The organism is Vibrio sp. 14N.309.X.WAT.E.F5, from assembly GCF_030397615.1.
In the GTDB taxonomy this organism is placed as follows: Bacteria; Pseudomonadota; Gammaproteobacteria; order Enterobacterales; family Vibrionaceae; genus Vibrio; species Vibrio lentus.
The window spans coordinates 1-57,671 of sequence record NZ_JAPNXR010000026.1; the positions used below are offsets into that span (position 1 = coordinate 1).

A 57,671-nucleotide genomic window follows, 5' to 3' on the forward strand; every position below is an offset into this window, starting at 1 on the left:
CCATAAGAATGGCAATAAGTCCTATAAACAAAGAATAGAAGACAATGTTGGGTACTATAGAAAGAATTGAAAAAGCAGCAATCGCCAGCAATCCCCCGATACCGTTACTTATCACCAGAAAAGCGCTCAACTTTATCGACTTCTCTGACGTAATCATCAACGATAGCAACGCAATGAACATCATTGTCAGCAAAGCTTCAGATATTTGAAAAATAAAGAAAAAACAAACTACTGGATAGGAGATAATCATCGCCCTGAAGGCCGCATACCAACGCTGTTTCTTTTCAAGTGGCGCTGCGGCGAACCCTGAGAATTCAGATTTAGGCTCCGGAAAAAAGAAATGCACGAGTGCAAAAATCGTCACCGAAACCACACCTGAGGTTGCCAAGCCCGATGCTAATAATACGGAAACACCCGGATTAGAAATGGCCATGAACGGCAACATTAGTACTGCGATCAACAGAATCGTCGCGAACAAGTTCCATTTAGGGTCAACGAATAAGTAGTAACCCCAAAGCATCATCAAGCCCACTAAAATCAAAAGAGGGACTGGGTAGTGTGTGATACCACGAGACAACAACAAGCCCAACCCCATGGTCACCACCACGGCCAATAACAGCTCGTAGACGGTTTCTTTATGGAGATCTGGCTTATCAATTAAGAACTTGGCTGTGAATACAGGAGCCACAAATGCCAATGGCCAATTGATCCACGCCGCCAAAAATACAGCCAACGTGACCCCGACGGTGTAACGCAGGATCCGTTGCTGTGTTTGTTGGTCGAGAATGGGCTTATCGGACATAAGACAATACGCTTATAAATCGAATCCACAATTTGCCTATCGCATTGAAAACAAAGTTATCACCGCTGTAAACAATCACGTCCGCTTGCCCACCAACTCTCAACATTCCTTGCATATCATCGCGTTCAAATTCAATCATGATAGGAAGCATCTGAGTTTGACGTAACCAGCCTGTTTGCTGACTCGCTTGAGCAAGTTTACCCGCTTGATCATTTTGCCCCCAGTCCACACCCCAATCGATGCTGCTCACTCGGCCTTTAACGATTTGCCCCGGAGCAAAATCGAGAGCGACTTCCACTTCATCACCCACAGTGACATTACCCAGGCTATTTTCACGGAAGTAGGCTTCAATCCAAATATCTTCAGTAGAAACAAACGTCATAATGGCTTGCCCTGCAGATGCATAGAAACCTTCTGACAAACTGAAATTAGACACACCACCTTGAGTCGGCGCTTTAATAACCGTACGTTCTAGGTTTAATTGAGCTTGCTCCAACGCCAATAATGCGGCTTTCACTTGGCTGTTTTCTTCGCCTTCTTTACCCATTTGTTGTTTCGCACCTTCAAGATCCGCCTCTGCATTGACAACAGCCGCTCGAGAAGTTGCTAGAGCTGCCCTAGCTTTGTCTGCATCAGATTTAGAGACCACACCTTTGTCGGCCATCTCCAATACACGTTTAGCTTGCAACTTGGTGTTCTGTCTTTCAACAATCGCTGACGTAAGCTTTGCTTGTGCAGAAGCAATACTCGCTGTTTGTGCGCCAACATTTTGCCCAGCAATTTCAAGGTTTTGTTCAGCTTGTGCAACTGCAATTCGGTAATCCGATTCATCAAGAATGGCGAGCGTATCACCTTGATTAACCAATTGATTCGGTTGGACTAAAATATCCAAAACTTTGCCCGACACCTCTGGTTTAATCGGGACGATATAACCCTTCACGCGTGCATTATCAGTGATAGGAATAATACGATCTGCGATTACACTGAATAGCAGTGTAAATGCCACAAAAAATAGGAGGTAGTTCGTGACCTTTCTTACCCTGTCTTTTCCGTTTTTTGGTTGAGTAACTTCTTCACTATCGTCTTGCTTGTTCCCTGTGGCTTCAGACATGGGACTCCCTTCTAAATAACTAACATCAACAAAATTAATACCTTAAAAATAAACCCGACCATGGAAAACTCAAGTAAATAGGGTTAGATTTATTAAACTAAACACGCTAAATGATACGCGTGTCTAAATAATGCAATTGCATACAAGGACTGTTGAAATATGGTTGACGCCACTTACCAAGTGCCTGTAATTCAAACCAATTACGCAAAAATACTAGTTCAAGTTTTTACTGACTACGGACTTGACCTACATAAATTGCTAAAGGATTCGGGTTTACCGCCTGATCTTATCGAGTCTGAAAGCGACTTTGTGCCATCAGAATCGATTAAACGACTGATTTATCTAACGTCGTCACAACTCGGCGTCTCTCGCTTTACAGACCTACTCGCCCTCGCCTTTAAACAAAGAATCATCCCATACGTATTGCATCAATTTACCGAGTTCGAAACGATTGAAGATTCGTTAAAACACATCAACACGATTTTCACCTACGATTCTCCCGGCAGCAGAGTCGACTTTATCCAAGAGCATGGGCAAAATTGGTTTTGTCGAACCGCCCCTGAAGATAGTTCTCCGATGTTCCAATGGGGTGAAGTTTTCGCTATCACCTATATCATTGAACTAATAACCATTTTATCTAAATCACCTTGGCAACCAACCAAAGTCCGCTTACAAGGGCATAACACAGACATCGTTAAAACACTGCTTTCAAGTCACTGCCAACTGTTTATCGACCATAGCTCTACAGCCATTATGATCCCTGACGAGATATTACAAATCCCTATTCGTCTCACGGCCAAAGATTTGAGTAACAAGCCTGCGATTGTTGAGTGGCACACGAGCTTTACTGACAGCGTTTATGAGCTACTCAAGCCCTATATGAAAGAACAAGACCTCTCACTTGAAGAAGCGGCTGAACTGCTCAACTTCTCTGTCCGAACGTTTCAACGCAAACTCAAAAATGAAAATACGACCTATCGAAAGATCAAAGAAAACCTTATGTTTTCAGTCGCATGTGAGCTTATGGAAGAAGGACATACGCTGACCTACATTTCGAGCCAGTTGGGATACACCAACATCTCTCATTTTTCGCGAGCCTTCAAACGCGTGTCAGGCCTCACGCCCAAGATTTATCAACGCTCGATCTCGGCTTAGATGTAGATCTAACCAATTAGCCAGAGTGACACACGCCTAACTAAGGACGATTGGTGTCGCGTAACCCGAGCTAGAGCTAAAACTAGAGCTACACACCCTATTTCGCCCGTTATCTTTGGCGCAATAAAGTGCCTTATCCGCACTTCGATAAGTCGCTTCGGCTTGTGCCTGTATTTCAGATACACCGCTGCTCACGGTTAAATTCAAACTTGTGCCTTTGGCTATCACTTCTTTCAATCGATACATCGCCTCAAACGCTTCTGCCAAGTTAGTTTCTGGCATTAAGATAGCGAACTCCTCACCGCCAACTCGCGCTACGATGTCAGTGTCTCGGCTGTTATTTCTCAGCAGTTCAGCGACCTCTTTAAGTGCCGCGTCACCTTGGTCATGGCCATGGTTATCGTTAATGGATTTAAAGTGATCCAAGTCGATCAGCGCCAAACAAGAGTGCGTGTAGCCATAACGCTCCGCTAAGTTTGAATAATGGTTGAGATCTTTATCAAAACGGCGACGGTTCCAACACCCTGTTAGGGAATCGGTGTCCACCAGCATTCTTAATCGACGCTCTAAGACTTTGCGTCGGCTAATATCCGTAAAGGTCACAACGTATTTATTATTGTGCGGCAGGATTTCGGTTAGCTTTTCCACTACAACGTTGACAGTAAACTGCTCGCCAAGTCGACTGACCCCACTCAATTCACCTTTCCATCTATGGTTTTCCTTAAGTGAGCGAGTGATAGTCGATATCAAACTGCTATTATTCATGAAGCAGAGATCAGAAATCGGGCGAGACTCGACTTGGTCAAAGGCATAGCCTGACACTCGAGAGAACTGTTGATTGACTTGTATTACCCTCAATTGACTGTCGAGGATGATAAAACCAGCGACGCCATCAATGATCGCTTCAGACAAGCTATTCTTGCTTTGAGCCATTTCATGTCGATATAGGCGTGCAGTAATGAGGCTGCTGAGCACAAATAAAGCGCACACAGAAAAAGCCATGACTGCCGAAGAAACCACACTCAATAACCACAGACTAACGGCCATATTTAGGGCAAGTGTAGAAACCACGTATAGCGGAATTTTTCGGTCAAAACTTAACTTGTTCATAGTTTGCTCTGGTGATGGGCGAATCGCTATGATGGCTAAGTTTCCACTAAGATATTTACCATTTTACGACACATACAAATTCAAATTATATGCGTACTTTTAAGATCAACGACTTATGCTAATTATTGAGTAAAAAGAGTAAGCTACCGCCACTCAATGAACTTCCGTAATTGAAGTTGATTCCGACACCAAAGTTATCAAAGAAGTAAGAATCGTAAGGGACATCAAATACCAAACCAGCCCCAAATTCGTAGTAATAATGGGTGTCAAAAGGATCTTCGAGATCACCCGCGATATCGATTCGTCTGAAGTTATAGTGAACCTGTGGGTTATTTAGGGAAAGTGACTCCCACTTTACGTTTTGTCTGAATTCAATCTCATTAATAAACCGGAAACCTTCAGGGTTACCGATATCACCGTCGTTGGCTTCTCCCCACCCTGTCCCATAAAAATAACGAGCTCTAGAAGATACGTTCCAGCTTCCCCAGTTGGTCGGCTTTAAATACTGCAACTTAACGGAAGGCTCACCGATTAATGCCCATGCTGACGTGTTTAACGCATAACCATCGAGTTGCGATTGAAAGGTTCTGGTGTAACTGTTTTTGTACTCGTATTTGTTGCGGTAATAGAGTGTGTGGACACCTAAGCCATAACCGATAGACCAATGTCGGTCTAACTGGTTTTGAAGCCCCATAAAGCCATACAGGCCCAACACGGTGTCTTTATTTGGATTCAGACGACGATCAGAAGTCACGTCGGTTGAAAACTCAATGTCTTGTTCTGACAACACATAAGATGCGCGCACAGACCAAATCACATCGAGATCAGGATTGTCGGTTTTGATGGTCGACGAATAAGGAATGGAACCAACGCTCACCTGGCTACGGGTATCAATGGTTTTGTCAGAACCAAAACCGTTGTCATTGAGATTAATAAACGAGTTCGGATCAAAATCAACAAAGCCAATCGAAACAGCGTCACTGTCTGTAAGGGCAATCGATGCGGCGAATATCTTCTCTAAACGATCCTTTATCGCTTCATTTGAAGCATACGCAGTCGAAGACATGAAGCTACCAAGAATAAGGGGAATTAAGGTGTGACATAACGTGCGGGGTGAAAGCATTAAGTTGACTCCATTCAAACTTATGCTTCAAGTGTAATTGGTAATATCACTATTTCAATCAGATAGTTAATGAAGGTGTTGATATCCCTCTAAGTTCGAGTTGTAAGAGTGTCGCTAAATCTATCGCGCCCCAAAGCTCTTCTACGTCTTGTATCCTAAAATAAATAATCATACGTACTCCTCTTTAAGTCGAAGTACCATCTTGAATCAATCTCGACAGGGATACTTACCATAATACGCCACACCCGGTTTAAGAGCTGTTTCGCATATAAAAGAATAAGCGTTTGAAAATTATAAGTTTATCTCCTAAGTTTTTTATAACCCTTTACTCAGGAAGATGTAGATGAGCAATATAGAAAAAGTATATGGATTTAATACGCCCCAACGGCTCTTTGTCGGTTACACACTCGCCGTCCTCGTTGATTTAACCGTTCTCAATTTTTTTGATGAATACTGGGACTTCGTCAATATCGAGTCTTTCACCATCTCATTTGCTGCCGCGATTTTGCTACAGCTGTTGCTCAAGTTATCCATCGGCTTAGAACATAAGCTCGCGGATTACTTCAAGTCGAAACCCGGCACTGCCCCTAAGATCTATAGAGGCCTATCGAGCTACGTGATTCTCGTCGGTTCAAAATTCGTGATGCTAGAAGCTATCAATGTTCTATTTGGTGACAAAGTCGATTTCACAGGGCCTTGGAACGGTGTCATCGCCTTCTTTGCAGTGGTGTTTACCATTCTGGTTGCCGAAGTGATTGTTTCTAAAATCTACTTTGCACTGGATGACACGCAGAAAACCGAAAAAGCCTAAGCACTCGAATAGATTAGGTTTAATCGAACGAGAAACAAAAAAGTGAGCCACTAAGGGCTCACTTTTTACGTTTAGCTTTAAGTCTAAACAAGATAACGTTAAGCGAAATTAGATAAACACTCTCGCTCTAATACCGAATACCCAAGCGCTGCTTTCACTAGAGAACGCAGGATCTTTGATGTACTGAATATCTGGCGTAACTTGAAGGTGATCACCAAACTGCATGTTGTAGTAGATTTCAGCTGTCCACTGCTCTGTACCACCACTTATCGCTTTAGCATCAGCTTCAAAAGAATCACCGTTCACTTCAGCCCAGTTCAGCGCGACACCTAGGTTATTGGTTGGTTTTCCTAACCCGAAATAGCCCATACCAACGGAAATTGATTTATCGTAAAGGGCAACATCCCCTTCAGAGAAACCACCACGAACAAACGGCATCACTTGAGGAGTCATAAACTGACTCCATGAAAAATTAACCCCTGAACCACCTTCCGTTGCAAGGCTATTACTATGACGAGTATCGTCGCCAAAATCCCAGAAGGTCACATGGAAATTATCGGTATAGATTTGCTCTTGCGAAGCCGTCCAACCTAACTCCAAGGTTGTAAAGTAAGATGCATCGCTACCAAAAGCGGTGTCAAAGCCATCAAAGATATCATCTGACTGACCATTTGCATCGGCGATACCACCGACCACATAAAAATTCTCGCCGAGCATATGACCAGCAGAAAGCGCAAGCACACCATCATCCGGCAAGCCCATTGCACCTGAACCTGTCGAGAATGCTAAATTCGTAAAACCAGACCAAGGGCTTGCGAGAGCGTAAACATCCGCATAGTTCGTCACATCTTGCCAGCCAACAATAATGGTGCCTTTGCCATCGTTGATTTTTTGCTTCCAATTTAAGTCAGTAACTCGAAAACCTTGGTCACTGAAAGCTGGAGCTATCAAGCCTACATATCCAATTTGATCTGAACCTATAAAGCCAAACTCTTTTGGTGAAGTATTGCCATAGGCATGCCTATGTTCGACCTTCCACACCAAGCTACCTGAATTTTGTGTGCCGTTCCCTAATAGGTGCCATGAACCGTACAGCCGTGCCACACCCGATGAGGCATCAACGCTATCGCCACCAACACCATCTCCAGAGGTAAGGCCTAAAGCAAAGTAATCCGCGCCAAATGTAAAGCCATCCGCGGCAAGCTTTTCGCGCCAATTCAGCTGCTGATCTTTTTGTTGTGCAATGGTATTTTCAACAGAGTCTGGACCTTCAAAGTTCGCGCTATAAACCGCAGGACTCAATGAGGTTGCCGCCATCATCACTGCCATACTTACTTTAGATAATCTTGAATTCATCTTTGTCACCAATGCTTTTTAAGTTCGTTCTATTTTATTCATTGCTCACATCGAAAATTGTCATTTGATGACAACCATTAGTTTTCTTTCTCGTAATAGTCTTCGATCATCGAAGCTTTCATTTCATAACCCATGGTGAGGTTACTTTTCCCATCGACTAGGAAAACTTCTTCAGTCACTTTGTTCGAGCTAAAGTCACCTTCTACCCATACAGGGTACTGAACGTTCTGTACCTGAAAGCCTTCAGGGAAAGACACTTTCACTATCTGGTTAGCTGGGGGTGGTGGCATGTGGATACACGCTCCAGCCACGGGAACTAATAAGAATTCTGTTGCTGTCATTCCTTCAGAGAACTCTAAAGGAACAATAAAACCGGGTACTCGAACCTTCTTGCCATCAAACTCAGTGGTGATCGCTTCAGCGCTCGCTTTCATGGTTTGCATATACTCATCACGAAGTGCAATCACTTCATCTGCGTTGATGCCTTGCTCTTTTAACGTTTCTTTGAATTCCACAGCCTGTTGTTGCACCTGTTCTTCCTTTGATGCACTCATCGCTATCACACCTTGTAATAGGCGCATTTGTTGATCGGTCAGATCAGGCATTTCGAGTGTCACTTCCTGTGCAGCAGAATTAAGGTCTTGCCACTCAAGAGCAACGGCCGTATTGGAATAAGTGGGTAGAGAGACGGCAGTAAGTGATAACACTGACAAGACAAGAGAAAGTGTTTTTTGCATGATGTGCACCTTGAAGAAAGAGGCCTACCGAAGCAGACCATCAATTAAACGAAGTTAAAGTGTATTCTTGTAGACTTTGCCATCTTTCATGATGACTTTGATGGTATCGATTTCAGGGTTGCGCGGCTCTGCGTCAAACCATTTTTCGTTTGCCCCAATCACGGATAAGTCTTCAAGTGGGTTACCTTCTACGATGAGTAGATCGGCGTACGCACCTTCTTCCACCACACCCAATTTACCGTCTGGATACGGGTCCATCACGCCAGATAACTTCATGATTTCACCATTTACTGATGTCATGCCTTTCAAGGTGAAGAAGTTACCAAGCTCTTTACCCGCAAGGTAAATCGTGTGGTCGGTTTGTTTAATACAAGAAACCATGTCACCAACACAGTCTGTGTGGAAACCCCATTTAGGTTGGTACTTGTTTACGTTCGAGATGTAGTCTTTGAATGCTTTGGTTGCAGACTCTGCTTTACGCTTAGAGGCTGGGTTCGAGTTGATCGCTTCTATCTGAGTTAAATATGGTGAGAACGCGGTCATATTAGTGGTGATATACGCGCCTTTGTCTTCCATTTTGTCGGCAATATCGCCATCAAACATAAAGCCATGTTCAATGGTTTTAACCCCTGCATCGAGGTTACGCATAATTGCTTTTTTACTGTAGGCATGTGACATAACATAAGAGCCATAAGCATCTGCGACTTCAACCGCGGCTTCAATTTCTTCCGCTGACATCGCGTTTAACTGCCACGGGTCAAAAGATGATGCAACACCGCCCGATGACATGATCTTTATCTGGCTGTTACCTTGCTTAAAGTTCTGACGTGCCGCCGCTTTAATTTCAGTAATACCATCCGCATTAAAGCTCACGCTATTGCGAGCCATACTGGTTGTTGAACCAAAGAAATGTTGGTTAGCCGTAGTTAGGTTACTAAAATCAGCGTGAGATCCTGTTGGGCCAATAAAGGCACCCGACGTGTAAAGACGTGGCCCCGTTATCATCCCAGAATCGATCGTTTTACGCAGGCCTGTATTCAAACCACCAGCATCACGCCAAGTAGTAAAGCCCGATTGGAATGCTGCGTTTGCGTTAACCGTTGAACGAGCCGCTAGCTCTTCGATAGTACGGTTGTTTTCATGATCGCTCAGGTTTCCGCCGTTTAGCAATAAGTGCCCGTGGCCTTCAATCAAGCCTGGCATCAAGGTTTTGCCTTCACCATCAATCACGACAGCCTCGCCCGCTTCAATAGGGCTTGCTGAGATCTGTTTGATCAGATTGTCTTCAACGAGAACATGATGGTTTTCATAAAGCTTGTTTTCTGTGCCGTTGAAAATATCAACATTTGTAAAAAGCGTTGATGCCGCGTTTGCCGAGAGAGCAAATGAGCACGAAAGCGCTACCATAGAAAGCTTTAAGCCTGCATTTTTCATTTTCACACCTTGTTATCCGTAAATGAGTGGAATCCATTTCCCATAACGAGTCCATAACTACGATTGAGTGTCATGAGGTTTCAAAGGTGTTTTTAGGAATTACGCCAAGCGTAAACGACAGCACTAAAACATCTCATCAACATTCAATAACTTAGTAGTGATGTTGCCACTCTTCAAGGTTGAAAAACTGCCATTTGATGACACAGGGGAATTCTATGAAGATTGTGTGATGCTCAGCAGTATGACTTCCGGTATTGTCTAGGTGTCATGTTCATTTGGCGTTTGAAAGCGCGTGTGAAGTGAGATGAGTCAGAATACCCCATCTTAGATCCGATACTGGTAATGGAAAGGTCAGAGTACTTTAGTAACTCTAAGGTCTGCTCTAGCACCATATCTTCAATGAGCTTTTTATAGGTGACACCTTCCTTATCAAGTCGTCTTTGAATAGTACGAACATGAATATTGAGAATGTCAGAGGCTAAACTTATTGGAAGTTTACCCATTGATAGGTAAGGTTTTATCGCCAAACAAAATGATGGGACAAACGTGTTGGGAAAAGCCGAGTTACTTTTAGCGTCATCCTCTGCTTTGGGACGAGCCTGGGCTTGCCTCGCCAAAACTATCGGCGACAACATCATTGCTTCAGGAATACAAAAGGCCGTCACAGGCCTTCCACTGAAAAGCTGAGCCGGCCCCATTTGCGGTAAACATTGAAAGCTTTCTATATCATTCCCTTGAATGCCCACTTCGGTTGGAGCCCACTGCCCTTGTGTCAATTTCAGTAGCAATTCATTCATGAACACCACGGCAAACAGTTCTGAAAAATGAGCCCAAACACTGTCGTTGTGTTGCTTCTCACGAACAAACCACCACTTTCCGCCCGATTGAGTCACATACATATTGGCGTCACTGGATTGCAGCTTTATCTGCTCACAAAACTGCTCTAAAGCCGATTTCAATGAACTTTCTTGGGAGAGTTGAGCGACAAACCTTGGAACATAAACCTGTTTACAAAAATTCCAAATATACAGGGCAAATTCTTCTTTGGACGAAGATCGCCCCATAAGATCCAGCACGTTCTTGATCGTGGTTTCTGGAAGATATTGATAGTGCTGACGATTGGTTAATATATCGTTAGGGATTTTTGCATCGCGGAGCAAAGAATAAATATCACCATCTAGGTGTTGGAATAACCCAAGAAAGAGTTCAACTTCTTCTTTGCTCACTATCGCAAGTGATTGGTGACTCATTGGCATCCGTTCCTCTAAAGCAATCCATGAAAAGTAATTCAGCTTACGTTACAAGATAGCAGACTTTATCACGACTAACGGAGGCGTAATTTCGACCGAAACCTTGATACACCCCGTATTTTCTCGCGAGCCGCTAGCTAACACTCAACGTTAATCACTAATCACTAATCACTAATCACTAATCACTAATCACTAATCACTAAAGTAAAACTAACTCGCGTCTTCTCACCAAGAAGGCTCTCACATGATCGTAAATCAGATTAAACACAAACGCGTAAATGGTAATAAAAATGGTCACGCCGATATCCATTAAGAATGCCTGCCAAATCCCCACATTAAGCAAGAAAGCCATCACTGGGATCGTCGCTATCAACAAGCCTGCTTCAAACAAAACCACATGGAATATTCTCAGCTTAAGTGAACGCTGAGATTTTTCACCCGTAAAGTAGCGATCAAAAATGCGGTTAAAACAGTAATTCCAAATCATAGCGATTGTAGCAACAACTATCATGGTTCCTGATAAGGCATTCACATCATGATCGGTAAATATCGCCAAGCCTATAATTGAAAGTGTTACGGCCAAAACTTCGAATAACACTGAGTGAAACACTCTTTCTAACGTACTCATACATTCCTCTAAATAATCTAGTCTGTGTTGGATTAGCTCGGATTATGTCATCGGAAATAATAAGAGAAAGTTAACAGCCATCACGATTAGTGATAGCCTGAGCATTATCATCCCATTTGGTATTGAGCGAGAGGTAACATGTACAGTTTTGAGCAACTAAAAGTCTTCGTCACCGTGTGTGAAAGTGGCTCTTTTTCTGCTGCAGCACGCAAGCTGAAACGCGCTCAGTCTGGTGTCAGCCAATCGATCGCCAATCTCGAAATAGCCATCGACCAAGAGCTGTTTAACCGTGAGAAAAACATCCCCGTTTTGACCAACACCGGTAAAGCGTTATTGCCTGTCGCTAAGTCGATTCTCGACCAACAAAAGTACTTCGACCAAAAAGTAGAGTCGCTGACACAAGAAGATGAACACGAACTGATCATTGCCATTGATGAGAGCATCATAGATAAGAATTTCATTAAGATAATCAGCTCACTAGCCGATCAGTTTCCAATCACACACTTCGATATTATTACCACCTCAACCTTCGATGTTGAAGACTTAGTCAGACGCGGAAAAGCACAGATTGGCATCATCTATGCGGATGGTGAACTTAAGGTAGATATGGACTTTTTCTTGCTTGGCCAAGCACGCTTTCTTACGGTTAGCTCTGCCACGCACGAGCTGAGCCAAATGTCCGTCGTTCAAGACTCAGACCTAAAGCGCTACCGCCAATGTGTACATCGTAGTTCGAAGCAACGCGAATTGTGGTTCACCTATGGCATTAGCTCCATGCTTTGGTATGCCAACAACCACAAAACGATCATCGATCTCGTTGAACAGAACGTAGGGTGGGCAAATGTGCCTGAAATGATGGTGATGGAAGGGATTCAGAAAGGCGATCTCGTAGCACTGCCAGTGGCACACGAGCATGGTGGTTGGATTACTCCTGTGGGTTGCTTAGTGTCTCGTAGCCATATCAATGGCCCAGTGTTAACAAGTTTACTTGAAAAACTAAAAGGCCACTCATTAGAGAACAATCAATGGCAAGCCAACTAATCTCCCCCAATCCTTGAGTTCACCTATTTCAGCAACGGAATCCTAAATCAATGACGGTGGTGTTTTCTCCAGCACTACCTCATTTCCGCTTTTCGTGCCGATAATTTTCTTTGTCGTGTGGATAAAACACCCTAGTTGATATCCCAAAGTGACATAACTAGTATGCGATCCCAAAGGGTTTGTCTTATCAAACTGATATCGACAAAACCAAATCGCTCTTTAACACCACTGACCCAACTTCAAATCTCCCACATAAGTGCCCCTGCCCTGCAACCACTTGTGAAAGCTTCAAATAGATCACTTTTGAATATTGATTCGCACCCAGTTTATGAGCCCTCTTCGAGTGCTTTTTTATATCTAAATGAACCTTTTGGAAAATTTGTCGTGAACGTTTTAAGAAATATTTGCCCTGAGAAAATGGGCAAAGAGCGTAACAAACGAGAGTATGATTTACGCGTACTTAATTGTGTCAGTGAAAGCGAATATGAATCGCGTATGGCAGTTTGGAATAGCTTAACTTTGGTTGCTACTCCGTCTGTTTCAGAAACAAAAGGCTTCATCGATGAGGCTTTCAACAAACTTCAGCAAGACTTGAAAGAAGCGAGCCGCGAGTTATCGATTAACTACACGGACTTCATTGCAATGGCGCATGAAGAACTTAACTACATTAAGGTGTTTGTTGCTGATAAGACCGCACAATACGGCTGGTATGCCGCGATCGTTCTTATGATCATCGGTACTGTTGCTTTATGCGCTCAGTAAACAAAACTGTGTATTCAATAAATTGTCTTAAAAGCTCAAGCGATAGGCCAATTTAGCCTTTCTATGAGCCTGTTCTTTAACTAGAAAACAAATGGTTAACCTCATTTGTTTTCTAGTCGATAACCCCTTCACTCCCCCATTAGAGACAACAGATCCCGCGTCGCTTGTTTTGGATCTTCAGCGTGACATATCGCAGATACCAGTGCTAATCCATGAATACCGCTCTCAACTAACTGCGGGATATTCGATTCGTTAATTCCACCAATACCGACAATCGGTAACTTCGTTGTCTCCAACGCCATTTTAATACCGTAATAACCCCAATGTTTCTTAAGATTTGTCTTAGTCGGTGTGGCAAAAAGCGCACTGAGGCCAATGTAATCAATAGGCAGACTATCGGCTTGTTGAAGCTGTTGTTCAGTTTCAATCGACAGACCAAGAATCTTATCTGGACCAATCAACTGACGGGCTAACTCAGCCGGCATGTCTGACTGTCCTAAATGCAAGCCGTCAGCATCCACAGCCAACGCAACGTCTACCCGATCGTTAATGATCAGCGGTACGCCAGAGCCAGCCAAAATCGACTTAACGGCCTGCGCTCGTTCAATAAAAGCTCTCACATCTCCATGCTTCTCTCTTACTTGAACCATAGTGACACCACCAGCGATTGCTTGTTCAACCACAAACTTAAGCGTTTCTAAATCTTGTTGGTCATCCGTTACTAAGTAGAGCTTATAAGGGTTCATATCGTGCCTTTGGAGTCGGAGTCTAAATTGAGTTGCTACCATTTTACCGACAATTCGTATCATGTGCATGGAAGTTAATACTAAATTAGCTCAATTAAGCGCGCACCATTGAATATACAACTCGTTGAAAGCATACCGAAAATCCTGAAATTTTTAACGAAAGCGTTACTTATTACACAAACTATTCACTTAAGCCTGCCCAGAACGCTGTTTTATGGAATACTTCGCTATGAAGGAATCAGGTAAATATAGGGATAGTTATGCGCCACCTTTCTATAGCGTTTAAGATCAAGCTGGGTTATGCCATCTGCTTACTCTTTTTCGTCATTTCAGGCCTTGTGAGTTACAAAGGTATCCAAACTTTGTCGAACGGCTTTAGCCAGTACAGTGAGCTCAGCCACAAGGCGACATTATCAGGCAACATTCAAGTGCACTTTCTTCAGATGCGTTTAGCCTCTGAACGTTACTTAGAGTCATTGGATGAGCAATACGAAACGAATTATCAATCAAGCAAACTCGCGATTGATGAACTGCTGAACAACTTAATCCAAACCACCACCAAAACCGATAGCCTAGCTAGCCTGCAATTAGTGCAAGACAGCGTGGCGGCATTTGACACGGCTTATGGCTCAATGAAACAGAGCCAGCTGCTCATCGACCAATTGGTGAATGTCGAGATGGTCAAACGAGAAACCAACGCCCTCAAAGCCGCTCAGAGCTTGTTGTATGAGTCGTACAACAACAACGATCCAAACGCGAGCTTATACGCGGGTATGTTGATGGAGAACTTCCTCGCAGCCAAGATCACTGTACTGAGTTACTCAAACAACAACGACCTAAAAACCTATGAAGCGGGTAAAGATATCTTTGAATACGCGTTGCCAGGTATTGAAGGCGACATTGAGTCTCTTAAATCATCCCCTTACCAAAGCGAGTTGATCGAAGACTTCTCAAACCAACGTGAAGCGTATGCAAAAGGCTTTGAGCAAGTTCATCAGCAGATGATTGAAAACACTCAAAGAACTGCAACGCTTGCCTCGATTGGTGACAGCTTGGCTATTGCGGTCGCGGATGCTCAAAGTATTCTAGAGCAACAGAAACAAGCATTAACGCCAGAACTGCAAGCCAGTGAAAAACGTTCAGTTCAAATCATCTTCTTGCTAACGGGTGTGGCTTTGGTGATTGGCATGACGAGCGCTGTGTTGGTGACTCGTTCTATTACCAAAGGCATCGCACAGGTTAAACAGATCACCAATGAGCTTTCTCAAGGCAACTTAAATGTTGAGGTGAACATTGAGAGCAAGAACGAGATTGGCGAACTGCTGACCAACATGGAGATCACCATTGAATCTCTGCGCGATATTGTTGGTCAAGTGAACCGCTCTAGCGTGCGTATTGGTGAGATGTCGGAGTCACTCAATCAAGTGACCAATAACAGCTCGACCAACGCGACACAGCTGAACAATGAAATGATCAATATCTCTTCTGCCGTTGATCAATTGGCTTCCAGCACATCAGAAATTGCTTCAAGTGCTAACCACGCCTCTCAAGTTGCAAATCAAGCGACCGAAAATGTGGCGATGGGCCTCAAAGAAGTCGATAAAACACTGCACGAGATTGGCAGCGCCGATGAAAGCATGCAGGTGAGCAGTCAAAAAGTAACAGACCTACACAAAGAGTCGATGAACATTGGCGCTATTCTTGAAGTGATTAAAGGCGTTTCTGAGCAAACTAACCTGTTGGCATTGAATGCCGCTATCGAAGCCGCTCGTGCGGGTGAACAAGGTCGTGGGTTTGCAGTCGTAGCCGATGAAGTGAGAACGCTCGCTAAGCGTACCCAAGATTCAGCTAGCCAAATTGATGAGCTCATCACCTCGTTACAACGTGGCGCTAAAGATGCGTTAGAGTCGATCAAAGAGAGCCACAGCACGGTTTCAGATGCTTCAACTCAAGCACAACAAGCTTCTCAGAACTTGCATGTGATTAACCAACACATCCAAGATCTGAATCAGGCTAACAGCCAGATTGCAGTATCTGTTGACGAGCAAGATTGCTTGACCAAGTCACTGGGTGAAAACGCGCAAGGTGCCAATACCATCGCGCAGAGCAACCAAGAGTCTGTAAGCAGCATTTCAGGTGCTGCGAGCGACTTAACCGAAGTTGCTCATCACTTAGAAAGCCAAGTGAATCGATTTAGAACCTAACCAAACCAATTGCTCATATTACGAGATAGCTAACACAACGACGAGTTAATACGGTTTTGAAGCACCAATAGAAAAGCCCTCAACACATATGTGTTGAGGGCTTTTTAATCAGCTAGGAATACAGATCTAGATTGAATCTACTGAATCTTCAAACGTTGGTTCAACGTATCTTCGTCTAACTGGTACAACTCATCAAGCAAGTTCATTTGCAAGCTACCTGGGCCGCGTGAGTTCTCAGCTGCGATTTCACCAACCACACCCAATACCGCCGCAGCAGCCAATCCACTGTCATCACCGACAGCCGCGAAAGCGCCCGTTAATGCAGTCAGAGTACAACCCATGCCCGTCACATAAGGCATCATTGGATGACCGTTATTTAACGTCACCACGCTGTCTTTGGTGACAACGTAATCTGTCTCACCAGAAATCACCACATTCGCACCGTATTCAGCGACTAAGCATTGCGCTGCGCCTAATGCTGCATCACTGCTATCCAGCGCATCAACGCCTTTACTCTGCGCTTGCTCGCCCGCTAACGCGATTATCTCTGACGCGTTACCACGAATGATCAACTTGTCGGCTAAGCGTGCAATTTCACGAGAAGTCTCGGTACGCAAGGTACTTGCCCCACAACCCACAGGGTCAAGAACCACAACCTTGTTGTTCGCGTTCGCTTGCTCAACAGCAAAACACATTCTTGGCGTCCAAACACTGTCGAGCGTGCCGATGTTGATCACAAGCGCGCCAGAGAAAGACATCATCTCAGCCAGTTCTTGCTGCGAGTGCGCCATAATAGGCGAAGCGCCAATCGCTAATAAAGCATTGGCCGTATTGTTCATCACTACATAGTTGGTGATGTTCACAACCAGTGGCTTTTGCTCTCGTACTGCGCGCAACGATTGGATGATTTGTTCAGTTAGCATGGGTAAATCCTTATTCGTGAAAGTCGCTTTTAAGCCGCTGTTGAGTCATTAAGAGCGTTCAGCCCTTGCTGCCAGAAAGCCACTTCCATACGCGTTGCGGTTTTAAAGATATGAACGATGTTCTGACCGCGCTCGCTGTTGATATCAATTTCAGCAAGCAGTTGATTGAAGTATTCCGCTCCCGTTGCCACGCCCGACTGGAACTCTTCACCGCCGTAAAGCTGTAGCCAGCTTGCGTATGGGTTGCCTTCTAATACGGTATCACTGCTTTCTAACAGCGCTTTACCAATCACGGCATAACCGATTGAACACGGAGCCAGTGCCGCATATAAGTCGACAAGATCACCCGTCATACCCGCATCTAGAACATAGCGCGTGTAGGCAACAGTGCCGAAATCTTCAGGTTCGTTTTCTAAATCCGATTCGGTTAAACCCCACTGACCACAGTAAGTCACGTGGTGTGAAATTTCAGAATCTAACAGAGCATGAACACTAGGCAGTGCACGGCGCATATCAGCCAGTGTCTTTGCCTTGTAAATTGCCAATGCATAAGCGCGAGCATACTGCTTTAAAAACAGAAAATCTTGCTTCAGGTAATGCAAAAAACACGGCTGAGCGAGGGTGCCGTTTGCCAGCGTTTTAACAAAATCATGCTCGGTGTAGTCTTGCCAATCTTGCTGACAGGCTTGGATTAAGTCTTGGTATTTCATGAGATTCCTTAGTCAAAAGTCGGTACGTAATCAGCGGCTTTTGGAAGTGATTTGATAATGCCTTTGTCGAACATGAACTGCGCGTAATCATCGTAACGCTTCATATCTACAGCTGAAGGGCGAAGTGCAAAGCGAGTCAGTGTGTCGTTCCATGCACGTTGGTTAAGTTCGTTGTTCAACGTATCTGGTGAATACGCCACAAACTCACTCCATGACTCTTGTGGATGGTTCACAATGTAAGTCGTTGCTTGTTCCAATGCTTTGTTGAAGGCTTTGATCGCTTCGTCGTCGTGTTTCTTTGCGTTTGCCACAAAGATCAACTCATCGTAAGCGGGCACACCGTGCTCTTCAGGGAAGAATGCTTTGGCTTTAAAGCCTTCAAGTGCTAACTGGTTAGTTTCGAAGTTACGTAAGCCACCCCAGATTGCATCTACTTTGCCTGATGCCAGTGAAGACGACAGTGCCCAACCAACATTGATGGTTTGCACGTCTGTAAACGCAACATTTTCTTGAGCTAGCATGGTGCCGATGGTCGCTTCTTCGTTACCCGCAATCGCAATACCGATCTTTTTGCCTTTCAAATCCGCTAGTGAATCGTTCTTGCCGTTATCCAAAACCATCAACGTATTCAGTGGCGTTGCGATAAGAGTAGATGCACGAACGAGAGGTAAACCTGCCGCTACATCCATGGTTAAACTTGGTTGGTAAGTTACCGCTAAATCGACTTTACCGGCAGCAACCAATTTTGCTGGTGTGCTTGGGTCAGCTGGTTCCTGAATTTCAACCTCTAAGCCTTGATCAGCAAAGTAGCCACGCTCTTGAGCAATCACAATTGGGCCGTGGTTCGGGTTCACAAACCAATCCAACATCAATGTCAGTTTCTTTTGTTCAGAATCCGCCAATGCATGACCTGAAACTAGCGAAGCAAGCAGTGCCACTGCACCTACCAATTTGGTATTTTTCATAGTTAACCTTTCCTTTTGAATATTATTATTGTGTGTATCGAGCTAATTTTTAACGAAGTTTTGTTTAGATAAATAGCCTTGAGCGAAGCTTTATTAAACAAAGAGTTATTGAGCTAACCATCACTGGTTCTCCCAAGGGATAGCTTTTTTGAGTGATTTGTCTGTGATGAAGTAGAGCGAGATAGACAGCACCGCCAAGATGAATAAGGCAGCAAACATCTCATCAATGATCATGCGTGCGTTGGCTTGCAGCATTAGGTAACCCAGCCCCTCACTCGAACCCACCCACTCGCCGACAACCGCACCAATTGGGGCAATAACCACAGCGACACGAATACCAGACGCCAAAGTTGGCAGCGCAGCAGGCAATTGGATATAACGGAGCAATTGCCATTTAGATGCACCCATGGTCTTAGCAAGATCAAGGTAACCAGTCGGTGTATTTCGCAGACCGTCGTAACAACAAGTGGTCACGGGGAAGAAGATAATGATCGCCGCCATCACCACTTTTGACGCGATGCCATAACCCAGCCACAGCATCAATACTGGCGCAATCGCAAATACAGGAATCGCTTGGCTAGCGATTAAGATAGGCAACAACCAGCGTTTCAGCGGTTCGAACATCAACATCTGTAGGGCGAAAAACAGCCCCATAGACAAACCGAGTAGCAGACCAAGTAAGATCTCCTGCGCAGTCACCCAAGTGTGTTTGAGTAGCACATCGTAACGTTCAATTAGCTTGATGAAGACTTCTGCAGGCGCTGGCAGAATGAAACTCGGCATCTCGAAGACAACCACAACTAGCTGCCATAAACCGAGAATCACAGCACTGCTGATCAGCAAACGCATAACGGGATTCATCTGACGAGGACGTTCAGTGCTAGCCTGTATGTCGGTTGAACGAGCCCCAACTTCGCTTCGTGTTAGATCATTCATAATCTCGCTCCAACTGATCTAAGATCGCTTGTTGTAACTCAGCACATTCACCATCTAGCACTCGCGGCGTTGACGTGTGAGGCACAGATAAAGAGTGAGCACTCGCAGGTGTGCCTTGCAACACATACAAATTGTCCGCCAAACGCACCGCTTCTTGTGGATCATGAGTAATCAACACAACGGTTTTATCTCTTAACAGTTCACACGCTAAACTTTGCAGCTTGTGTCTTGTTACCGCATCCAGCGCAGAGAAAGGCTCGTCCATCAGTACCACTGGTTTGTCTTGCATTAAAGTGCGAGCCAAAGCAACACGCTGACGCATACCGCCAGACAATTGATCAGGCATAGTAGACGCGTGATCAGCCAAACCAACCGCAGCGAGCAACTCTAGTGCTTGATTGGTTTGCTGTGCTTTATCAGAAGCTGGATTTTGAAAGCGATGACTCAGGCATACATTGTCGATAACCGACAGCCACGGCAGTAACAAATCCTGCTGCGCCATGTAAGCGATGCGCTCCGTTAAAGGCAATTCATCAGAGGTTGCCAATGTGCCCTGCCACTCCACCTTGTCGTCCAACAAGCCTGCCAGATAACGCAATACCGTGGTTTTCCCGCAGCCACTTCTACCCAACAATACCGTCCACTTACCTGCGTTTAAGCTAAGCGATAACCCAGATAAGGTTGCGTGCTCACTGTCGTTATAACGTAAGGAGGCATTGCTGAGCTGAACGCCAACCGTATTAACGGACATTACCGTGCCCAGCGAAGAAGTGATTTACAGGCCCATGACCTTGCCCGACTTGCAGCTCATCAGCGTGGGCAATCGCGCGTGAAATGTATTGTTTGCCTAGGTCAACAGCCTCTGGAAGCGTGTTGCCTTGAGCCAAGAAAGAAGCAATTGCAGAAGAGAGCGTACAGCCCGTGCCATGGGTGTTTTTGGTAGGAAAACGCTTCGCGCTAATCAGATCAGATGTGGTTGGCAGAATCAGTAAGTCGTTACTGTTTTCATCTTTCTCTAAGTGACCGCCTTTTAACAGGACAGCTTTAGCACCTAGTGCGCGTAAGTCTTCAATCATGCCCTGCATTTCAGCTTCGCTTTCAGGGACAGCTTTGCCTGTCAGTGCAGCACCTTCTGGCAAGTTAGGAGTAATGATGTCTGCGAGCGGAATCAGCTCTTGTTTTAGCGTGGTGATAGCTGAGTTTTCTAACAGCAGATCACCACTTGTCGCGACCATGACAGGGTCAATCACTAAGTGTTTAGGTTGGTACTGCTTAATTTTGTCCGCGACGACTTTGATGATTTGCGAATCGGCCAACATGCCGACTTTCACTGCCACGATATTGAGATCAATGAAAACCGCATCTAGCTGGCTCGCGACATGGTCGAGTGGAATAGGAAAAATAGCTGACACGCCTTGAGTGTTCTGGGAAGTGATAGCGGTAATCACAGAACAAGCAAAACTACCGGTAGCAGACATGGCTTTAATATCAGCTTGGATACCGGCACCGCCACCACTGTCAGAACCCGCGATGGTTAAAACAATCGGAGTGTTCGTTCGAATCGTGTCTTCAGCAGAGTGCTGCTGTATTGAGGATTTTGGAGTTGAGGCTTTTGGCGTTAAATCTTTTGAAATAGAACTGTGTGTCATTGTCGCTCCTACTATCTTACAAGACGTAGGAGAACGAACACTGATCGAAGGAGAAGTCGCATTAGGCTCATGAAAGTTTTCATGGGTGCAGACGTAGATCGAGTGCTTATAGTTCCCTACGCCAGTGTTAACTGAATCAGGTTCAACGGGTCTCGATTAACGATCTCAGCAAACACCAAATAAGGTATGTGCCCCCCGACTATTGATAGCGATAGTAACAGCACTCTCACAACTGAGATACTGATTTTATTCAATTATAAGAATTACACATGAAAAGATTTCAATTAGGCAAAACAAAACAAATACTTATAACGTTCCTTTAGATGGCTTCGACTGTATAAACAAGCACAGCACAATCAGAGACATACCTAACCAGCCTGTAAAAGGAATCAGCTCACCGACAACACAGACGGCAAGCACCGCTGCGACTACTGGTTCAAACAAGGTCAGCAGATTGGCACTGCTCGCGGTCACGTGGCGTAAACCAAAACTGAACGCGATATAACCCAAGCATTGTGGAATCAACGTAAGATAACTGATGACTAATACGTTGGTCTGTGAGGAAAACAGGTTATCACCAGTAAACCAGAGCGTTGGCAGCAACAGCATCGCACCCAGGCCAAAAATACTGCCCATCGCTGCTTGTGACTTAATCCCTTTATCGATCAATGCTTTTGTCGCCCAAGAATAAATGGCGTAACACAACCCAGCGACCAAACCTAAGCCAATACCTAACAGCTTGAGATCATCACCGGATTCATTCGCCGATGAAGATTCTGAAAACACCAACAACCCAATACCTACCACACCAATCGCAAAGCTAGTGAGCCAACGTTTGTTGATATTGTTCTTTTTGCTAATCAGACACTCTAATAGTGCCGAAAAGAAAGGTGCGGTAGCAATCGAAACCACGGTACCGATCGCCACGCCTGATAATTTCATTGAAGAATAGAAAGCTAAAGGATAGACCGCCAAAGCCAAAGCACTCACTGTCAACAGCTTCTTGTTCTGCATAAGTTTGTCGAAAGCGAATAGGATTTTTCGATACGCCAAGCCCGCTTGCATTAGGCCACCGACACCCATAGAGAAAGCACCAATCGCTAATGGGCTTAGATCAGGTGCAAAACTTGCGGCGGTGCCTGTCGTACCCCATAAAATAGAAGCAAACAAGATGGCCAAAGTGCCCGTTTGGAATTCGTTAACGCGATTGATGGCAAGATTCATTTCTATTATCCATTTTTCATTTCTTAAATAGATAATAGTGAAGATTGATAAAACTTAGTTTGCCGAAAGGACGCTATTGTTGTTTCTAAAGACTCTCTTTCATTGAGCCTAGAAACGCCCTTGGAGACATTCCAAAGTGCTGAGAGAAGCGACGACTGAAAGCAGACACATCACTATAGCCCACATTTTCAGCAATCAATTGAACCGGTAAATCGGTATGAGTTAACAAGGCTTGAGCTTTCTCCATACGATAGCGAGTGATGTATTTAAGCGCACTGATACCCAAGCACTCTTTGAAGCGTTTTTTGAATTGAGTAGGACTCAAACAGGCCGTTTCTGCAAGTTGAGATATAGAGAGAGGTTGGGCGTAATTATCCGCTATCAGCCTTTGTACCGCACGGATTCTTGGGTCGATGCTCTTGCTTACTTGTTGTTGCTCTAACAGCAATGAAAACACATCCAAAACTGATGACTCAATGCCACTGTCTACTTGATATTCCAGCTGCTTTTCAACAAACAGCAAGAAGCTCATTAAAGGTGGCGTTATCGTGAAAACCGAAAGCTCATGCTCTAACAAGTGCTGAGGCAACTCCGCCATATCCGCGACAATAAACCGCGCTGCTTCATCCGCCTTAAACGCATGCGCTGTGGTTACCGGAATCACCACACATTCGCCCACGGCCACTTTGCCAACATACCCCACCATTTCAATATTAATACTGCCTTGGATCGGCAATACCAATTGATGATGGTCCTCATGAGCATGGGTATTAAATTGCTTGGTGTAAGATCGAATGCTTAAGCTAGATTTCATGATCAACGCCTGAGTAGATCGGTTTAGAACGAGTTAAAACACGAAAGTACATGATTTGAACAAATGAGTCACATCGGGTTGGCATTTGTTAGTACCCTAACCCATTCTAATGGCGATCAAAAAAGCCGCTCAAGCATCAATCACAATGCTCAAACGGCTTTTTATTAGAGTCTAATTAGCGCTGCCAAGAACCGTTAGCCAAACCGGCTATCGCTCATGAGCTCAATCGCTAGATCACACTCTACTATTTTTGAAGTTGCTCTTTAGCGGCTTCAACCTTAGAAAAATCTAGGCCAAGCTCTTCAACTGCTTCTTTGATTAGCGCAGGATTTTGCATTACCTGACCCATCAGCATTTGAAGCTTATCTTGTGGTAAACCAAGCTGGCTGATTGTCGCCATTGCTGCAAGAGGGTTCTCGGTCAACGTCTTGAATATCTCGCTGATCTGCTCGTCGCTAATATTGTTCTCTTTCAACATCGCTAAAATCGGGTTCATTTTTTTGCCTTTGAAACACTAAATTAAGTAGGAGCACAGCATACCATCTAGCTGTGCTCGATTGTACTAGCAAGTGAAGCTTTGGTTTAACGCGAACTGTGCTTTTCCCAAACGCAAATAATGCTTGGGCTTAGCGAGACTCTAGTGGGTAAGAGCGGTAGCTCCACATACCATACGTTCTCAGTGCGTCACGGTAGATGCCTAGAAGCTCACCACTGCTCGCTTTCTTAAGATCTTCTAGCGGCTTATCTGGGTAAGAAACCGTATCGAAGGTAATGCCCTGAGGGCCAGTTTGCCAGCTCGCAATTTCAAACAGAGTTTGACCACGACGAACATGGCTTGCCGAGCTGATAATGGTCGCGTGCTTAATATCATGACGAGCAAGCGCATAGCTACTGAACAAGGCATTGCCTACCGTGCTGGTCGCATAGTTCTCTTCAATGATGCGGTCTTTGCTTACCCCTTTTGAGATAAGCCAATCCGCCATTAACTTGCCTTCAGTCTTATGGTTCTTAGGTACGCCGCCGGTTAACACGATCATCGCGTCCGGGTTCGCTTTCGACATTGCTAATGTCGTTTCAAGACGTTCAATCAAGATCTCATGCATAGAACCATCTGGATTAAGCGCATAGCCCAAAGTAACGATGGCACCGTGGTCGCTCAACAGTCCCTTATCTGCAGACTCTTTAAGCGGTGTTTCTAACACGCGGTCGACCGTAGCAAAGATACGTTTGATGTCTTCTGCTTTGCCTTTATTCAGGCTTTCCAGTTTCTCCATGTGCTCGTTGGATTCACTTTCATTGCCTTCAAATCGCTGCCAAACCGCTAGATACGCATGAAGGTCGACATCGTCTGGTGCAACCGTCAGTGCTTGTTCAAACAACTCAATAGCGCGTTCTGCGTTCTTGTTGTAGATCTGAGCGTTCGCTGCCGAGATCAACAAGTCAGTACGGTAAGGTTCTAGCTGGTACGCTTCTAACAATCGGTTAGTCACAATTTCCATGTTGCTTGGCATTTTAGCCGTGAAGCCCGCGTGAGAAATTCTTGCCGGAGACTTAAACGCCTGCAACGCATCAAGAAGTAATTGGTCGACAACTTGTCGCTTAGTCACCAACTGCGCGTAATCTGCTGAAGCTTGTACTGCGCCATCGTTAGCGGCAAAAGAATAAGGTGTTGCGCCAAAAGCAAGCATGCCACCAAGAGCGAGGGCGATAATGTTCTTTTTCATGGAAAGATCCTGTGTCGTTAAGTGTTCACATCAGATTTGCTCACCAATGTAAGTCCCTAAGATTAAAAAACTGTGAACCACACCAGAATCTCCGAGGTTAATATTCATTTGTTGCATAAGGTGTGGCAACAGATCACGATTTTGAACTTACCAATAAGCCTGTGTATCCAGATAATTCTGGTTTGAACCAGTGCTCAACGTTTTTGTTGGAATATCTGACTGCGGATTTCATACGCCCTATTCCACCGAAAACCACCCATCACAAATCCAAACTCCGCAGAAAACAACACGCCCAAACAGCAACTTTAAGCTCATTTTTTCAACAACTTGAAATTCAACACACTGAATCGCTCGATTCCATTCTCGCTCTAATAACTAAGTTTTAAGCACATAGATTTAAAACACGCATCAACCGATTTTCAAATAAATTAAAATCAATCATTGAACGATCGTTCAAGCGGTGCTTTAATGAATGACCAATACAAGGAGTTACCCCATGCTTAAGTTCTATTTTCACCAAACACCCAACCCAATGAAGATCGCTCTGTTTCTAGAAGAGACAGGCCTAGATTTTGAACTCGTTCCTGTTGATACCCTAAAGGGCGAGCAACACACACCGGAATATCGTTTGATTAACCCGAACGGTAAAACACCAGCCATTGAAGACGATGGACAGCGCGTGTTCGATTCCAACGCTATCCTTCTTTACCTATCAGAGAAGACAGGCAAGCTAGCGGGGCAACCAGAAGACAGAGCCGAACTGCTCTCTTGGATGATGTTTATTGCGAGTGGACTTGGCCCTTATTCTGGTCAATCGGTACACTTCCGTCATGCAGCGCCAGCAGGCCTAGACTACGCTGTGAACCGTTACCTACGTGAAGCACAACGTCATTACGAAGTGCTAGAAAAGCATATGGAAGGACGTGAATTTATCGTCGGAAATGAGTACACCATTGTCGATGTAGCCGCATGGGGTTGGATTGATAAAGCACCTGTCGTGCTTGGTGAAGAAGGCCTAGAACCTTACCCGAATTTGAAGCGCTGGTTTAACGCAATCAACACCCGCCCTGCTGCACTGCGTGCTCGCGAAACCGGTAAAGATGTTGAATTTAAAACCGAACGTGATGAAGAGGCAAAACGAGCACTGTTTCCTTCGAATTATGCGAAGTAGAAAAATTGAAAGTTAACGCTCTACTGAGTGATAACTAAAACTCAAACAGAAAGAGCCGCTAAAAAGCGGCTCTTTCTCAATCCAAAAGGTCAGAGACCCGCGGTTAATGAGTGATTGGTTGTATTGCTTCCAGTTAATTGTTTTGTAACGAGGCTTATGAAAAGGGCTACGAGAGGGGCTGAACGTAGCTGATCAGATCGTAGGTTCTGGATTTAGTTCCATTGAATTACGCAACAAAGCCACTGAACAGACAACAGAAATAATCACGAAAAATCCGCTAATGATGAAAGCTTGATGTTTAGCTTTGGTGAGCCAGAAATCATGGACCGTGATTTCACCAACTACGAATACAACGAGCTTTACTACAACGAAGACGGAAACTACTGGGAACCGCCACTCGATAGAGCTGGCTTAAATAAACTGACTCGGGCTAACGGCTTATCACGGTTCTATCTTAATGGCTCGCCGTAACATGATTGCGGGCCGTTACACCCAAGGTGGAATGCAGAAGCAGCAAATGCAATCCGCCGTTCATGACTTCTTAGAATTTGGTGACACTGCCCTGCTTAAGCTGCGTAATTACTTTGGCAAAGTCATTGGGCTATGGCCTATCCCTACGATGTATTTACGTAAACGTAAAAACGGTGATTTTGCTTTCCTAGAGCGGGATGACAAACAAAAGAGTTACAAGAAAGAAGACGTTATATTCATCAAGCAATATGACCCAGTGCAACAAATCTACGGTGGACCGGATTACCTTGGTTGTGTTCAATCTGCTTTGCTTAGCCAGGACTCCACCACGTTCCGTCGCCGTTACTATAAAAACGGTTTGCACATGGGCTTTATCTTCTATGCGACTGACCCGAACTTAAGTAAAGACGATGAGGAAGACCTAAAACAGAAGATGGCTTCAAGCCGTGGTGTGGGTAACTTCCGTTCAATGTTCATCAACATTCCAAACGGCAACGAGAAAGGGATTCAACTCATACCCGTTGGCGACATTGCAACAAAAGATGAGTACGAGAAAATTAAGAACGTCACCGCACAAGAGGTGATCACCGGTCATCGCTTCCCTGTCGAACTGGCCGCAATTATTCCAAACGGTGGTACTCGTGGTGACCCGATTAAATTTGATTACGTTTACTGTAAAAACGAAGTGATACCCGCTTGCGAAATGTTCATGGATGCCGTGAACAGCGACCCAGAAGTACCCAAACACCTACATTTAGACAATGTGGCAGCCTAACTAGCGTGTTGTTTTTTGCAATTATGTTTTTATCTTCAATTTGCGCTCAGCCCTTTATTCACAAGGGCTGAGAAGCCACTCAAACGATCGTCACAAAACACAAATGATCATTAAAAAAACGACCTAAAACACAAAAATTATTACATTTCAGCAACTTAACAAGACCACACAGATCAACACTGATCGTCAGAATTTCAATTTTTTGCAATTTTCGCAATTTTACTAGGCACTCTGTAAGCCATTCTGAGCACGACTAACTTAATGCAAGCCCGTTATTCCTAAAGGGCTAGCGGCTTGTCAGCCTTCCATAGCGGCAGCAGAATTTCACTGAAATAGAATTGCGAAGAAATGAGATCGAAAACGCTTCAGGTGGGGAGGAGGAGTGCGTTTTCCGTCACGCATATACTCTGTTTCAGTTTACGCACCCCTAACCTTATGAAATAATTAATATTATTTATGGAGGCTATATGAAAAGACTACTGACGGGCTGCAAACACATGTTCGTAATAATTTGGGTATGGACTTTGGTGACAGTGAGCTTAGTTGGGGTATTAGCTTTCTTAACAAATTACTACAAGGGTTACGAAGAATTTTTTAATACTAAGAACACTATTTTCACTGTTAGCTTTATCCTCTTCTCTCTTAGCAGTGTCATTTTAATGAAAATTACAATACCTACGTATAAGACTAAGCAACTAAGCGATATAGTAAGTAATCACTTAAATTCCGCAGCAAAAGACGACAACACACTCTTACCAACTCTTTCAAAGCTATTGATCGTAGCCGCGGCCGTTTTTTGTATCCTACTACTGATGAACTTGGTCTTTAGCTATATGGGGGTACAAGATCAAATGGGGGTATTCGGAGACTTCATGGGAGGGGTATTAAACCCAATACTAAGCTTCCTTGGGTTCTTCGCTCTTCTCCTAACTATCATCTTGCAATCAAAAGAATTGAAAGAAACTAGAAAAGAAATACAACGTTCTAGTAACGCACAAATCAATGCCGAAAAGGCATTAAGCCAACAAGCGTTTGAAAATACGTTTTTTAATATGTTGAACATACATGCACAAATTGTAGAGAACTTATCGTTTACCTACTTTGTTAATAAAAACACGAATGGTAAACTTTCAATTTTAAAGACTCTAAGTCGCTTTAGTAAAGAAGAAGTAACTCATGGGAGAGATGTTTTCAAGGGAGTTATCGAATATATAAAGTCATCATTCATTAGCGAGGATGAATTTTCAAATTCTAGAAAAATAAATTCAATATATGATAATTTCAACTCAAACAAAAATGAAGTGTTGGGGCACTATTTTAGGAACATCTACCAAATACTTAAATATGTGCATGAATACGAAGGCATCGAACCAAAGCAAAAAAAAGTTTACACAAATATGCTAAGAGCTCAACTCTCCGCTAACGAAATTATACTACTTCTTGTCAACTGTATCTGTAATTCAATAGATGAAGGGCAATTTAAAGAATTATTAATTGAGTATCGTATGCTAGAACATATTCCTTTCAACGATAACAGCACTCAAGAAAGATTCACTTCAATATCGAAAGAAAAATCTCATATATACGGTTTTAAAGGAGCATTCTACCTACCAGGTCTCGACTTAGCAAAATATATGCGAAGAACTGACAATCATCTAGTGATAAGCGCGTTCGGCACTAACCCTACATATAAGTTGAATAAAAAATACTTATTAGACTCTTTAAAGAAACTAGAAGACAACTCAATAGAATCTCTTCAAAAAAGAAAGAAATAAATCCTATCGATTTATAGAGCCAAGACGATAACCCCCGCATAAGTGTATCTTAAGCGGGTTTTATCGAAGTCTAATTTGAAAAGTCATAGCCTAGAGACAATGCGACCCACGGCTTCTTGTTGAACTCATAATTTTCGCTTTCACCTACTTGGTCAGCTCCAAACACTAAACCAAGCTGAAAGCTCCCTTTAATCTGCCCAAGAAGTCCAATACCATAAGTTACACCTAAAGAGCTAGAGTCATTTCCCTCTACATCAACTGTTGTAGCTCCAAAAAAACCGACTAGCTTCATACCGTATCCATAAGAACTTGGATCAAATCGATATCCTACGTAAGGTGCTATCGATGTCCCACCTCTAAACTCCTTAGCGCTAGTTAAGTATTTGTATGGAACAATTAGGCCGCCATAAGTTAATCCAAATCGGTGCATTCCGACTCGATTATCCTTATCCACTAACAGTTTTTCATATGCTGGTATGTATGTTGGTGATTGAGTTGAAGATGGCGGTTGGTAACATTCAATTTTTTCGTTTTGAGTAAATAAAACTAAATCTTGGTCAGCATTAAGTCCAAGCGCTTTCATCGTGATCCCTGGAGGTATAGAACAATTTAACTCGCCTTCAAGTGGAGTGATTAAAGGAAAACTAATCCTATCTCCAATAAAGTTGGAATCATCGTTTATATTTGTATCCAAAACTTCGTTTCCTAAAAGATCAGTTTTAACTTTCAACTTTTCTTCGGGTTGTTGCTGCAAAGGCTGAGTATCCGCAACAACAGCAGATGATATTGCGAATAGTACTCCTCCTAAAAGACTCATATTCAATTCCATATTCGTTTCCTCCTACAAACTAAAGTAGGAAAACATATCAATTCAATATGAGATCAGTATCACACATTTGGGTTATTTATATTAAACAGCACTTTTCACTCCCATTTAATAAAATAGCATTACTGTATAAAACACCACCATAATTTAGTACTATGAGCCTATCATTCAGATAGGTTTATGGTGTCATATGAGAGTAGTTTGCCCCGAGTGTGGCGAGAAAGCCCGTATACAAAAATCAAACCGTATTTCAGCGGGTTATAGCGATTTATATTGTAGTTGCAGTGACCCAGAATGTGGCCATTCGTTCGTCATGAACCTAACGTTTAGCCACACTCTCAGCCCAAGCTCCAAGACCACCTCACAGATGGCCTTTGAATTGGTTAAGGCACTTACTCCTGAAAAGAGGGCAGAGTTGAAGAATCAACTTTCGGTCTTATAGTATCGTCTTTCTTTTAATGCTTTCCCAAGGTTATGAGCAACCTTGAAACCATAATATCTTTTAAAAACAACTCGTAAACCTAAGCTCACGAAAGCACACCCAATCACAATTGGCACTATGCTTTCTCCTTCCTCTCCGTTGTTTATTTCTCCATATATCCCTGTCCCATTGATAAATGCATCGAAAAGATAAATAGTCATTCCAAATATAATGCTAAAATACACAGATATTCCAATGCATACTGCCAAAAATGAATAATATTTAAAATTGGAGATCCTATATAGTTTCCCTTTTTCTACTTCAAATAACCTTGAGCAATGCTTAAGAGCTGAGTCGGCTAGTTCCCAAGTTACATTTTCTTTTATCCACTCAAGCTCTTTACCAACACGATAATCTATTTTTTCTCCATATATGATATGAAGGTCATTCTGATACTTCATCCTGTCTAGACTTTTAGCACTTTCATCAGTTTTGCTAAAACTGTGCTTATAATATGCAGCCTTAAAAAAGGTACCTACATAGCCAAAGAACATCACTATGCAATGAACTACAAACCCAGAGAAAATCACACCTAACAAAATACCAATCTCTGGGGTGAGCCATTTAATCTCACTACTAACTTTCTTGAATAATTCAAATAACACTATTATTGTTTCCAAAAATACGTTCCCTTATAACTTGAATTTTGGACTATCTGTTTCATCAGCCATTTGGATGATCATCTGAATGGCTTCTACTTTACTGTTATCTAGTTTGTCTTGATTGTCTGCGACCACTAGTCCCATCAAATATGCGCCTACCTGAGCCCTGCTTTTTTCATTAGTACTCAGTGCAACACCATCTATGATCAGCTCCAATGCTTGTTGGAAAAATTGGTTTTTATCAGACATATCAAGCCCCTTAGCAACGACACTGGAAATATACTGTACACACATACAGCATTGCAACTAAAAGTATGAATTATTCAAAATTACTTAGACCTAACCCCAATGTGCTAGTTCGCCTCCAACCGTCCATTGCGCAGCGAACAGTCATATGTCTGTCAATTTAGACTTTTTGACCTTGTTGCAAAGGCCCAATTAAGAACTCCGCTAACACTCCACCCGATCATACGTTGAAGTGCTTCAACAAATTAGAAGTTACATTTATTTTCAATTCTCCGAGATTCATCCCCCACTTTCGCTAATGCAATGATGGCTCAAACATAGAAGCTGAGTACTACTGTTGTGCTTGCATCCAATAACTTTGCTCACTCTCATCCGCCTCCAGAATAGGAGGGCTATCTTCAAATACCGCTTTCCAATAGGCTTGCCGTTCCTGGTGGTGAACAAAGCTACTTTCGTAATATTCATCAGCTTCTTGTTTGAGATCAGCTAAATCCAAATCCCTACACTCCATCGACCAACCACGAGCACCAGCTGCCCAATACAGAAACTCATCAACCTTGGTACGTGACTCGTCACCTTCAGATGTCACCGAAAACCGGTTACCACTAGAAGCATGTACCCCACGTTCGTGAATCTCTCGATTCACCTTCTCAGCCTGCTTTTCTAAGCGGATAATGCGACTCTGCATCTTGTCCGTCAGCTCTTTCGGTTTACCTTGTTTGATTGCTATCGACTTAGCCTTAATAGTTTGAGCTTTAGCAACAATCAGCTTTGATACCTTGCGCTTCAAAGGTTTTTTCCACTGGTCGAGTTTATGGCCAAGCTCCTTAATCACTGCGGTCATATTGTCGGCTTCAAAAGAGGCCAAGCATTCCCCAAAAAAAAGAGCCACTCTAAAGTGGCTCAATTCTTAAAATTTTAAACAAGTGCTTTAAACGTTACTCTTTACCGAATACGTTGTTCTCTTGCTCTTGTACACGGATGAAAGTCGTACGCTTAGTTAGCTCTTTAAGCTTTGCTGCGCCTACGTATGTACAAGTTGAACGTACACCACCAAGGATGTCAGAAATTGTGTTGTGAACTGAACCACGGTATGGAAGTAAAACAGTTTTACCTTCCGCAGCACGGTACTTAGCAACACCACCTGAGTGCTTGTCCATAGCCGACTGTGAAGACATGCCGTAGAACTTCATGTATTGCTTACCGTCTTGCTCTACAACTTCACCGCCTGACTCAGAGTGACCTGCTAGCATACCGCCTAGCATTACGAAGTCAGCACCGCCGCCGAACGCTTTAGATACGTCACCCGCACATGAACAACCACCGTCACCGATGATCATGCCGCCAAGGCCGTGTGCCGCGTCGCCACACTCAATGATTGCAGAAAGTTGAGGGTAACCTACGCCTGTTTTAACACGTGTAGTACAAACAGAACCAGGGCCGATACCAACCTTGACGATGTCTGCGCCCGCTAGAATTAGCTCTTCAACCATGTCACCTGTTACAACGTTACCTGCAGAGATAACTTTAGTCGGGAATTCAGCACGTACTTTCTGTACGAACTCAACAAGGTGCTCTGAGTAGCCGTTAGCGATATCAATACAGATAAATACGAACTCTTCGCTAAGCGCCATGATCTTCTTAACTTTCTCGAACTCAGCTTCAGACGTACCTGTTGATACAAAAACGTTGTTCAGAGTTTTCTTGTCTGCTGTTTTAGCAAACTCAGCCCACTGCTCTACTGTGTAGTGCTTGTGTACTGCAGTCATAACACCGTGCTCTGCTAGAGCAGCTGCCATTTCAAAGCTTGCTACCGAATCCATGTTAGCTGCAATTACTGGAGTACCAGACCATTGACGACCGCTATGCTTGAATGTAAAATCGCGGGTTAATTCAACTTGAGAACGGCTTTTAAGGGTAGAACGCTTCGGACGGAAGAGTACATCTTTGAAACCTAACTTAAGTTCTTGTTCGATACGCATGGTGTTTTCCTTGATTCATAAAATTATGTGTCTCTCGCGAAATGCGTAGTAAAACTGTTGGCAGACGAGTTTACTTTTCTTCGGACACAAAAAAACCGGAGCGTTGGCAGACGCTCCGGTTTTCAGCATTATAGGTCGTGATTTAGTAACAGCAAGTCTGATATTTCATTTTTTTTTATGCTATCCTCTCAAAGATTCCATATCCGCTAAAACTTCCCTAGCTACACTTTACCACTAAATTCTTACTAATTAATAACTTAGCGAACCATTCACACAAACACTGGTGGTTTATTGCGCAATCGTTTTCCTCCCTTTTTCGCGTAATATCCCCCTCATAAAGCAATAATGTGAAGAAAGTGCCTCGAAATCACATAAAAACCCCACTTTTCTCCAACAAAAAAATGCCTTTTTTCTTAAATAAATTCGATTTTTTTCTAATTTTTATCTGTTTTTGACCAAATTGGCCAATCTCGTGACTTTTTTATTTTGTGGTCACTTGGAAAAGTAGAGTGATAACGACTCGATCTAGAGACCAATATTCACTTGGGTTTGAGAATTTAGCCCTCGCACTCCATTAAATGAAGCTTTAAATCTCAAACTTTATAAATCCAATTTCTATTAACCCGTAGCATTGCCGCTCCAAAAGCACGTTTCGTGGCTTCCCGGTCGTTCATGTAACCTGAAATATTGAGTAAAGCGCATAGAAAAAGAGGATGGGTTGATGTGAAAAGCTAGGGGAAAAATTAGATATTGAAGAATAAAAAGAAAAAAATGGCTCAGGTAATTAACCTTAGCCATTTTTATTCGCTGATTAGACTGATGCTAATGCGCGTATAGGAATGCGTTGTTTGGCGAATAGAGCGATCTAGTTCTTTTGAGAGACTAACGCTTCAGCGGTCGCATCTTGAATAGACAAGAACAATGAGCTGACTTGCCCTGTTGGTGAGCGCATTGGGTTTAGCGTCACGTTCTGATACATGAAGTCGGCTTGTTGGGTTACAGGCCTAACATTGCGGCACTTAAACAGATAAGGCCTTTGTTGCCATGTAATGAAGCTACGACAACCGAGATCGTAGACGGGCTTGGTTTTGAGCCTAAACCACTCTTCAGGGATCTCGGGGAACAGTTCAAAGATAGACTTACCAATAGCATCATGCGATTGCTTACCACTATGGTGCGTCATGAAGCCATTCCAAACTTGTACCTGAAAGTCACGGTTAATGACCACCAGCCCCATATCGACGTTTTGAACCATGTCCACCATCCAGTGGAACTGTTCAAATTCAGCAGGAAGATTCAACATATTAAAACTCCTCCATTAGGTAGGCCAACTTGTTATCTAGAAGAGGCAGAGACTCATCAACGAACATAAATAGAAGATCACAACGGATTGAAGTGCCATCAATGTTGTAGCTGACTTCAAAGGTCATGGTCTTCTTAAACGAGCCACTGGTATTCTCAATCACGGAATCAATCGAGATGTGTTGCCCTAGCAGAACCGGAGAACTCTGGAAGAAACGAACCTCAGATTGCTCCCCTAGCCCGTTAAGGAAAGAACCAACTAGGATATTCGATACATCCATCAGCAGTTCTAGTTCTTCAAGCTGTTCGCTTTCGGTTGGGACTTTCATGAGCTTCTTAAGATCGCTCACGCTGGAATCACTCAGTAAGACTAATGCTTCGCCTGCAATGCCTTCTCCGCTGAAGCCTTGGCAAACACCCGACACTTGGTCGTTATCGGCTAGGTCACGAAGTGCCATGTGCAATTCGCTCACTTCGAAGATGTTGACGTTCGGCAGTGGTAAGTGCACAAATACATTAAAATGACGAGCCAGTGCATCAGCAGCACGGCCTATCGCTACGTTCGCGACTTCCATATAAATATCGCGTCGGCGCAATATGGGAAGTTCGAGAGCAGTAGGAGTATACAGTTGAGGTTGTTTTGGCGGCTCGACGTGCTCACGTAAAATCGCTTTTAACGCTTCTTTATCGATCGGCTTTTGCAAAAACGCTTTGGCGCCGAGATCCATCACCTTCTGTTGTGCTTTTGGTTGTATGTCACCAGAAACAACGACGACAGGCGTGGTATCACCCAAACGTTGCATCTCTTCCAATGTGCCATAGCCGTCTAATTCCGGCATGGTGAGGTCGAGGAACATCAATTTGAACTGGTTTTGAGCTAACTCTTCAAGTGCATTAAGCCCATGAACAGCAAAAGTTATATCTGCATTTAGAGAACTAGGCAGTGATCGAGCCATCTGCTTCCTTGCTAACGCAGAATCATCACATATAAGAACTGGGAACGACATAAATGCACCACCGACAAATTAAAGCTAATTCGGTCGAGTGTAACAGAACATTATGGTATCAGGTACGGGGTGAATGGATTTATGTGTAGATTATTAGTAAGAATGATGAAACAAGCAGGTAAGCTATTATCCGGCATTATTCTTCATGAAAAACAATATGCTACAAAGGTAATAAGCGTTCATCATTATAGAGTAATAGCACTTTTTTATGGAACAACAGCGCTAGTTTATGAAATGGCAGCCTTAATAAGTGAGTTTATTAAGGCTCAATCTCGTCATGAATGTATTGGTTTTACCTGCTTTATATAAATCTATATAAAAGAGCTAATACAGGGGGCTAAAACTGGTATGAAGGCCATAGGATCAGTAATGCGAAACGTATAACCACGGCAAACACCAGTAAAGCAATGCCCAAGCGATACCATTTGTATTCTGCAATATTCATTGGGATACGCTTGTAGAACATCGTAATCACGCCTTTCCAATCGCTACTGCGTCTTCCGTATTGCATCATGCTCGTCAAAACAAATAGCGCGCCAAGCACTAACATCCCTTTTTCAGCCCAGAACAATCCAACTTCCATTTTGTGTATTCCTTGATAAAACGGTGAGCAACTCAAATCATTCTAGTCACCTTTGCCGTCGGTTTCTGTAAGACCAAGGTCTAACCCACTCTCTACTTACTTGAAGGTACTTATCTGGACGTACTTAAGTGAACGTAAATCGCTAAGCACACTTAACTGAACAACGTGTTCATATCGAGTTCAGCTCCGCCATCTATACTCTTGTTTCCACTAACAGGAGAAACTCAATGAAATCACTGAAAAAGTCGCTTTGTGTATTAACTGCTTCAGCTTTACTCGTTACCGCTCCGTTTGTGAGTGCTTCAACACCACAACAACCGCCACAACCAGCGCTTAGCCCACTGCAAATGGTTATTGCTTCTTTGAATCTAACCGAAGAGCAACAAGCGGAAGTGTTCTCTCTTGTTCAAGAGTATCAGTCCGATAGAACAGAGATTGATATGGATAAAGCCATAGAGCTTAAGAAGAAACAGATCAGCCTTGTGACTCAACCGGATTTTGATGAAGCCGAAATGGAAAAGGTCATCGATACGGTTCAAGCCACTGAGAAGTCGATGGTGATGCAAGAGATGCGTCTTAAGAACAACATCTATAACGTGTTGACTGAAGAGCAAAAAGAGCAATTCAAAACCATGATGAAGTCTGCGATCTCTGGTGGAAAGTAGTTTGGTAGAAAGTAGCTTGGCAATAAATCGTCTAGCAGAAAATAGCTGCCCTTAATCCTGATAAGGATTCTTCCCCTCCCCCAAAAAAGAAGAATCTGAATAGACAACAAAAAGCCGCTATCATTATCATGACTGCGGCTTTTTAGTATTCAGTGCGCCATTAGCAAATCACGTATACGCATGATTCGACAAATCTGGAGATTGGTTGTTCTTTTGAATGACACGCATCAATTGGATAAGTAGTAGAATACCCGTCACACCTAAACCAACGCCGATTCCGCCCCAAATCCCTGCAAGCTGGAACTTATGCATCAAATACCAAGCAGCAGGTAGGCCAAATACCCAGTAACCAATGGCTGTCATCACGGTTGGCATTGAAACAATCTTCATCCCTCTCAGAAGGTTAATTGCCAGTAACTGCCAAGCATCAACGATGAAGCACAACGCCACTACCCAGATAACAGAAGCCAATAACGAAGTCATCGCGCCCGTGCCGTCGTCTAGCTTAAAGAGAGAAGCGATCATTTCAGGCCATATGATAAACACCGCAGACAACGCCACGCTCAGCACCGACACCAAGATAAAGCTTAGAATGGATGTTCTTTTGATTCCTTCGTAGTTGCCCGCACCGTAGTCACGCCCAACCAAAATAGCGGCAGCCTGTGAGAAGCCGAAATTGAAATTCCAAGTGAAACTTAAGCATTGCAGAAGGATTTGGTGCAGAGCCAACGAAGCAATACTGATCGTGCCCGCCATTAAGGTGCCACCGTAGATTAAGCCATGCTCAAGTAAAGCCGCCATTGCAATCGGCAAGCCCATCATCAATAAAGGACTCATCAACTTAATCGAATATTCTTCAGTATGAAGCCATGGGGCGAATTGCTTGAACTCATCACGTTTAAACACCCACACCGTATACCCAAGCATCACAATAAACGCAGCAATAGCGGTTCCTAAACCTAGACCCGTTAAACCCATATCGAGCTGGAACGTCAGTAAATAACTCACTGGCACATTCAGAATTACGGTAATAACAGACATCACAAGAATGGAGCGCACATTACCGAACGCACTGGTTAAGCCACGCAACACCAATAAGATAAGCGAAGGCAGCATCACCCATTTCAAGGCGTGCACATATTCCATCGCTAAGGTGATCACTTCTGGCGGCTGTTTTGCTGCTTCCAATACCAACGGAGCAAACCAGAAGCTCGCCATTAAGGTCACGCTGAGCACGAATGCCAGCATAGTTGCGCCTTTCACCGCCAACCTAATTTGTATATTACCAAACTCTGGGCGAGCGACGCGCTGACCATAAGCGATCGCAATCAAGTTCGCGACACAACCGACAGTGCTGCTCGCAATAATAAAGATGAAAAAGTAAATAGAGGCACCCAAGCCACCAGCCGCAAGGGCTGACACACTGATACGCGACATCATCCAAACATCGGTAAGGACTAAAGCCATGGATATCAGCTGTGAAATGATCAAAGGGAATGCAAGAGTGAGTATTTTTTTCATGAGCGCCTCAGTTAATTCCGCCCAAAATACGATCGATGAGGCTGGCGTTCAATTGATAAATTTGCGACTCTAACATTCCATAAACTCATGCGAACGAATTATGACCCCATATCCTAGCTTGCCATCCTCACATAATGGCTTAAAAGCCTTTGAAGCTGCTTCAAGGCTGATGAGCTTTACCTTGGCTGCCGATGAGCTCAACGTGACACAGAGTGCGATCAGCCGTCAGATCAAACAGCTTGAAGATGAGTTAAACGCATCGTTGATTATTCGTAAGCATCGAGCGATTGAATTAACCGAACAAGGTCATGATTTGTATGTGGCTTTGCGTGATAGCTACGGCAATATCGAATCGGTGATCGCATCTTGGAGTGAACCAAAACAGAAGCGGATTGTGATTAAAGCGACCCTGAGCTTTGCGACGCGAGTGTTGATCTCTAAGGTTCGAGAATTAAACGAGCGTTACCCCGATTACGAGATCGTGATTGTTCCTGTGATTGAAGAAGATGAAGCGATCAACAGCAGCGAGTATGACTTGTTGATCTTCCACACTCGCTTTAAAAAACGATACGACAATACACCTGATATCACATTCTTACGTGAAGAGTTCATGGCGCCGGTCTGTTCTACTAGCTTAACGAATTCTGCCAGTTTAACGACGCAAGACACCGACCTCGATTCGATCTTAACTATGCCAAGGCTCCATCCCACCTTAGATCATCATGACTGGAAAGTATGGCTAGCCGATGTCGAGTTCCCGCCGAAAAAGCCCGTCAGAAACACCAGCTTCTTGTCGTTAGATTTAGCGCTCAGTGCATGTTTATCGGGGGAAGGTGTCACGGTGACAGATTTGCTTTTGGTATTACAAGAACTTCAACGAGGCTTTTTATACTGCCCTAAAAACGCCAAGATCCAACACAGTGCTTGGACTTACTTTGGCCACCAGCGTACTCATTCGCCGGTAATAAATGACCTGATTGAATGGCTGAAAGGCGAAACAGCGAAAGAAATTGAATTACTGAAAGCGCTATCCCATCAAAACCATTGGTCTGGAGTCATCCAAGATCATTAAGGGATCTACACCTAAGATTTCAAAATCGCATTAACCTTATAATCCATAACGTTTATTTATTGATTCGAATGACCTATCTTACGCCCTATGAACCAATACACAGATATTGGCATCTTATTCTTAGGAGAAAGTCATGGAACAACAACGTCTAAAAGTCGCGATTATCGGCGCAGGACTAAATGGTTTGGCACTCGCGTTATCACTGCGTAAATTTGGTATTAAAGCTCGAATATACGAGAAGGCTGCACAACCACGAGCTGACGGTACTGGCATCATTATGTGGCCAGAGGGCATGCAGGTACTTGCGGCACTGGTTGGTGTCGATAAAGTCAAAGCTTCGTGCAACCAAGTCGATACCATCTCGACATTAACGGCGACAGGATTGCCAATCAACACGCTCAATATGAGTGACTCGCCAAGCAAAGCCAACGCGCCAATTGGTTTGTTTCATCGCAGCCGTTTATACCAGCTGCTATTAAATGAGCTAGGAGACGACTGCATCGTTACCAATCAAACCTGCTCTGTTGTTCAAAACGATGATGAGCCGCAGATTCTGATCAATGGCGAACCCATTGATGCGGATATTATTGTCGGTGCTGATGGTGTGTTCTCTCAAGTGAGAAAGTTTGTTGCACCTGATGTGTCTTTAAGACAACCGAACGTCTACTGCTGCCGCGGTGAGATTGATTTCAAAGCATCAGAAATCAGCGATGATGAGTGTTATGTTTTTGCGGGTGATAAATCTCGTATCGTAACCTACACATACGACCGAGAAACCCAAGGTAAATACTGGTTTGCAGCATGCGCTGTTAAAGAAGGTGAAACACTGTCTAAACAAACCGTGTTAGAGCAGTTCTCGCACTATCCGAGCTACCTACTGGATATGATCCGAGATACGCCTGAATCGAAGATCTTGCCTTCTCCACTCACCGATGTTGCCCCATTTGATACTTGGTATCGTGGCAATGCTGTTCTATTGGGAGATTCCTGTTGCGCAGTGCTCCCGACCATGGGGATCGGATTCAGCTTGGGCATTGAGAACGCTTACGTGTTGGCACAAAGTATTGCTTCTAATTTTGAAGGCACAGAGCAAGCATTCAAACGCTATCAGCAGCGCGCTCAGAAACGTTCACATGAACTACAAAATATCACACACCGACTCAGTGAATTGACTTACAAAGATGAGTTCAACCCAGTTGAAGTAGCCGATCTTTATCAACAGTTTGCCGTTGCCAATAGTCGCTCGCCTTTCTAAAAATTTGGCTCGTAAAAACGCGCCAGTCGCCATCTACTCTTTTGCAAAACAATAAGCCGCAGCACTTGCTGCGGCTTATGCTTTCTACCAATGGTGTTCGCTCTATTGAGTAATCATTAAAGCTTAAACATACGCGCACTGCGTGGTGGTAGGTTGAACGTATGGTAGCGAGAAGAAATGGTTTCTGTCGCGCTGCTTAATACGTCTTTGTATTGAACATTCCAATTGAACTCATGCTGGTAAGTATCGACTGTCACGCCACGCGTTTCGCCACACTTGTTAATGCCAACCACACCTTCTTTGCCACGCTTAAAGAGCAAAGTACATTGGTCGCTCGAAATCATCGTCATTGATTTACCTTGCATCGCGTTGTGAAAACTCAACATGTTTTTCATTGTCGAGCTATTCCACACATTGCCCCAGCGACCGTTATCCTTATCTTCAGAATCAGGAAGGTCATCACTGTAGATCAACGGTGTGCCGCCATCTTTACCAAGGATATAAGCGTAAGCGAGCTGCTCGTCTTGTGGATCCATAATTTGGTAACGGAAGCCGTCATTGGTTGGAATATCATGTGTGATCGCAAAAGTAATTGAGCGGTTATCATCAAGTGCCTGACCGTACGCTTTAGGATCATGCAGTTGATTTAAACCGCCGCTCATTGAGAACGCCGAGCGAATCGATGCAAACAACGGGAAATCGTAAGCAGAGTGATTAGTATTATTCAGGTAAGGCGCTAGGAACGATTCATAGCCGCTGTTCCCTGCTCCACCACTGGTAATAACTTCACCGAACACATGCATGTTCGCAGTAATTTCAGACGTGAATACCTGATCGATTTGGTATTGGCTCATGTGTTTGACGGCATCAATACGGAAACCTTTGATCCCCATATCTTTTAGTGCTTTCAGATATAAACGTTGTTGTGAAACCACCCAGTTGTTTGGATCTAGATCAGGCAAACCCACATCACCATCGGCACCACACAAACGCCAATACTGAACGTGACCAGGGTCGTTCCAATCTGAAATACAGCCCGCTGGATGAAAGTCGTTCGCTGACACATAACCTTGTGCTAGGTTGCCAAACAGAGTCTGGTCGGCATAGTAGCTTGAACGGCTAGCATAATCGTTTAGCACTTCTGTGCCAGGGTAATTCAAGTCACTTCGCTTCCAGCTTTCATTCGCCATATGGTTGAGTACCACATCGGCATACACATCGACGCCCACACCTTTGAGAGCGGCAATCATTGCGGCTAAATCTTGTTTGTTGCCTAAAGGAGAATCAATGGTGCGTAGGTCTTGAGGTTGGTAGCGAGCCCACCATTGACTGCCACTCGATTTCATTGCAGGCGCAACAAGCACTTTCTTATAACCAGCTTGAGCAATTTGATTCGCGTTGGCCGTCACATCTGAATACTTCCAATTGAACGCGTGCAAAATAGTATCGGCGTAAGTCGCGGAACTGAAAGAACAAACAGCAAGGGCGGATATGAGTAGGGTATTTATTGGTTTCATAAAAATGTCTCTTATTATCTATTCATCGAAATAATAAGAAGACAAAATCCAATTGAAACCAAAATAAGTCAGAGTTGAATTAAGGTCACTCTCTGTTGGGGTTGATTTTATAAAACTGAGTCATGGTAGATATTACGTAGAGGCCGATTGAATGATAGCAATCCTGACTTTTGATTAGTATTTTCAGAACAATAAACGGACAAAGACTTTGGTCGAAGATCCTAAACTACGCTATGATTCCTTTTCCTTCAGCCTATTGATCTTTTTATGTCTTCTTTCTCTTTTTCACAAATCCCTGTTGGGGTTCGATTCATGATCCTCTCCGCTTTTGGATTCGCACTGATGTCAGCTTGTGTGAAATACATCAGCAACTATGGCATACCTGTATTTGAAATCGTTGCTGCAAGGGCTTTGGTGTCTTTGATCATCAGCTACATCGACGTAAAACGAAAAGGCATTTCAATCTGGGGTAATAACAAACCTTTGTTGTTTGTTCGTGGCGCGGTAGGTACCGTAGCACTGATGTGTGTTTACTACGCTGTAACCACTCTTCCGTTAGCAGAAGCAACTATCCTGCAATACGTACATCCTGTATTTACTGCGTTGCTGGGTGTGTTATTCCTCAAAGAACGCGTCCAAAAATCGACCATGATCTGCATTGCATTTTGCCTAGCGGGATTATTGGTGATGGTGCAACCAAGCATGAACAGCGGCGCGAGCAGCGAATTACCTCTATTCAGCATTATGGTGGCGTTATGTGGCGCGTTTGGTAGCTCAATTGCTTACGTGATTGTGAGAAAGCTGAGCCAGACGGAAGACAGCTCTGTCATCATCTTCTACTTCCCACTGGTTGCCCTACCTATCTCCACAGCCCTTATCTGGAACGACTTTGTATGGCCGAGCTTATTCCTAACCGTGATGCTGGTTCTGGTCGGGATTTTCACTCAAATCGGCCAATACGGGTTAACCAAAGCGATGCAGACACAAGCCGCGGGCAAAGCTTCGGCTTACTCATACGTTCAGATCGTATTCTCGGCACTGTTAGGCGTGTGGATCTTTAATGAGATTCCATCAGTTTGGACTTATCTAGGTGGTGGCCTGATCGTGACTGGCGCGCTAATCAATGTGTTTGGCAAACAACTATTGGTGCCGTTCAAAGCTAAGTAGATAACCAAACTAAAGATCAGTTAGCCAATCAGCTAATCAATAGATCTAAAAAGGGCATTGCGGAATATTCCACAATGCCCTTTTCTGTAAGTCTTCCTAGCACCCTTTCTTAGACGTTTTATTTCGAACAAACTCGCTCTAGCACACCTACTCTATTAACGAATTTTATTACGTGGCATTGCGTAGCTTGGGATCATCGCTCAGGTATTCAACGAACTCAATTTCAAAACCAGCCGGATCTACAAAGTAGACGTTTTTTCGATAAGGTTCTTCGGCACCGGGTTTGGCTATTGGGAAGCCCGCGTCGATAAGGCGTTGAATGACGCTCTCAATGTTATTGGTCACATAAGCGAAGTGCGCGAGGCCAACCGAATGCCCTGCTAAGTCTCTATTTTCACCCTCACCATGATCACTCATCGCGATATATTGGTATTCGTCGCCAAAATGCAGCCAGTTACGTGGCTTGCCTGACCATTCGCCTTTTCCTTCATCACGGACGTACCAATGAGGGAACGCCGCTTTGTAGAAAGTCAGCATTTCAGGGATATCCTTAACGACTAAATTCACATGTTCAAGTTGGATCATTCTTCTCTCCTTAAAGTATTCTCGTAAGCAACGGAGTTCATGCTAATACTTCAAGTTAAGTTGAGGTAAAGGATTAATTTACGTTTATTTTCGAGAACGTTTTTAGAGCCCAAATTGTTCGGCTTTTGATGCCATACAAATCTAAGTTTAGACGACCTAATCTAATGTGACTTCCTTGCCTGTATTCTGTTCTTTGTGCTTAATACCCGTCACTTTATGGGAGGTGTTCTCTCCAAACCACACCTCCCACAAAGTGAGCCGATGAAATGGATGTTGTATGCAGGCCTCCCCACAGTGATCGCAATGCAGAACCAAACCGTAGTTAATTCAAATACAAGCACTTAGCATATTTCATCGACTGCGCAACGGGAGTGGTACATGGACAACAGAATCACCATTATTGAGTTTCTCAGAGTGTTCGATTGCATTCGATCATCTGGCGAGCAATTGGACAGTAAATATCAATTGGGTGAGATGGTAGCCTGGCACGATTACGACGGCTACACCTGTTGGTTAAGCTACAGAGACGTCACGGTAACACTGATGTTCCATGGTTCATTGAAGATCGAATACAACAAGGCATCGAACTATGAAGACTTCATCAAGCGTTGTTTAGCTATGCTTGAAACTGAACCTTCTCCGTAACCTATCCATAGCGAACGAGTAAATAATGGAGAAAATCATGAACGAATCCGACTTTAGAACGCATTCAATGCGTAAGCGAACAGCGCCTTTATGGTTAATGTTCTGCCTTTCTTTTTTATGGTCTAAAGCGTCAACAGCTGGAACAGAGATGATAGATTTCACACAAGCGAACGAACATAAGAATTGGACAGCGACCAACGACAATGTAATGGGTGGCATCTCAACAGGCGGATTCATTTATGATGATGGGATAAGTCAATTCAGGGGTGAGCTATCGTTAGAGAATAACGGTGGTTTCAGTTCAATCAACCGCTCCGTTGAATCCATTAACTCTGATGTGGACAATATAGAGCTGAAGTTTGTTGGCGACGGCCGAACTTATCAATTACGGTTCACAACTTGGATAGATGGAAATAGAACTAACTACAAGCACAGCTTTGAAACCATCAAGGGTGAGCAACTCAAGAAAGTCTTCCAACTAAACGAGTTTAAAGCCGTGTTCAGAGGTCAATTACTCAGTGGTGCGCCAAGACTTGAAGCTCAAGACATCAAACAAATTGGCTTTTTGATTGCAGACAAGCAGCCCCGGACCTTCGAGCTAAACCTAATTCAGATTCAATTCAAAGCATCCCAAAAATCTGAGTAAATCACAGATAAACAAAAGCCCCTGATATCTTACCGATTTGCGAATGATATAAGGGGCTTGCTGTTCAAAAGATCAATACTTCAAACCGTCAAAGATCTAAATCATTAACTATTAATATTTAATGGCTGTTTTACCAATCGAGGCACTGCTTTCAATACGTTGATGAGCATCTTTCAATGTCTCAACACTAAAGCCATTCAATGTGGTGGTCAGCGTCGATTTAATACGGCCCGCATCAATCAAATTCGCGGCTTGGAATAGGATGTCTTGCTGCTTCTGGATATCATCGGTGTTAAACAACGAACGTGTAAACATCAGCTCCCAAATAAAGCCCGCTGATTTGCCTTGCAGCGCTGATAAGTCAATTCCACCATCAAACTCAACAATCGAGCTTATCATGCCTTGAGGGGCTATTAGCTCTACCATCGAATCCCAATGCCCTTTTGTATCAGCAACATTGAAGATGTAGTCTACATGTTGGATACCTTGCTCTCGTACAGACTCAACCAAGTTACGGTGATTCACCACATAATCCGCCCCCATATCCCTAACCCACTGTTCCGTTTCAGGTCTTGAAGCTGTAGCGATAACATTTAGGTTGGTCAGTTGCTTAGCCAGTTGAATCGTAATTGAACCTACACCGCCTGCTCCACCAATGATCAGGATAGACTTTTTCTCTTCAGGGCGAACACGCAGGCGGTCAAACAACGCTTCCCATGCCGTAAGTGTTGCTAGTGGCATAACGGCTGCAGCTTCATCAGAAAGACTCGTAGGCGCTTTAGCCGTAATACGGTAGTCCACAGCTTGGTATTCTGCGTTAGCACCTATACGTGTTACGTCACCTGCATAGTACACACGGTCACCGACTTCGAAACCTTCAACGTCAGCACCTTTGCCAACAACTTCACCGACTGCGTCATAGCCCAGCACCTTAGGTTGTTCGAGTGTTTTATCCTTAGCATTACGAATACGAATTTTAGCGTCTGCAGGGTTGATAGAAGTCGCGCTCACCTTTACCAACAAGTCATTATTTTTTAGTTCTGGCAGACTCGTTTCAAACTCAAACAAACTCTCTTGCTCGGTAATCGCAAGTGACTGAGTAAATCCAATAGCTTTCATTTTTGATGGTAGTGACATTGTGCTTTCTCCTTGAATTAGACGAGTTAATCTTAGTTAATTCCCACCCGAGATAAACCGCCTAATGTTTGAATGATTCTCAAATAATTTTTGATAATAGTATTGCCGCTATCTGGGTAATGCAGACATCTAACTGCATTGCCAACGGCTTAGAGGTTAAATCAGGCCGTTCTCAATCAACCAATCATATGTGACTTGATCTTGTGATTTACCTTCACGGCAAACTTTGTAATCCAGTTCGGCAATAATATCGTTCGAGAAACGCAGTGAATCCAGCTTCTGAATCTGTTCTTCACTGAACAAGTGCTTCTTGTCATCTCTTAAAAGAAGTACCGCTCTATCGACAATTCCAAGCAAGCCTTTAGGCTCTTTGAGTTCGCGAATATCGTAGCGATAATGCAGAAACTGCGGTTTCCACAAGGGCACGATGACCCACTCTTTGTTTGCGACCGCACTTTCAAATGCATCAAAACAATCCGCTTCACTTCCAGAGAAGAATTCGTAGCCGACATCGCTCAGGCCATAGTCTTTCATCATCTGGATAGAGAAACGTGTGATACCAGCTCCGGGGTTGATACCTTGGATAGTCGAGTTCATTTTCTCGATCACTTCGGCCTTTAATAAATCAGAGACTTCAGAAACCGCATCTTCAGGCACATAATCTGGTACGCCCCACAACGCATAAGGTTCATAATGAAGCCCAAGCTCAATAAGCGGCTCAACTTCTTCAACGCCCGCTTTGTAGATACCGTGACTTGATGGCAACCACGCAGAAGAAAGCATATCCACTTGGCCTGCTTTCAGCTTTTCAAAGTTCTCCTGATGTGGAGAGAAAATACGCTCTACCTCAAACCCCATGGCTTTTAATACATTGGCAATCAATGATGCGGTCGTACGGTGGAACGACAAATCCGTTACACCCATTGTGATTTTCTTAGTCATCTTACTTCCCCTAGATCATAGGCTTCGTCCATACAGTGCGTACTGCGCTACGTTGTCGATATGGCAAAATGATAGTGAGAAAATTACTAATGAAAAACAGCCTCACATTTGAATTATTATCAAATTAATTTTGACAATTAAGTGTTTGAAGCTAACTTAGAAGCGATAAGTAGGGATAACCCATTTGCAGAGTGTGAAGGGGAAATATCCCAAATCCATGTTTAGAACATAATTCAATACAGGTAGATAACATGCTTCTTGAAGACTTACAGGTCATTTTGAAAGTAGCGGAGTTTCGCAGTATCACTGCAGCAGCCACCAACCTAGACATGCGAACAGCCACTGCCAGTGCTGCCGTTAAACGTGTTGAAGCCGCGTTAGGTGCTGAATTGTTTGTCAGGACCACGCGCCACCTTAGGTTGTCTACCGCGGGTGAGCGTTATCTGCCTGAATGTGAACAAGCATTGAAAATGTTGGAGCAAGCAAAGCTCAACATACGAGAAGAACTTGGGGTTGTCGACGGTGAAATTCGTATTGCGCTTTCATCAGATCTAGGGCGTAACCTAATCATACCTTGGTTAGATGAATTCTTGCTTGAATACCCAAAAGCGACGCTTCGCACTAGCATCAGCGATAGCAATATCGACTTCTACCGAGATTCCGTCGATATGGCGCTGCGTTACGGTTCCCCAACCGATGCGAACATGTATGGTTTTAAGATATGCGATGTGCCTAGGGCATTGTGTGCTGCTCCTGAATATTTGGCTGAAATGGGAACACCAAAACAGCCTAGTGACTTAGCTCAGCACAATGGTTTGCTTTACCAACTCCACGACATGTTGCAAGACGAATGGGTGTTTCACGATGGCAATCAAGATCATAAAGTGAAGCTTAAAGGGAATCGTGCATCGAACGATGCTGACCTTGTGAGACGTTGGTGTATTGCAGGGAAAGGTATCGCAATAAAGTCTTGTTTAGATATGTCGAAGCACTTGCTCTCTGGTGAGGTCATCAAAGTTATGCCTGAATTCAAACCAACGCCAACCGAACTTTGGTTAGTGTGTCCAAGTCGTCAATCCATTACACCGACCGTTCGCTTGTTAAGAGACTTATTCAGAGAGAAAACCTCAGCGATCCTTTCTCAATTGGGTGACCAAGGTATTATAGAAAATAAAACATCATAGGATCTAATGCAGCTTAGAGATAAGATGTAGAGATACAAAAAAGGCGTTAGCGAACTTCAATTCGCTAACGCCTTTAATCATTTGAACATCATATGGGTATGATGAACATACTGACTGTATTACAAGTACTTGGTTTAATACCCTTAATACAAGAGCTTAGTTTGACTCGTCTTCAACAACGTCACAATCTGCACAACACTGAAGAGCGATTTCATGCTCGAAAGTGATGGTGTCTTTGCCTTCTTCCAGTAGCTCTGCGATTTCATCCGCAACTTCTTTCTCATCATCCGCTTCGATGTCGCTTGCTAGCTCTTCTTCTGAATAACCGAAGAAGTTTAGTAGTAGGTACTCACGAGCTTCATCTTTAGTACAAACCACGTTTGCTGAAAGATCAGGTGTAATCTCACCTTGCGCAAGAGTCGCTGTCAGTTGAGCGATAGCATCCTCTTTCATCGCAGGCGTTAACCAACCAAGATCAGTACTTACCGTTGTTTTTTTACAGTCGAAGCAAGGCAGTTGGTGAAAGTAGTATTGAAAGCTAGTCATAAGTAATTTCTTCTTTAAATGTTATATAGCGAGATTATGCGCGTTTTGTAGCAAAATACTATCTCAATCACAACCTAAGGCTGTTTCGATCTGAATATTTTTACCAAGTTCAGAGCGCCATAATGACGACTAATAAATTGAAGGCTTCTCTCACTTGGGAGATCATCTCATTACGACGAAGTTTGCGTAGTCTTGTCTACTCCACGCGACTTAGCCTTGTAATTGTGTAACCAGCAACAAAATAATCCGATGCACAGACCCCAAAATGCACTGCCGATCCCTAGTAAATTGGTGCCAGAAGCCGTGAATAGGAAAGTAAAAAGTGCAGGCTCTCGATAGTGGTTGTCTGCCATCGAAACGGCTAAACAATTCATCAATGTAGGCATCACTGCTAAACCCGCGACAGCTATCACAACCGCTGAAGGAACCGCGCTAAACAACGATACGAATGACATCCCCATCACACCAGCTAACAGGTAAAATACACCCATCGAGACCCCAGCCATATAACGTGTTTTTGGATTATCATCTGCATTAGGGCCCATGCAGATCGCCCCTGTAATTGCTGCAAGGTTATACGCAAAGCCACCAAGCGGGGCCAATAGTAGCCCGGTCACACCAGTGGTGGTGATGATCTTAGATGAATCAACTTGGTATCCGTTCGCTTTAAGCACAGCAAAACCTGGTAAGTTCTGCGAAGCCATAGTCACAATAAACAGTGGGATACCGACGCTAACCAACGAGAAGAACTCAAAATCAGGCATAATGAAAACCGGTACAGTTAAACCGACTGTGACCTGACTAACATCAAGTTTGCCAAAACCAATACACATCACCAAAGCAATAACGAAAATGCTTGGGATCAGTAAGTTTCCTAACCTTGCTTTAGCCAAAATAAATACAGCAAGCATGACCGCAACTATCTGAACTTCTTCCATTAACGACGTAAATAAACCCAAACCAAACTGCAACAAAATCCCCGCCAGCATGGCAGATGCGATTGATGTTGGAATCTGTTTGAGTACCTTCTCAAAGATTCCCGCTAAGCCAACCAGCGTGATCAACAAAGAGCTAAAAAAGAACACCGCAACCGCCTGATTCATTGTTAGCCCTTCCAAAGAAGTAATTAACAACGCTGCTCCGGGGGTCGACCAAGCCGTAACCACAGGTTTCTTGTAATAGAGCGAGAGCAGTATCGTAGTGGCGCCCATGCCAATTCCCAACGCCCAAAACCATGACGCGACTTGCTCTTCAGTTGCTCCTGCACTCATTGCCGCTTGGAAAATGATCGCTGCAGCACTCGCATAACCGATGAAAACAGCAATAAAGCCGGTACTGACGTGAGAAAACTTTAGCTTAGTCATGTTAATTTGTTCCTGTGTGCGTTATAACGTCCATATATTGAACTTAGCACCTGTGCGCTATAACGCACAACTGATTTTTTAAAAAAATTTGTAGAGAAAAGATGCAAACAGAAATTAAGGTCGGCGTTAACTTGAAACGTCTTCGCCAAGAGAAAGGCTGGAGCTTAGACAAAACGGCAAAAGCAACAGGCGTGAGTAAAGCAATGCTAGGACAAATTGAACGTGGAGAATCAAGCCCAACAGTCGCTAAGCTCTGGCAGATAGCTTCTGGGTTCGAGGTGTCACTTTCGAGTTTTATCGCTGCTAGCTCAAACAGTGAACTGACGAGCTTATTTAGAGATGCAAACGAACTAAGGCATGAGGAATACAACATTGGTTTCTTCGTCAGTTTGTTGTTTCCTTTTGAGGAAGCACTAGGGTTTGAAATATTCGAACTCACTCTAGTACCCGATTACCAGCATGAATCCGAACCGCATAACGCAGGCGTTACTGAGCACATTTTATGTATTTCGGGAGAGATGGCTGTGCTGTTTGATGGTGAGTGGCAAACGTTACACGCAGGGCAAGCCGTTCGCTTCAATGCCAACCAGAACCATGGCTACAAAAATATCGGTGAAGGAAATGCCGTATTCCACAATGTGATTCACTACCCCTACAGCAAGCAATAGTGCCGAATTTGTCGATAACGGATGTTTAGAGCTAACCGGATGCTTAGCTCTAACGGATTAATGGCAGACCACTGGTTAGTATTCACTTAGAACGACTATACGTTGACGACCATGCTGCCATCTTCTGCTTGATAACGAGCCCATAGTTGAGAAAGGCTTTCTTTATTAAGCTGTATCTCTTTTTCTTTCAGAAACGCTTCGTTGTGCAGCTTCGAATACGAGCGCTCAGCAAGGTCACAGCTAAATGTAACGATGGTTTTCCCCTTCCCCATTCTAGCCGCAGCGTATAGCGCTCCTGCTACGTTCAACGACGAGCTGCTTCCTAGAAGAATACCGTCATGTTCCGCAACAAGGCGGGATATCGTAACCAAATCCTGATCGGGCAGCGTGATTGCACGATTGATTTTTGCCTGCCTGAAATTTTCAACCGTTCGCATGATCCCTATGCCTTCCGTGAACGAGCTACCTGTGGATTGATACTGTCCATTACGGAGAAACGAATAAATGCCAGACCCATTTGGGTCAACCAACCAAGTTTCGAGATTGGGTTGCTGCTCAGATAGGTAGTGTGAGTTTCCAGCAATAGTTCCTCCAGTTCCCACCACTGAAACTAGAGCATCAATATTCCCTTGGGTTTGCTGCCAGATCTCCGGTCCAGTATTTAAATAGTGCGCTCGATAATTACTGAGATTTTCGAACTGATCTGCCCACCAGAAATTCTCATTTTCGACACCTATCCGCTTAGCCGTGTGGTAAAAGTGTTCAGGATTTGCAAAAGGACAAGGGTCGACCAATAACAATTCAGCGTTATAAAGCGAGATCATACGTTCTTTCTCTTGTGCCTGCCCTCTTGGCATCACCACCAACATTTTGTAACCGAGGGATTTGGCCACTAGAGCAAGGCCAATCCCCGTATTTCCTGCGGTACCTTCGACGATTGTCATTCCCGGCTTCAGCTTACCGGCTTCTACTGCATCCATAACCAACTGAAGTGCCGCTCTATCTTTAATCGAACCACCCGGGTTCTGGTGTTCGCACTTAAGAAGAATCTCACAACCTGATATCTCTGAAAGGCTGTTGATTCTAACAAGATCGGTATCGCCAATGAGTTCACTGAGATTGTTTGCAATATGGGCAGATGACATCGCGACTCCATTTATTTGTTAAGGGTGAGTTTGTTCATCGATTGAGTTGTCGATGATCATAAGCGTAGCTCTGAGCCCTGCTTAGTCAAGGAGTGCCGGATTTGAAAAGACTCTCATTTTCTAAATAGCAATTATAATTAGGGGTGATCGATTAAATTGAGGGTAGCAAAATGTTTCTAAAAGAGAAAAAGAGCGGTGACCTCGTAGATGTTACTGAAATGACCAAATTGACCAACTTGTTTCAGGACAGCATCGAAGGTCGGTTTCAAGCTGGCGAGGAACAGCAAGACCCTGAGATGTTTAAAAAGTCCGAACTGGTGTTTATGTCAGGTGAAGAGTTACCTCGATGTTGGACAGATCCAAACTACCGCTCAGAGGTTAAATAACTTTAACGATTCCGGAGCACCATAACACTCTGTTCTAACAGCGTTTGACGATAGCCATGTGGACTACGTAATGGCATAGTTAATTTGGCCCCGGTTAAAACGTCCAGACGCATCTTTACTAGACACAAAAAAGCGAGCCACTTGGGCTCGCTTTTTAATATTTGTCTTGCTTAGGCTTTAAACTCTATTACAGAAGTTCAACCGACTGTTGAGCAATCACGAATTCTTCGTTAGTTGGAATAACCATTGCTACCGCGCCAAGCATTTCTGATTTAGCGATGATGCCTTCAGCGCCAAAGCGAGCTGCTTCGTTACCAGCTACATCTTCAACAAAACCAAGAATCTTAAGGTTGCTTAGGATCTCACGGCGAATTGGTAGTGAGTTCTCACCAATACCACCTGTGAAGATGATGCCATCTAAAGAATCTAGCGTTGCAAGGTAAGAAGCAACGTATTTCGCTACGCGGTAAGTAAACACCTCAAAAGCCAGTTTCGCGCCTTCGTGGCCCTCTTCCATTGCTTCTAAAATGCCACGAGCATCGCTCGTAAGACCAGACACGCCTAGGAAGCCAGACTCCTTGTTTAGAGAGTTGAATACTTGCTCTTGTGACCAACCTTTCTTAAGTAGGTACTCGATGATACCTGGGTCTAAGTCACCACAACGTGTGCCCATCATAAGGCCAGAAAGCGGTGTGAAGCCCATTGATGTATCAACACTGTTACCATCTTTGATAGCACATACTGAAGCGCCGTTACCTAGGTGAACAGAGATGAAACTAGATTCTTCAACTGGCTTGTTGACCATTTTCGCTGCTTCACGGCTAACGAAGTAGTGGCTAGTACCGTGGAAACCGTAACGACGAACGCCAAAGTCTGTGTATAGCTCTTTTGCGATTGCACCCGTAAATGCACGTTGTGGCATTGTTTGGTGGAAAGCAGTATCAAACACAGCGAACTGAGGTAGAGAAGGGAAAGCTTCAATCGCAGCACGGATACCAATAGCACCAGCAGGGTTATGAAGTGGAGCTAGATCAGACAGGCTTTCAATCTCATTCGTTACCTCTTCTGTAATACGAACAGTCTGAGTGAACTTTTCGCCACCATGAACGATACGGTGACCGATAGCTACGATATCTGCCGTAAAGCCTAGGTCTTCCATCAAGCCTACCAACTTGCCAATGGCAATTTTGTGGTGGTTACCCTCACCTTGAATAGCAATTTCTGTTTTCTGACCTTGATACTTCCAGCTCATGCGAGCATCTTCAAGACCAAAACACTCCCCTAAGCCACTTAATACTGCGTCACCAGAAACAGAATCGATGACAGCAAATTTAAGGGAAGAACTACCCGAGTTAATAACCAGAACAAACGAATTAGACATTGGATATGGATCCTGTTTCAGTACGAATTTAGTGAAGTTTGCGCTTCAATTTTAGTTAAGTCTATTATTCAATAATTTTTGAATCTTTCAACTTTTGTTTTGCAAAAACCACCAAATGAACACAATTAAGTTGATCTTAGTCATCAATTCATTTCTTTCGAGAACGAAAATTAAAAAATAGTTGAATTAGATGAAGTAAATGCACTTATGAAACTGATAGGTTCATACAAACCACATTGAGAGCAAAGTCATCTTGTATTGAAATCTTATCCATAAGTCCAATTCATAAACTAAGCCCATAAAGCCCAAAACAAGCTAGCGTTCTACGCTACGACTTAAAAAATACAGTACGACACTTAAATATAGAGCGGTTGGTTACCAATACCCGCGAATAGACATTAAGGCGTTTCTCTTTGCCTCATAATTTAAAGAGATCACTTATTCAGCTCGAAAGGTTGAGCTGCTCTTACTTCAAAATTCATTTTTCATTATAGCTGTGCATTTCTTTTGCTAGACAGCGAACGACTCCCGTATCCCCTAACTAAGTATCCTAAACAAAGCCTTAAGCGCATGTGAGTGTGATTGCCATGTGATACGAGGCATTAGCTAAACTTGGGCTTAAAACGTGCTACAGGCGCGAAAAATAAAATAACAGGCACAAAAAAGCCGAGCATTATGCTCGGCTTTTAAATTCACTGTTTAAGCTATTCGTCTATAAGCACTTGGCTTGTAAGCTTCAGCTTAAAACTAAAGGTTGATTAACCTTCGCTGCGCTCTGGACGACGACCACGGTTGCCGCCTGCTGCGTTGCCATGGCCACGTTCGCCACGGTGGTTACCACGGTGATCGCCACCACGGTTACGGTCGAAACGACGTTCGCCATCACGGCCGCCAGCTGAGTTACCATCACGTGCGCCGTCACGGTTGCCACGGTAGCCACCACGACCGCCATTACCACCTTCACGGTTACCACCTTCGCGATTACCGCCTTCACGGTTACCACGGTAGCCGCCGCCATCACGACCGCCACGACCGCCATCACGACCGCCACGGTTGCCATCACGACCGCCGCCGCCACGACGAGGCTCACGGAAGTCGTTGAAATCAACAACTACAGCGCCAGCTTCTTTTTGACGAATGCGAAGTTTGCTTAGCTTACCAGCAGTTTCAGAGTTCATTGCCTTTGGCAGTTGAACGTAAGTAGAACCTTGGTCTAGCTTGATAGCACCGATAGAACCTTTAGTTAGGCCAAGTTCGTTTGCTAGTGCGCCAACGATGTCTTTAACCTGAACGCCTTGCTCACGGCCAACTTGTAGTTGGTACGTATCCCAATCTTGCGTATTGAAGTTACGATCGCCACGACCATTGTCACGGTCTTCACGACGCTCTTTGCGACGGTTCTTATCACGCTCAATAGCAGCGATCATTGGGTCTTCGCCAACGTAGAATAGAGGGCTCTTACCTTGCTGACGCTTAAGAAGCATTGCAGCTAGAGTAGCAGCATCAACTTCTAGAGATTCTTGTAGTGTAGAGATTAAACCTGCGAAGTTTTCTAGAGCTTTGCTCTCTTTCTCAGTTTCAAGCTCAGCACCAAGCTTAGCAACACGTGCAGCAGCAACTTCGTCACGTTGTGGAAGTTGGATTTCTTCCATTTGAGACTTAGTTACACGCTCGATTGTGCGAAGCATACGGATTTGGTTAGTGCGAACTAGTAGGATCGCTTTACCTTTACGTCCAGCACGGCCAGTACGGCCAATACGGTGGATGTAAGATTCAACATCGAATGGGATGTCGTAGTTAAATACGTGAGTGATACGTGGAACATCAAGACCACGTGCTACAACGTCAGTTGCAACTAGGATATCGATAACACCTTGTTTGATGTGATCAACAGTGCGCTCACGTAGAGACTGAGGAATATCACCGTGCAGTGCAGCAGCTTTAAAGCCACGTGCAGATAGCCAATCAGCTAGACGCTCAGTGTCTTGACGAGTACGTACGAATACGATTGACGCGTCAGTTTCTTCAGTTTCAAGAAGACGAGACATTGCTTCGTCTTTTTCTACGCCTTTAACAACCCAGTAGTTTTGCGCTACTTTGTCAACTGTGTGGTTAGTACCAGCAACGTCAACTTTAGCCGGGTTACGTAGGTAACGGTCAACAATAGTCTTAACCATTGGAGGCATAGTCGCAGAGAAAAGTACACGTTGTGCAGATTCTGGCGCTTGCTCTAGGATCCAAGTAACGTCATCTACGAAGCCCATTTTTAGCATTTCATCTGCTTCATCAAGAACAAATGTATGTGCTTCATCTAGGTGTAGACGGTCACGAGTTAGTAAATCTTTAACACGACCTGGAGTACCAACAACAATGTGAGCACCGCGGCTTAGAGCACGCATTTGGTCAACAATTGAAGCACCACCGTAGATTTCAAGAACTTTAAGACCGTTGATGTCACGACCTAAGTTTTTGATTTCCGCAGCAACTTGAATAGCTAGCTCACGAGTAGGAGCCATGATGATTGCTTGTGGTTTGTGTTGGTTCAGGTTGATTTTGTTAAGTAAAGGCAGAGAGAATGCTGCTGTTTTACCAGTACCAGTCTGTGCTTTACCTAGTGCGTCACGGCCTTCAAGAAGAAGAGGAATAGCTGCTGCTTGGATTGGAGTCGGAGAAACGAAACCCATGCTATCAAGAGCTGAAAGAATGTTATCGTTAAGGGCTAATTCATTAAATTGAATTACAGATTCGGACATTGGGATCCCACTATATATAAGTAAACAAAAGGTCCCGGGAGCTCTATCAATTCCAATACTGATCCAATCAGATACTGATTCCATTCAGAGTTACGAAGCAGTAATAAAACACTTCAAGCCATTAGGGACGTCTAAGGGAGGCGGATTATTCCCTAAATGCATAAAAAAAGCCAGAAAAAATTGAAATACATCACATATTTTTCGGTTTTACATCAATACTGGCTATCATATCGTCAAAACTTGATGAATATCTCGTCACAGCACCAAACTTCGAGCAAATTGACCTAGTTAAATAAGAGGGCAATTAATTTACGCTCACTTCGCCTTTCAGTAGTAATCAAGCCTCGCAATGATTATAGTGTGCTCAATTGTCCTCGATAGATAAAAGTCAAATGTTTCAAGATAATCCTCTACTCGCTCAACTCAAACAGCAAATCCAAGAAACCCTCCCTAAAAAGGAAGGTACAATCAAAGCCACTGAAAAAGGGTTTGGTTTTCTCGAAGTCGATAACAAGACCAGTTTCTTTATCCCACCGCCATACATGAAGAAATGTGTGCACGGTGACAAAGTTATTGCCATCATTCGCACCGAGAAAGATCGCGAAGTAGCAGAGCCTGAGGAATTGATTGAACAGGGTCTTACTCGTTTTATTGCT

The 57,671-nt window shown here is 43.8% G+C and carries 57 protein-coding genes, 1 pseudogene and 1 riboswitch (1 of these 59 running past the window's edge); of the genes and pseudogenes, 20 read left to right on the forward strand and 38 right to left on the reverse strand.

Features of this window, described 5'->3' with window-relative positions; all coding sequences use genetic code 11:
• Together OW495_RS20875 and OW495_RS20880 are read right to left on the reverse strand one after the other, a co-directional pair.
• The coding region (locus OW495_RS20875) for a DUF2955 domain-containing protein (protein WP_289888135.1) at positions 1-802 on the reverse strand (802 nt) is incomplete at its 3' end.
• Positions 792-1,913, reverse strand: coding sequence for an HlyD family secretion protein (locus OW495_RS20880; protein ID WP_289888136.1), 1,122 nt, complete (start codon positions 1,911-1,913; stop codon positions 792-794). The genes OW495_RS20875 and OW495_RS20880, both read right to left, overlap by 11 nt.
• Positions 1,914-2,072: 159 nt before the next feature.
• On the opposite strand from OW495_RS20880, the gene OW495_RS20885 reads away from it, so the two are divergent.
• Complete coding sequence (locus tag OW495_RS20885; protein ID WP_289888137.1) at positions 2,073-3,068, forward strand: helix-turn-helix domain-containing protein; 996 nt, start codon at positions 2,073-2,075, stop codon at positions 3,066-3,068.
• A 36-nt stretch (positions 3,069-3,104) separates the two neighbouring features.
• Here the strand turns inward: OW495_RS20885 and OW495_RS20890 are convergent, their stop codons facing one another.
• Positions 3,105-4,178, reverse strand: coding sequence for a sensor domain-containing diguanylate cyclase (locus tag OW495_RS20890; protein WP_289888138.1), 1,074 nt, complete (start codon positions 4,176-4,178; stop codon positions 3,105-3,107).
• A 118-nt stretch (positions 4,179-4,296) separates the two neighbouring features.
• Positions 4,297-5,244: a Solitary outer membrane autotransporter beta-barrel domain gene (locus OW495_RS20895; protein WP_229636220.1), complete on the reverse strand. Its 948-nt coding sequence runs from the start codon at positions 5,242-5,244 to the stop codon at positions 4,297-4,299.
• Between the two features lie 400 nt (positions 5,245-5,644).
• Here OW495_RS20895 and OW495_RS20900 point away from each other — a divergent pair, with 400 nt between their 5' ends.
• The gene (locus tag OW495_RS20900) at positions 5,645-6,112 is read left to right on the forward strand and encodes a hypothetical protein (protein ID WP_289888142.1); all 468 of its coding nucleotides are present in this window, start codon (positions 5,645-5,647) and stop codon (positions 6,110-6,112) included.
• A 108-nt stretch (positions 6,113-6,220) separates the two neighbouring features.
• Here the strand turns inward: OW495_RS20900 and OW495_RS20905 are convergent, their stop codons facing one another.
• From OW495_RS20905 to OW495_RS20925, 5 genes are all read right to left on the reverse strand, one after another.
• Positions 6,221-7,429, reverse strand: coding sequence for a carbohydrate porin (locus OW495_RS20905; RefSeq protein WP_289888205.1), 1,209 nt, complete (start codon positions 7,427-7,429; stop codon positions 6,221-6,223).
• 116 nt (positions 7,430-7,545) lie between these two features.
• Positions 7,546-8,205, reverse strand: coding sequence for a DUF3299 domain-containing protein (locus OW495_RS20910; protein WP_289888144.1), 660 nt, complete (start codon positions 8,203-8,205; stop codon positions 7,546-7,548).
• 54 nt (positions 8,206-8,259) lie between these two features.
• Entirely contained in the window at positions 8,260-9,639 is a 1,380-nt protein-coding gene (locus OW495_RS20915) for an amidohydrolase family protein (RefSeq protein ID WP_065104617.1), read from the reverse strand.
• A gap of 233 nt (positions 9,640-9,872) precedes the next feature.
• Positions 9,873-10,895, reverse strand: coding sequence for a helix-turn-helix transcriptional regulator (locus OW495_RS20920; RefSeq protein WP_102513305.1), 1,023 nt, complete (start codon positions 10,893-10,895; stop codon positions 9,873-9,875).
• A gap of 193 nt (positions 10,896-11,088) precedes the next feature.
• On the reverse strand, positions 11,089-11,517 hold the full coding sequence (locus OW495_RS20925) for a PACE efflux transporter (protein ID WP_065104615.1): 429 nt from the start codon (positions 11,515-11,517) through the stop codon (positions 11,089-11,091).
• Positions 11,518-11,655: 138 nt separating this feature from the next.
• On the opposite strand from OW495_RS20925, the gene OW495_RS20930 reads away from it, so the two are divergent.
• Together OW495_RS20930 and OW495_RS20935 are read left to right on the forward strand one after the other, a co-directional pair.
• On the forward strand, positions 11,656-12,558 hold the full coding sequence (locus OW495_RS20930; protein ID WP_099165706.1) for a LysR family transcriptional regulator: 903 nt from the start codon (positions 11,656-11,658) through the stop codon (positions 12,556-12,558).
• Positions 12,559-12,975: 417 nt separating this feature from the next.
• Positions 12,976-13,320: a hypothetical protein gene (locus tag OW495_RS20935; RefSeq protein ID WP_009844840.1), complete on the forward strand. Its 345-nt coding sequence runs from the start codon at positions 12,976-12,978 to the stop codon at positions 13,318-13,320.
• A gap of 128 nt (positions 13,321-13,448) precedes the next feature.
• Here OW495_RS20935 and thiE read toward each other — a convergent pair whose 3' ends face one another.
• Complete coding sequence (gene thiE / locus OW495_RS20940) at positions 13,449-14,066, reverse strand: thiamine phosphate synthase (protein ID WP_102312709.1); 618 nt, start codon at positions 14,064-14,066, stop codon at positions 13,449-13,451.
• Positions 14,067-14,326: 260 nt separating this feature from the next.
• Between thiE and OW495_RS20945 the strand changes: the two genes are divergently transcribed.
• On the forward strand, positions 14,327-16,270 hold the full coding sequence (locus OW495_RS20945) for a methyl-accepting chemotaxis protein (protein WP_289888153.1): 1,944 nt from the start codon (positions 14,327-14,329) through the stop codon (positions 16,268-16,270).
• Positions 16,271-16,407: 137 nt separating this feature from the next.
• Here the strand turns inward: OW495_RS20945 and thiM are convergent, their stop codons facing one another.
• The 10 genes from thiM to OW495_RS20995 all read right to left on the reverse strand — a co-directional run bounded on the left by thiM (position 16,408) and on the right by OW495_RS20995 (position 25,215).
• Positions 16,408-17,193, reverse strand: coding sequence for a hydroxyethylthiazole kinase (thiM, locus tag OW495_RS20950; protein ID WP_102513301.1), 786 nt, complete (start codon positions 17,191-17,193; stop codon positions 16,408-16,410).
• Positions 17,194-17,222: 29 nt separating this feature from the next.
• A complete protein-coding gene (gene tenA / locus OW495_RS20955) occupies positions 17,223-17,903 on the reverse strand; it encodes a thiaminase II (protein WP_017109110.1) in 681 nt (226 codons plus the stop codon).
• Positions 17,904-17,911: 8 nt separating this feature from the next.
• Positions 17,912-18,868, reverse strand: a complete 957-nt coding sequence (locus OW495_RS20960) for an ABC transporter substrate-binding protein (RefSeq protein ID WP_065104608.1) — start codon at positions 18,866-18,868, stop codon at positions 17,912-17,914.
• Between the two features lie 120 nt (positions 18,869-18,988).
• A complete protein-coding gene (locus OW495_RS20965) occupies positions 18,989-19,804 on the reverse strand; it encodes an ABC transporter permease (protein WP_102513300.1) in 816 nt (271 codons plus the stop codon).
• Positions 19,797-20,555: an ABC transporter ATP-binding protein gene (locus OW495_RS20970; protein ID WP_102513299.1), complete on the reverse strand. Its 759-nt coding sequence runs from the start codon at positions 20,553-20,555 to the stop codon at positions 19,797-19,799. The genes OW495_RS20965 and OW495_RS20970 overlap by 8 nt, the downstream gene beginning before the upstream one ends.
• Positions 20,545-21,453: a bifunctional hydroxymethylpyrimidine kinase/phosphomethylpyrimidine kinase gene (thiD, locus tag OW495_RS20975; RefSeq protein ID WP_289888158.1), complete on the reverse strand. Its 909-nt coding sequence runs from the start codon at positions 21,451-21,453 to the stop codon at positions 20,545-20,547. Before thiD ends, OW495_RS20970 begins: the two co-directional genes overlap by 11 nt.
• A 96-nt stretch (positions 21,454-21,549) precedes the next feature.
• A riboswitch (TPP riboswitch) is annotated at positions 21,550-21,661 on the reverse strand.
• A gap of 98 nt (positions 21,662-21,759) precedes the next feature.
• The gene (locus tag OW495_RS20980; RefSeq protein ID WP_289888160.1) at positions 21,760-22,677 is read right to left on the reverse strand and encodes an EamA family transporter; all 918 of its coding nucleotides are present in this window, start codon (positions 22,675-22,677) and stop codon (positions 21,760-21,762) included.
• 85 nt (positions 22,678-22,762) lie between these two features.
• Entirely contained in the window at positions 22,763-23,491 is a 729-nt protein-coding gene (locus OW495_RS20985) for an AraC family transcriptional regulator (RefSeq protein WP_102343977.1), read from the reverse strand.
• 244 nt (positions 23,492-23,735) lie between these two features.
• A complete protein-coding gene (locus OW495_RS20990) occupies positions 23,736-23,987 on the reverse strand; it encodes a DUF2999 family protein (RefSeq protein ID WP_009844829.1) in 252 nt (83 codons plus the stop codon).
• A gap of 130 nt (positions 23,988-24,117) precedes the next feature.
• Positions 24,118-25,215, reverse strand: a complete 1,098-nt coding sequence (locus tag OW495_RS20995) for a YdcF family protein (protein WP_289888163.1) — start codon at positions 25,213-25,215, stop codon at positions 24,118-24,120.
• A 496-nt stretch (positions 25,216-25,711) separates the two neighbouring features.
• On the opposite strand from OW495_RS20995, the gene OW495_RS21000 reads away from it, so the two are divergent.
• The 3 genes and pseudogenes from OW495_RS21000 to OW495_RS21010 all read left to right on the forward strand — a co-directional run bounded on the left by OW495_RS21000 (position 25,712) and on the right by OW495_RS21010 (position 29,407).
• Positions 25,712-26,386 (forward strand): glutathione S-transferase family protein, encoded by a 675-nt coding sequence (locus tag OW495_RS21000; RefSeq protein WP_017101508.1) that lies wholly within the window; start codon positions 25,712-25,714, stop codon positions 26,384-26,386.
• Between the two features lie 259 nt (positions 26,387-26,645).
• Positions 26,646-27,632 (forward strand): annotated as a pseudogene (locus tag OW495_RS21005) (phage portal protein).
• Positions 27,633-28,099: 467 nt separating this feature from the next.
• Positions 28,100-29,407, forward strand: coding sequence for a putative phage abortive infection protein (locus tag OW495_RS21010; protein ID WP_102513294.1), 1,308 nt, complete (start codon positions 28,100-28,102; stop codon positions 29,405-29,407).
• 70 nt (positions 29,408-29,477) lie between these two features.
• Here OW495_RS21010 and OW495_RS21015 read toward each other — a convergent pair whose 3' ends face one another.
• Complete coding sequence (locus OW495_RS21015; RefSeq protein WP_102513293.1) at positions 29,478-30,236, reverse strand: hypothetical protein; 759 nt, start codon at positions 30,234-30,236, stop codon at positions 29,478-29,480.
• A gap of 187 nt (positions 30,237-30,423) precedes the next feature.
• Here OW495_RS21015 and OW495_RS21020 point away from each other — a divergent pair, with 187 nt between their 5' ends.
• A complete protein-coding gene (locus tag OW495_RS21020; RefSeq protein WP_102513292.1) occupies positions 30,424-30,675 on the forward strand; it encodes an ogr/Delta-like zinc finger family protein in 252 nt (83 codons plus the stop codon).
• Here the strand turns inward: OW495_RS21020 and OW495_RS21025 are convergent.
• The 6 genes from OW495_RS21025 to OW495_RS21050 form a co-directional block, all read right to left on the reverse strand.
• Positions 30,657-31,334, reverse strand: a complete 678-nt coding sequence (locus OW495_RS21025) for a hypothetical protein (protein ID WP_102513291.1) — start codon at positions 31,332-31,334, stop codon at positions 30,657-30,659. The two genes, OW495_RS21020 and OW495_RS21025, sit on opposite strands and share 19 nt — an antisense overlap.
• Positions 31,335-31,346: 12 nt before the next feature.
• Entirely contained in the window at positions 31,347-31,565 is a 219-nt protein-coding gene (locus OW495_RS21030; RefSeq protein WP_198599780.1) for a hypothetical protein, read from the reverse strand.
• Positions 31,566-31,893: 328 nt separating this feature from the next.
• Positions 31,894-32,406: a hypothetical protein gene (locus OW495_RS21035; protein ID WP_198599779.1), complete on the reverse strand. Its 513-nt coding sequence runs from the start codon at positions 32,404-32,406 to the stop codon at positions 31,894-31,896.
• Positions 32,407-32,500: 94 nt separating this feature from the next.
• Positions 32,501-33,544: a GMP reductase gene (locus OW495_RS21040; protein WP_009844818.1), complete on the reverse strand. Its 1,044-nt coding sequence runs from the start codon at positions 33,542-33,544 to the stop codon at positions 32,501-32,503.
• Positions 33,545-34,409: 865 nt separating this feature from the next.
• Positions 34,410-34,847, reverse strand: coding sequence for a PAS domain-containing protein (locus tag OW495_RS21045; RefSeq protein WP_004731659.1), 438 nt, complete (start codon positions 34,845-34,847; stop codon positions 34,410-34,412).
• A 1-nt stretch (position 34,848) separates the two neighbouring features.
• Positions 34,849-35,853: a response regulator gene (locus tag OW495_RS21050; RefSeq protein WP_017074861.1), complete on the reverse strand. Its 1,005-nt coding sequence runs from the start codon at positions 35,851-35,853 to the stop codon at positions 34,849-34,851.
• An 81-nt stretch (positions 35,854-35,934) separates the two neighbouring features.
• Between OW495_RS21050 and OW495_RS21055 the strand changes: the two genes are divergently transcribed.
• A complete protein-coding gene (locus OW495_RS21055) occupies positions 35,935-36,162 on the forward strand; it encodes a hypothetical protein (RefSeq protein ID WP_241910140.1) in 228 nt (75 codons plus the stop codon).
• A 28-nt stretch (positions 36,163-36,190) separates the two neighbouring features.
• Here the strand turns inward: OW495_RS21055 and OW495_RS21060 are convergent, their stop codons facing one another.
• Positions 36,191-36,436, reverse strand: a complete 246-nt coding sequence (locus OW495_RS21060) for a hypothetical protein (protein WP_029223306.1) — start codon at positions 36,434-36,436, stop codon at positions 36,191-36,193.
• A 227-nt stretch (positions 36,437-36,663) separates the two neighbouring features.
• Here OW495_RS21060 and OW495_RS21065 point away from each other — a divergent pair, with 227 nt between their 5' ends.
• A complete protein-coding gene (locus tag OW495_RS21065; RefSeq protein WP_102513288.1) occupies positions 36,664-37,101 on the forward strand; it encodes a Spy/CpxP family protein refolding chaperone in 438 nt (145 codons plus the stop codon).
• 168 nt (positions 37,102-37,269) lie between these two features.
• On the opposite strand, the gene OW495_RS21070 is transcribed toward OW495_RS21065, so the two are convergent.
• A complete protein-coding gene (locus tag OW495_RS21070; RefSeq protein WP_099165723.1) occupies positions 37,270-38,622 on the reverse strand; it encodes an MATE family efflux transporter in 1,353 nt (450 codons plus the stop codon).
• 100 nt (positions 38,623-38,722) lie between these two features.
• On the opposite strand from OW495_RS21070, the gene OW495_RS21075 reads away from it, so the two are divergent.
• On the forward strand, positions 38,723-39,694 hold the full coding sequence (locus OW495_RS21075; protein ID WP_102513287.1) for a LysR family transcriptional regulator: 972 nt from the start codon (positions 38,723-38,725) through the stop codon (positions 39,692-39,694).
• A gap of 133 nt (positions 39,695-39,827) precedes the next feature.
• On the forward strand, positions 39,828-40,949 hold the full coding sequence (locus tag OW495_RS21080) for an FAD-dependent monooxygenase (protein ID WP_102513286.1): 1,122 nt from the start codon (positions 39,828-39,830) through the stop codon (positions 40,947-40,949).
• A 116-nt stretch (positions 40,950-41,065) separates the two neighbouring features.
• Here OW495_RS21080 and OW495_RS21085 read toward each other — a convergent pair whose 3' ends face one another.
• Positions 41,066-42,466: an alpha-amylase family protein gene (locus OW495_RS21085; RefSeq protein WP_102513285.1), complete on the reverse strand. Its 1,401-nt coding sequence runs from the start codon at positions 42,464-42,466 to the stop codon at positions 41,066-41,068.
• A gap of 267 nt (positions 42,467-42,733) precedes the next feature.
• Between OW495_RS21085 and OW495_RS21090 the strand changes: the two genes are divergently transcribed.
• The gene (locus tag OW495_RS21090; protein ID WP_065104591.1) at positions 42,734-43,633 is read left to right on the forward strand and encodes a DMT family transporter; all 900 of its coding nucleotides are present in this window, start codon (positions 42,734-42,736) and stop codon (positions 43,631-43,633) included.
• A 168-nt stretch (positions 43,634-43,801) separates the two neighbouring features.
• Here the strand turns inward: OW495_RS21090 and OW495_RS21095 are convergent, their stop codons facing one another.
• Positions 43,802-44,218: a VOC family protein gene (locus OW495_RS21095; RefSeq protein ID WP_017109090.1), complete on the reverse strand. Its 417-nt coding sequence runs from the start codon at positions 44,216-44,218 to the stop codon at positions 43,802-43,804.
• A 378-nt stretch (positions 44,219-44,596) separates the two neighbouring features.
• Here OW495_RS21095 and OW495_RS21100 point away from each other — a divergent pair, with 378 nt between their 5' ends.
• Both OW495_RS21100 and OW495_RS21105 read left to right on the forward strand, forming a co-directional pair.
• Positions 44,597-44,863, forward strand: a complete 267-nt coding sequence (locus OW495_RS21100) for a DUF3081 domain-containing protein (protein WP_102513284.1) — start codon at positions 44,597-44,599, stop codon at positions 44,861-44,863.
• Between the two features lie 25 nt (positions 44,864-44,888).
• Positions 44,889-45,509, forward strand: coding sequence for a CIA30 family protein (locus tag OW495_RS21105; RefSeq protein WP_102513283.1), 621 nt, complete (start codon positions 44,889-44,891; stop codon positions 45,507-45,509).
• 111 nt (positions 45,510-45,620) lie between these two features.
• Here the strand turns inward: OW495_RS21105 and OW495_RS21110 are convergent, their stop codons facing one another.
• Positions 45,621-46,646, reverse strand: coding sequence for a zinc-binding alcohol dehydrogenase family protein (locus tag OW495_RS21110; RefSeq protein WP_102513282.1), 1,026 nt, complete (start codon positions 46,644-46,646; stop codon positions 45,621-45,623).
• A 156-nt stretch (positions 46,647-46,802) separates the two neighbouring features.
• On the reverse strand, positions 46,803-47,570 hold the full coding sequence (locus OW495_RS21115) for a glycine betaine ABC transporter substrate-binding protein (RefSeq protein ID WP_289888206.1): 768 nt from the start codon (positions 47,568-47,570) through the stop codon (positions 46,803-46,805).
• 269 nt (positions 47,571-47,839) lie between these two features.
• Between OW495_RS21115 and OW495_RS21120 the strand changes: the two genes are divergently transcribed.
• Positions 47,840-48,772, forward strand: a complete 933-nt coding sequence (locus tag OW495_RS21120; RefSeq protein ID WP_102513280.1) for a LysR family transcriptional regulator — start codon at positions 47,840-47,842, stop codon at positions 48,770-48,772.
• 156 nt (positions 48,773-48,928) lie between these two features.
• Here the strand turns inward: OW495_RS21120 and OW495_RS21125 are convergent, their stop codons facing one another.
• The gene (locus OW495_RS21125) at positions 48,929-49,318 is read right to left on the reverse strand and encodes a hypothetical protein (protein ID WP_017107843.1); all 390 of its coding nucleotides are present in this window, start codon (positions 49,316-49,318) and stop codon (positions 48,929-48,931) included.
• Between the two features lie 170 nt (positions 49,319-49,488).
• Entirely contained in the window at positions 49,489-50,682 is a 1,194-nt protein-coding gene (locus OW495_RS21130) for a benzoate/H(+) symporter BenE family transporter (protein ID WP_102513279.1), read from the reverse strand.
• Positions 50,683-50,783: 101 nt separating this feature from the next.
• Here OW495_RS21130 and OW495_RS21135 point away from each other — a divergent pair, with 101 nt between their 5' ends.
• Positions 50,784-51,350, forward strand: coding sequence for an XRE family transcriptional regulator (locus OW495_RS21135; protein ID WP_102350945.1), 567 nt, complete (start codon positions 50,784-50,786; stop codon positions 51,348-51,350).
• 95 nt (positions 51,351-51,445) lie between these two features.
• Here the strand turns inward: OW495_RS21135 and OW495_RS21140 are convergent, their stop codons facing one another.
• Positions 51,446-52,495, reverse strand: coding sequence for a cysteine synthase A (locus OW495_RS21140; protein WP_102513278.1), 1,050 nt, complete (start codon positions 52,493-52,495; stop codon positions 51,446-51,448).
• A gap of 170 nt (positions 52,496-52,665) precedes the next feature.
• Between OW495_RS21140 and OW495_RS21145 the strand changes: the two genes are divergently transcribed.
• A complete protein-coding gene (locus OW495_RS21145) occupies positions 52,666-52,881 on the forward strand; it encodes a hypothetical protein (protein ID WP_004731730.1) in 216 nt (71 codons plus the stop codon).
• Between the two features lie 187 nt (positions 52,882-53,068).
• On the opposite strand, the gene OW495_RS21150 is transcribed toward OW495_RS21145, so the two are convergent.
• Positions 53,069-54,262, reverse strand: a complete 1,194-nt coding sequence (locus OW495_RS21150) for an acetate/propionate family kinase (RefSeq protein ID WP_065111379.1) — start codon at positions 54,260-54,262, stop codon at positions 53,069-53,071.
• A gap of 758 nt (positions 54,263-55,020) precedes the next feature.
• Positions 55,021-57,099, reverse strand: a complete 2,079-nt coding sequence (locus tag OW495_RS21155; protein ID WP_017109079.1) for a DEAD/DEAH box helicase — start codon at positions 57,097-57,099, stop codon at positions 55,021-55,023.
• A 308-nt stretch (positions 57,100-57,407) separates the two neighbouring features.
• Between OW495_RS21155 and rnb the strand changes: the two genes are divergently transcribed.
• Positions 57,408-57,671, forward strand: partial view of an exoribonuclease II gene (rnb, locus tag OW495_RS21160; RefSeq protein ID WP_102363050.1) — the 5' portion only. The gene runs 1,743 nt beyond the window's last position; the window shows 264 of its 2,007 coding nt (coding positions 1-264); the start codon lies at positions 57,408-57,410; the stop codon falls past the right edge of the window.

Bases quoted from the DNA above. Each gene is read 5' to 3' on its own strand.
- OW495_RS20880 (WP_289888136.1), bottom strand. From the start codon at position 1,913: ATGTCTGAAGCCACAGGGAACAAGCAAGACGATAGTGAAGAAGTTACT.
- OW495_RS20885 (WP_289888137.1), top strand. From the start codon at position 2,073: ATGGTTGACGCCACTTACCAAGTGCCTGTAATTCAAACCAATTACGCA.
- OW495_RS20890 (WP_289888138.1), bottom strand. From the start codon at position 4,178: ATGAACAAGTTAAGTTTTGACCGAAAAATTCCGCTATACGTGGTTTCT.
- OW495_RS20895 (WP_229636220.1), bottom strand. From the start codon at position 5,244: ATGTCTTCGACTGCGTATGCTTCAAATGAAGCGATAAAGGATCGTTTA.
- OW495_RS20900 (WP_289888142.1), top strand. From the start codon at position 5,645: ATGAGCAATATAGAAAAAGTATATGGATTTAATACGCCCCAACGGCTC.
- OW495_RS20905 (WP_289888205.1), bottom strand. From the start codon at position 7,429: ATGGCGGCAACCTCATTGAGTCCTGCGGTTTATAGCGCGAACTTTGAA.
- OW495_RS20910 (WP_289888144.1), bottom strand. From the start codon at position 8,205: ATGCAAAAAACACTTTCTCTTGTCTTGTCAGTGTTATCACTTACTGCC.
- OW495_RS20915 (WP_065104617.1), bottom strand. From the start codon at position 9,639: ATGAAAAATGCAGGCTTAAAGCTTTCTATGGTAGCGCTTTCGTGCTCA.
- OW495_RS20920 (WP_102513305.1), bottom strand. From the start codon at position 10,895: ATGCCAATGAGTCACCAATCACTTGCGATAGTGAGCAAAGAAGAAGTT.
- OW495_RS20925 (WP_065104615.1), bottom strand. From the start codon at position 11,517: ATGAGTACGTTAGAAAGAGTGTTTCACTCAGTGTTATTCGAAGTTTTG.
- OW495_RS20930 (WP_099165706.1), top strand. From the start codon at position 11,656: ATGTACAGTTTTGAGCAACTAAAAGTCTTCGTCACCGTGTGTGAAAGT.
- OW495_RS20935 (WP_009844840.1), top strand. From the start codon at position 12,976: ATGGGCAAAGAGCGTAACAAACGAGAGTATGATTTACGCGTACTTAAT.
- thiE (WP_102312709.1), bottom strand. From the start codon at position 14,066: ATGAACCCTTATAAGCTCTACTTAGTAACGGATGACCAACAAGATTTA.
- OW495_RS20945 (WP_289888153.1), top strand. From the start codon at position 14,327: ATGCGCCACCTTTCTATAGCGTTTAAGATCAAGCTGGGTTATGCCATC.
- thiM (WP_102513301.1), bottom strand. From the start codon at position 17,193: ATGCTAACTGAACAAATCATCCAATCGTTGCGCGCAGTACGAGAGCAA.
- tenA (WP_017109110.1), bottom strand. From the start codon at position 17,903: ATGAAATACCAAGACTTAATCCAAGCCTGTCAGCAAGATTGGCAAGAC.
- OW495_RS20960 (WP_065104608.1), bottom strand. From the start codon at position 18,868: ATGAAAAATACCAAATTGGTAGGTGCAGTGGCACTGCTTGCTTCGCTA.
- OW495_RS20965 (WP_102513300.1), bottom strand. From the start codon at position 19,804: ATGAATGATCTAACACGAAGCGAAGTTGGGGCTCGTTCAACCGACATA.
- OW495_RS20970 (WP_102513299.1), bottom strand. From the start codon at position 20,555: ATGTCCGTTAATACGGTTGGCGTTCAGCTCAGCAATGCCTCCTTACGT.
- thiD (WP_289888158.1), bottom strand. From the start codon at position 21,453: ATGACACACAGTTCTATTTCAAAAGATTTAACGCCAAAAGCCTCAACT.
- OW495_RS20980 (WP_289888160.1), bottom strand. From the start codon at position 22,677: ATGAATCTTGCCATCAATCGCGTTAACGAATTCCAAACGGGCACTTTG.
- OW495_RS20985 (WP_102343977.1), bottom strand. From the start codon at position 23,491: ATGAAATCTAGCTTAAGCATTCGATCTTACACCAAGCAATTTAATACC.
- OW495_RS20990 (WP_009844829.1), bottom strand. From the start codon at position 23,987: ATGAACCCGATTTTAGCGATGTTGAAAGAGAACAATATTAGCGACGAG.
- OW495_RS20995 (WP_289888163.1), bottom strand. From the start codon at position 25,215: ATGAAAAAGAACATTATCGCCCTCGCTCTTGGTGGCATGCTTGCTTTT.
- OW495_RS21000 (WP_017101508.1), top strand. From the start codon at position 25,712: ATGCTTAAGTTCTATTTTCACCAAACACCCAACCCAATGAAGATCGCT.
- OW495_RS21010 (WP_102513294.1), top strand. From the start codon at position 28,100: ATGAAAAGACTACTGACGGGCTGCAAACACATGTTCGTAATAATTTGG.
- OW495_RS21015 (WP_102513293.1), bottom strand. From the start codon at position 30,236: ATGGAATTGAATATGAGTCTTTTAGGAGGAGTACTATTCGCAATATCA.
- OW495_RS21020 (WP_102513292.1), top strand. From the start codon at position 30,424: ATGAGAGTAGTTTGCCCCGAGTGTGGCGAGAAAGCCCGTATACAAAAA.
- OW495_RS21030 (WP_198599780.1), bottom strand. From the start codon at position 31,565: ATGTCTGATAAAAACCAATTTTTCCAACAAGCATTGGAGCTGATCATA.
- OW495_RS21035 (WP_198599779.1), bottom strand. From the start codon at position 32,406: ATGACCGCAGTGATTAAGGAGCTTGGCCATAAACTCGACCAGTGGAAA.
- OW495_RS21040 (WP_009844818.1), bottom strand. From the start codon at position 33,544: ATGCGTATCGAACAAGAACTTAAGTTAGGTTTCAAAGATGTACTCTTC.
- OW495_RS21045 (WP_004731659.1), bottom strand. From the start codon at position 34,847: ATGTTGAATCTTCCTGCTGAATTTGAACAGTTCCACTGGATGGTGGAC.
- OW495_RS21050 (WP_017074861.1), bottom strand. From the start codon at position 35,853: ATGTCGTTCCCAGTTCTTATATGTGATGATTCTGCGTTAGCAAGGAAG.
- OW495_RS21055 (WP_241910140.1), top strand. From the start codon at position 35,935: ATGTGTAGATTATTAGTAAGAATGATGAAACAAGCAGGTAAGCTATTA.
- OW495_RS21060 (WP_029223306.1), bottom strand. From the start codon at position 36,436: ATGGAAGTTGGATTGTTCTGGGCTGAAAAAGGGATGTTAGTGCTTGGC.
- OW495_RS21065 (WP_102513288.1), top strand. From the start codon at position 36,664: ATGAAATCACTGAAAAAGTCGCTTTGTGTATTAACTGCTTCAGCTTTA.
- OW495_RS21070 (WP_099165723.1), bottom strand. From the start codon at position 38,622: ATGAAAAAAATACTCACTCTTGCATTCCCTTTGATCATTTCACAGCTG.
- OW495_RS21075 (WP_102513287.1), top strand. From the start codon at position 38,723: ATGACCCCATATCCTAGCTTGCCATCCTCACATAATGGCTTAAAAGCC.
- OW495_RS21080 (WP_102513286.1), top strand. From the start codon at position 39,828: ATGGAACAACAACGTCTAAAAGTCGCGATTATCGGCGCAGGACTAAAT.
- OW495_RS21085 (WP_102513285.1), bottom strand. From the start codon at position 42,466: ATGAAACCAATAAATACCCTACTCATATCCGCCCTTGCTGTTTGTTCT.
- OW495_RS21090 (WP_065104591.1), top strand. From the start codon at position 42,734: ATGTCTTCTTTCTCTTTTTCACAAATCCCTGTTGGGGTTCGATTCATG.
- OW495_RS21095 (WP_017109090.1), bottom strand. From the start codon at position 44,218: ATGATCCAACTTGAACATGTGAATTTAGTCGTTAAGGATATCCCTGAA.
- OW495_RS21100 (WP_102513284.1), top strand. From the start codon at position 44,597: ATGGACAACAGAATCACCATTATTGAGTTTCTCAGAGTGTTCGATTGC.
- OW495_RS21105 (WP_102513283.1), top strand. From the start codon at position 44,889: ATGGAGAAAATCATGAACGAATCCGACTTTAGAACGCATTCAATGCGT.
- OW495_RS21110 (WP_102513282.1), bottom strand. From the start codon at position 46,646: ATGTCACTACCATCAAAAATGAAAGCTATTGGATTTACTCAGTCACTT.
- OW495_RS21115 (WP_289888206.1), bottom strand. From the start codon at position 47,570: ATGGGTGTAACGGATTTGTCGTTCCACCGTACGACCGCATCATTGATT.
- OW495_RS21120 (WP_102513280.1), top strand. From the start codon at position 47,840: ATGCTTCTTGAAGACTTACAGGTCATTTTGAAAGTAGCGGAGTTTCGC.
- OW495_RS21125 (WP_017107843.1), bottom strand. From the start codon at position 49,318: ATGACTAGCTTTCAATACTACTTTCACCAACTGCCTTGCTTCGACTGT.
- OW495_RS21130 (WP_102513279.1), bottom strand. From the start codon at position 50,682: ATGACTAAGCTAAAGTTTTCTCACGTCAGTACCGGCTTTATTGCTGTT.
- OW495_RS21135 (WP_102350945.1), top strand. From the start codon at position 50,784: ATGCAAACAGAAATTAAGGTCGGCGTTAACTTGAAACGTCTTCGCCAA.
- OW495_RS21140 (WP_102513278.1), bottom strand. From the start codon at position 52,495: ATGTCATCTGCCCATATTGCAAACAATCTCAGTGAACTCATTGGCGAT.
- OW495_RS21145 (WP_004731730.1), top strand. From the start codon at position 52,666: ATGTTTCTAAAAGAGAAAAAGAGCGGTGACCTCGTAGATGTTACTGAA.
- OW495_RS21150 (WP_065111379.1), bottom strand. From the start codon at position 54,262: ATGTCTAATTCGTTTGTTCTGGTTATTAACTCGGGTAGTTCTTCCCTT.
- OW495_RS21155 (WP_017109079.1), bottom strand. From the start codon at position 57,099: ATGGAATCAGTATCTGATTGGATCAGTATTGGAATTGATAGAGCTCCC.